The sequence below is a fragment of the Paractinoplanes aksuensis genome (genome assembly GCF_024137025.1).
Lineage (GTDB): Bacteria > Actinomycetota > Actinomycetes > Mycobacteriales > Micromonosporaceae > Actinoplanes > Actinoplanes aksuensis.
Map to the genome: position 1 here is coordinate 1 of NZ_JAMYJR010000026.1, position 55478 is coordinate 55478.

Consider the following 55478-nt stretch of genomic DNA (forward strand, 5'->3'; position numbering starts at 1 on the left):
GCTGTGACGAGCCCGCGCTGTGACGAGCCCGCGCTGTGACGAGCCCGCGCTGTGACGAGCCCGCGCTGTGACGAGCCCGCGCTGTGACGAGCCTAGTGGGTAGGCGTCGCGCAGCTGTTGGTCAGCGGACTTCGATCGGTGCTTCGATGCGGTGGGGGACCAGCGGGTCTCGGGGGTGCAGCCAGGAGACGTCGGGGGCGCCGTGCGGGTCGGGCGTCCACTTGCGACAGATTTTGTCGATGCCGATGGGGTGGATCGTCAGGGTGCCGTCGGCGGCGATGTGCATGCGGAGGAAGCTCTTGGCGTCCTCGATGCCCTGCCCGGCGTACAGCTCGTTGACGTTGACGTCGACAGTGGACGCGATCAGCAGGTAGAGCGCGGTCAGCTGGGTCGCCAAGAATCCGATGACCGGCCCGTACAGGACTGCGGCGACCACCAGCGGGCCGGGCCACGTCCAGTCGTGGAAGGGCAGTTGCAACCACAGCCAGGTGCCGCCCGCGGCCAGGCCGATGTGGGCGAACGCGTGCAGCAGACCGGCCACCCAGTGCCGGGCATGTTTGGGCCGGTCGGCCTTGGGCGGCTGGGCGAACGCCACCGACCCGGCCAGGATCAGCACCAGCATGACGGTCAAGGGGATGCTGAACAGCCGCTGCACGATGCCCGCATTGCCGGCCGCGGCGCCGGCCATCGCCAGCATGGTGAGCACGTGGATGATGCCGAGCATCGTGGCGAACCCGGGGTTGCGCTTCACCACCCGGCCGAACACACCCCAGGCCATCCGCTTCGAGCTCGCGGCATCCGGATAGGACGAGCGGAACGCGTACGGCTTGCTGGCGCTGCGGCTGCGGGTCAGCGTGTCGGGCTGGGGCACGACCAGCTCTTTCGGAAGCTGCTGGGTGCCGAGCAGGTAGGCGCCGCCGCCACCGCACGTGATCAGCTCACGTTCGGGGTCGCTGTAGCGGGCGTAGTGGTGCAGGTCGCCGGAGACGAGCACTCGCGTGGACGCCCCGGTCGGGTCGAGCGTCTTGCGGATGAAGTAGTCGATCGCGTCGTACTCTTCCGGCTTGTCGACCGACTTGACCCACTTCGGCGACGGCGTCATCAGGATCACGCGGTCGTCGTGGCCGACGTGCCGGGCCGCCTCTTCGAAATAGCCGAGCTGGGGATCGTCGATGTAGGCGCCGAACTGCTCGTCGATCGCGAACAGCCACCAGTTCGCCGGTAGCTTGACCGCGAAATAGGAGCGCCGCTGCTCGGTGCGCCACCCGCCGATGTGACCGTCGCGGCGGCGCGCGAAGAGCCGGATGAAGGCAGTGAGACCGTCGTACCAGTCGTGGTTGCCCGGCAGCGCGAACAGCGTCGGCTGGGGCGAATCGACCGGCGGCTCGGGCAGGGCAGCGCGGTAGGGCCCTTTCATGCGGCTCTCGTAGCCGTCGCCGCTGGCCAGCGGATAGACCTGGTCGCCACCCATGAGCAGCAGCCGCCCGCGGGGCAGTGAGGCGCCGTCGACCTCGATGCTCGGCTGGGCCATCAGGTAGGCCACCGAATACGTCGCGTCGAAGCCGTCGCCCAGGTCGGCCACGTAGTCGAGCCAGATCTCGCCGTCGGCGGTCTGCGAATGATCGAACCAGTCGCCGTCGAGCGCGTTCTGCAGCTCGCGCTTGTCGAGATAGGCCCCGAAGAGCACGGCCAGCAGCGTGCGCAGACCCGTGCTGAGCAGCAACAGCGGCGCGAGCCAGCCCACCGGCCGCTGCGGCGTGAAGCCCAGCTGCTGAGGATCCATGCTCGCGGGCCGCGGCGGCACGACCGGGCCCGAGGGGGGAGGTTGCGGGTGATCGACGGTCACGCCAGGCACACTAGACCCGCCCCCTGACAGAACCGTCGTCGATCCTTCGGCGCCTTTGGGGGTGGCCCCGCCGACCCGCCGGGCCGCATACCGTACACTTGTTTCTCGTTGCCGCCTTAGCTCAGTCGGCTAGAGCGACGCACTCGTAATGCGTAGGTCGACGGTTCGATTCCGTCAGGCGGCTCCACGCAGAAGCCCAGGTCATCGACCTGGGCTTCTGGCATTTCGGCGTACGGGTGGGGTCTTGACCAAGCCGTCAGTAGCCCCGGTTGCCCACGGCCGCACGGGCGAAGGCCGGGGTGCGGCCGTTGGCGAGTTCACCGCCGAACCAGGCGCCGAAGCCGGAGATGGCCAGCGCGATCAGTTCGAGCAGGAAGAGGCCGACGCCGGCCTCCCGGTTCGGGTCGCCGACCCGCACCATGACGATGACGGCGAAGAGGAACAGCACGCCCATGTTGAGCAGCATCCGCAGCACGCCGATGCGCTTGGCCTCCGGACGGCGGACGAAGGCTACGTCGATCGCGCCCGCGACGGCGGCGGCAATACCGCCGACCAGGCCGGCCACGATGTTCCAGTAGGCCAGCGATCCGACGATCGCCGGGGCCCCGGCCAGGTTGGCGAGGTCGAAGATGATGGCCATCGCGAACAGCCCCAGAGGGAACATCACCAGGATGGGTTGCACCGCCTGGCCCGCGATCTTCAATCGGCTCTCCATGCGGGTTATCGCCCTTCTACCTGCCCAATCACAGGTTCGACAGTGGCATCCGACGTCTGGCCTACCCGGTCGGTTCTTCTATGAAACGCCACAAGCTGGTCGAAGTGACGCGCCCCTCACCCGGTCAGTCGGCTTGCACGCAATCTGCAACATGGCAGATTGAATGGTAGCGGTCGGCCGTACGGCATGCTCTACTGATGACAGAGCAACAAGGGCGGAAGTTGAGGGGAGATTCGAACAACGGCACCCGGCGGCAACCGGGTGCCGTTCTGGCCTCTACGAACGCTCGCTGTTGACTTCTCAGTCAGGTATGACGCGCGAGGCTGGAAATGCATCTCTCCTGTGCCCATGGTGGCCCGGTCTTTCCTCCCTCGCAAGAAGCAGCGGGGAGGAGTGCGCCATGAGTAAACGTACCTACTACAACGGTCCGGACGCCGTGGTTACCGATCAACTCTTCATCTGGCACACCAATCCCCGGCGGAGCTACGCGGTTCGCGACCTCCACCACGTAGGCGTCACACGGGCCGCTTCGAGGCCCGCCTCCCCGATGACTGTTCTCATGGCTGCGGCCGGCACCGTGGCCGCTGTGAGCGCCGGCTGGACGCTGTTCGAGCCGCCGGCCGCGTACGCCGTGCTGCTACTTGCCGTGACGGTTCCCCTGGCATGCGTCCTGCCCGCGACGGTCCGGCGACCGCGCGGGTGGGAACTGCACGCCCTCTATCGCGGTTCTGACGTGGTGCTGTACGCGTGCTCCGAAGAACGTCAATTCAACCAGGTCAAGCGGGCCCTGCGGCGCTCCCTCGAGGCCGCCCGGCCACCCGAACGGGGGCTTGACCTCGCGGCGGCCTGAACCACGAGGCGGATGACCTCGTAGTTTGCCAAAACCCCACCCCTCCGCAATCGTTCTGATAGGACGGTACTAGAGTGCACCTCGCTGACCGCCAGATGGCTATCAGCGAGGTGGCAAGTTACGACGTGGTTACACCCGGACCTCTTCAACGGTGAAGGATCTATGGCCGACGGCGACTCGCCTACTATCGCGCGCCGGCGTGTTCGCATTGCGATACGCGAGGCTCGCGAGGCGATTCCGCTTACCCAGGCGCAGGTCGCCGAAGAGATGGAGTGGTCCCTCAGCAAGGTCATCCGCATCGAGAACGGTGACGTCTCCCTCTCGATCAACGACCTCCGCGGCCTGCTGAATCTGCTGGGCATTCGCGACAAGGCGACCGTCGACTCGTTGCTGGCCGATGCCCGCATCGCGCGGACCCGTAAGCGCCCGGCCTACGCGTGGTGGCAGGAGCCCCGCTTCCGGGAGAGCACGTCCGACGAGTTCCTCAAGTTCCTCGAGTACGAGGCGGAAGCGACGGAGCTGCGCTCGTTCAACGTCTACTACGTGCATGGCCCGCTGCAGACTCCGGAGTACGCGGCGGCGCTGACGGGAGCGTGGCAGAAGAACGACGGCTTCTCCGAGGCGAAGGTAAATGCTCTCGTCGAGATCAGGAGCAAGCGTCTCGAGGCCATGCTTCAGCGGAGCGACCCGCTCAAGTACTACTTTCTGGCCGATCAATCAGTGTTCATGCGCCCGATCGGCGGGGTCGACATCTTCATCCGGCAGCTGCAGGAACTTGTTGCGCTGGCCGACCGTGGACTGTTTGAAATGCGCATGCTGCCGTTCGATGTCCCGCAGACCATCGCGAACAACGGCAGCTTCGAATTGCTGACCGTCGACCCTCTGCACCCCGACCGCGAAGTCATGTATCGCGAGAACGGGATGGTCGACGACACAGTGGAAAACCGTGCCGAAACCGGAAGGCACCGAAAGCGTTTCGACCAACTTTGGCAAGCTGCAATCGACGAGAGCGACACGATCGCCTTCGTCAAGAAGCGCATAAAGGATCTTGGAGCGATCTCTCCGGGCCGTCGAAGTTGAATCAAACTTAATAGGTATTTATCACCTTAATTCGAGAGGCACGGTAGAGTCCAGATGCACGAGGTCGAATCGCCCCAGTGGCGCAAGAGCAGCCGCTGCGCGAGTGGAAACTGCGTCGAAGTGGCAATGGTCGACGGGCAGTACCTGATCAGGGACAGCAAAAACCCTGAGAACCCGGCCCATGCATTCACTGCAGCCGAGTGGTCCGCATTCGTCGCGGGAGTCAAGAACGACGAGTTCGTTTTCTGATCGGATTTTAACACTACCCGCCGCAGGCGGGGATTTTTTTGTGCAAAGGGCGGCATGCTGAATCGCATGTCGCCTTTTGTTCCGGGTCGACTTGTCGGTTTGAATCGGAAATATGCCCTCGGGCAGTGTACGGATCCCGACTCCAGCCTCGGTTGACGGTGTTCCGTAAAAGGCGCAATTTGCTTCAAAAAGGGCGCATCTGCCGGTGGATACCGGGCTTAAGCCGCATACCGTTCGATGTTCACGCCATTCATTCCTGCCGGATCGGGAAATGGTCCCTTAACGTGGACCTCGGGAACCGGCACGGAGGTGCGCAAATGATCAAGTTGACCGCAGAACTGGAATGGCGCAAGACCAAACGCTGCACGAGCGGCAACTGCGTCGAGGTGGCGCTGACCGGGAGTCATGTTCTGGTCCGCAACTCGACCAGCCCGGACGACGTCCTGTCCTTCACTGTTGAGGAATGGGAGGCGTTCGTCGGGGGTGTCAAGGAGGGGGAGTTCTCTTCCTGATGAGGGGAAGTCCGGGCGAAGCGCTGGTGGGTCGTCGGCCGGGGACGGCATACTGCGCTGGTGAGGGCTGACCCGCACGTTGCTCGCTTTGCCGTCCTGCGGGACGCGGCCGAGGCGCTGCTGGACGAGCTGGCGGAGCGATACATGGTCGACCGCCGGGAAAGCAAGGAGTCTCTCGGGGCGGCTGATGCATTGGTGCGGATGGAAAGACTCATGCCGCGTACGCCTGCGGCCGCACCACTGGCCATCGCGTTCACCGAGACGCCGGGCATTGCTCTGCGTCTCGGTCGATGGTGGGTCGAGACGCTGCCGGGGTGCGCGTGCGCCGTTTGCGATGAGGATCCGGCGCAGCTGGTCGAGCTGGTGCGCATCCAGGCCGCGGCCCTCGTCGAGGGTGGGCTGTGGGAGCGGGTGCGGCGTGGGGTCGGTGGCTCCTGGTACGAGAGCCGGCTCATCGGGGTCGGCATCAACGCTCGCCGGGAAGGACCGCTGACCAGGGAAGACTCCCGGGAGGCGCGACGCAGCGGGTTCGCCGCCGCGGTGCAGTGGGCGCCTTGGCCGTTACGCGCGATGCCCGACGATCCAGGCGCGGATCAGAGCCAGCCGATCTAGGCGCGGACCGGAGCCGGTCGATCTAGGCGGCCAGCCAGCCGATCTGAGCGCAGGTCAGGGCCAGCCGATCTGGGCGCAGGTCAGGGCCAGCCGATCTGGGCGCGGACCAGAGACTGCCGGATCAGGCGCGGAACAGGGTCAGCAGGGCTCGGATGCTCGGGCGTTCGATCACGTGGGCCATCGAGAGGTTGCCCTGGCAGAACGATTCGAAGGCGCGCCAGCCCAGCGGTGTGGCCATCGCCGTGTGGACGACCCGGGGGTAGCGGGAGAAGGCGTCCAGCATGCGCCGCCCGGCCGCCATCTCGGGCGCGAGTTCGGTGGTCACCTGACGTTCGTACTGGGAAAGATCTTGCCAGTGCCGGCCGGCCCACCCGCCGCTGCGCAGGGCGTAGCTGATGCCCTCGCGGGTCCACGGCTCGAGCAGGCCGGCGGCGTCGCCGACCACCGCGACCTGACCTCGCCGCAGCGGCGCGTCGGGGCGGCGACAGCGGGTCAGATGTCCGGAGTCGCGGATGACCGGGCGGTCGTTGAGGCCGAGGCGCTGCCGGAAGTCGGCCAGGTACTGCTTCGTCTCGGCGCCGTGGCCCTTGGCCATGATCACGCCGACGGTGAGCTCGTCCTCTTTCGGGAAGACCCAGCCGTACGAGCCGGGGAACGGGCCCCAGTCGAGCAGCACCCGGCCTCGCCACGTCGCGCGGTCGGCCTCGGTGGCGGCCAGTTCCACCTCGAGGCCCAGGTCTTGCTGCTCGAAGCCGACCCCGACGTACCGGGCCGTGATGCCGGCCGAGCCGTCGGCGCCGATGATCGTACGGGCGGAGATCTGCTCACCGTCGGTCAGCGTCACCACGCCCTGGTCGACGGCGCGCACCTGGGCGTTCTGCCGGACCACGGCACCGGCGGTGACGGCGGCCGAATACCAGGCGTGATCGAATTCGTCGCGCCGGACCAGGGTGAGGAACGGCGACGAGGCGGCGTGGCGGGTGAACTCGTTCCGGCCGTCGCGCGTGAAGGTCAACGCCGAGATCTTGTCCCGCGCGGGCACGTCGATGTGCTTCTCGGCGTACGCCAGGGAAGTTCCGATGAGACCGCCGCCGCACGTCTTGTAGCGGGGGTGCTCGGCCCGCTCCAGCACGATCGTGCGCGCGCCGGTGGCGGCTGCGGCCCGTGCTGCCGACAGACCAGACGGCCCGCCGCCGACAATTGCCACATCCCAAGCCGGCTCCGCGATCACGGGGCGGAAGTCTAATCACGCAACCTTATGTACGCTCGTACGCATGACCACGATGCGCGAGCGCATGCTCGCCGGTGAGCTCTACCGGGCCGACGATCCGGCCCTCTTCGACGACATGAACCGGGCCGCGGCGCTCTCCCATCGTCTCAACACGGCCGACCCCACCGACCATGCTCTGCGGCGCGAGCTGCTCACCGAGCTGCTCGGCCGCTTCGGTGAGGACAGCGAGATCCGGCCGCCGTTCCGGTGCGACTACGGCTACCAGACGTTCGTGGGCGCCCGCACCTTCGCCAATTTCGGTCTGATCAGCCTGGATGTGGCGACGGTCACGATCGGCGACGACGTGCAGATGGGGCCGAACGTGCAGTTGCTCACGGCCTGGCACCCGGTTGCGGCCGGGCCGCGGCGCGAGAAGTGGGAGGCCGCCTCGCCCATCGTCATCGGCGACAACGTGTGGCTCGGCGGCGGGGTTCTCGTACTGCCGGGGGTGACCATCGGTGACAACACTGTCGTCGGCGCCGGGGCGGTCGTGACCAAAGACCTGCCACCGAACGTGGTCGCTGTGGGCAATCCGGCCCGCGTGATCCGGGAGGTGGAGCCGTGACCGTCGTGCCCACCGCGCGCTCGCCCCGGCGCTACGACCCCGACCGCAAGAGCCGGATCGTCGACGCGGCCATCGAGGTGATCGCCGACCACGGTGTCGCCGGCACCACCAGCCGGCGCATCGCGGCCGCCGCCGACGTGCCGCTGGGCTCGATCACGTACCACTTCGACAACCTGGAGGACCTGCTCGAACAGGCCTTCCGGCGGCATGCCGAGCTGATGTCGCCGCGCTACGAGGCGCACTTCGAAGGGGTCACCGACCTGGCCGGCTTCGCCGACGCCGTCACCGACCTGATCAACGGGGACGCCGGCGGCGACCCGCGCGACTGGGCGGTGTCGTACGAGCTCTATCTGGCCGCCCTGCGCAACCCGACCCTCCGCAGTGTGACCGACGCCTGGATGCGCCGGTCACGGACGGTTCTGGAGCGCTTCATCGATCCGGTCACCGCCCGGGGGATCGACGCGGTCATCGAAGGCCTCGTCATGCACCTCATCCTGTCCACCGCCACGGACGACCGCGCGGAGACCCGGACGATCGTCGGCCGCTTCCTGGGAGTGCCGCAGTGACCACCGAAGTCGAAGCCACCCCGGAAGTACGGGCGGCGACCCGCGCGGTCTATGCCGCCTTCATCATGGCCGGGGTCGCGGCCGCCAGCTGGGCCTCCCGGATCCCGCAGGTGCGTGACGAGCTCGGTCTGACCCCGTCCGGCATCGGCCTGGTGCTGCTGGCGCTGGCCGCCGGTTCGATCATCTCGCTGCTGCTGGCGGGTCAGGTCGTGGCCCGGTTCGGTTCCAGCCGCACGGTCGCCGTGATGGGCGCGCTACTCGGTGTGGCCCTGATCGGGATCGCGATCGGTTACCAGTTCGGTGTGCTGCCAGTGGTCGTGGGCCTGTTCGCGTTCGGGTTCGCCAACGGCTCGTGGGACGTGGCCATGAACGTCCAGGGCGCGATCGTCGAACGGCGTCTGGGCAAGGCGATCATGCCGCGCTTCCACGCCGGCTTCAGCGTCGGCACGGTGGCGGGCGCCCTGGTCGGGGCGGGGGCGGTCGCGCTCGGCATCTCGGTCACGATCCACCTGGCCGTCACCGCGGTGCTGATCGCGGCCATCGTCATCGTCTCGGTGCGCGCCTTCGTGCCCGACGACGCCGGCCCGGTGCCGGCCGTGACCCCGTCCGACCCGACGATGGTCGGCTCGACCGCGCCGGTCACCAAGCGCAACGGGCTGCACGATGCCCTGGCTACGTGGCGTGAGCCGCGCACGATCATGGTCGGTGTGTTCGTGCTGGCGTTCGCGTTCACCGAGGGTGCCGGGATCGACTGGATCAGCGTCTCGATGATCGACAGCTACGGCACGTCGGCCGCTGTCGGCACGCTCGCCTTCGCGCTCTTCCTGGCCGCGATGACGGCCGGGCGGTGGTTCGGGCCGGCCCTGCTCGACCGGTACGGGCGGGTGGCGGTCGTGCGGGTGCTGGCGGCGGTCAGCCTGGCCGGGCTGGCGCTCTACATCCTGGGACCGTCGACGCCGCTGGCCTTCGTGGGCGCGCTGTTCTGGGGGCTGGGGGCGTCGCTCGGCTTCCCGGTCGGCATGAGCGCGGCCGCCGACGATCCGGCCCACGCGGCGTCCCGGGTGAGTGTGGTGGCCTCGATCGGCTACTGCGCCTTCCTGGGCGGGCCGCCGCTGATCGGCTTCCTCGGCGACCACATCATGGTCAAGAACGCTCTGGTCGCGGTGGCGGTACTGCTGATCATCTCGATCACGATCGCCGGCGCGGTGAAGCCGCTGCCCGAGCCCAAGGTTCCGTAGGCGTACTGTCTCGGCCCGTGGGCAGCAGCTATCAGACGGTTCTGGCCGTCGGTGAACTGGAAGACGTCCGAGCCGCGGTGGCGGGGTGCGGGCAGCGGGCCGTGATCATGCCGATGGGCGAGCGCCGCTGGGCGGTGGTCCCGGAGGGTGACGGGGTTTATGCCGAGACCGACGGACTGGCGACGCGCCTCAAGCTGGCCGCCACGTTCAGCCTGTTCGACTCCGACGTGCTGGTGGCCATGCTGTTCCGCGACGGCGCGGCCTACCACGAGTACCTGTCGGACCAGTCCCAGTTGATGGAGGCCTGGGACGATGACGACAACGAGATCTGGTTCGACATGCTCGGGCGCCCCTATCCGCCCGGCGCGACGCCGCCGTCCGGGGCCTACGGCGCCGACCCCGTGGCCTTCGTACCGCTGGGTCTGGGTCCGGTCGACGAGGCTGAGCTGGCCTCGGCGCTGGCCGGGCCGGAGCGTGACGCCGGCGAGCAGCACCACGCGATCGTGCACGCGCTCAACTTCGAGGACGCTCGCCCGCTGACCATGAAGTACGCCGACGCGGTGGCTTCCGGCCGGGGTGTCTGATTTCGCCGTACGGTGGGGTATGGCCAAGCCTCATCTCCGCCCACCCATGACCCCGGCTCAGAAGGCGACCCCCGACCCCACGCCCGACGCGCTGCCGGCCAGCGAGTTCGGCGTCGTGACGGCCGGCGGCCGGTGTCCCACCTGCGACAAGGTGGTGACCGACGTCAACGCCGAGCCGCTCGACTATCAGGAGCTCGAGGACGGCTCGCTGCTGGTCGAGTCGGTCGTGTTCGTCGTGCTGCCGTGCGGGCACGATTTCACGCGCGAGGTGCGGATACGCTGACCCGCCGTGGATGCTTACGGGGAACAGGTCCGGTTGCGGGCCATGGGTGTGGCCGACGCCGAGTCGTTGTGGCGCTGGAACCACGACGCCGAGGTCATGCGGTGGATGGACGAGGGCTACGCCGAGACCATCGGGCAGGTGGCCAAGTGGCTCGACGAGCGGGCCGGCAACGCGTACGGCGATGTGCTCTTCGGCATCGAGGAGCCGGGCGGCACGCTGATCGGGCTGGTGCGGCTGCACGGCGCCGAACCCGAGACCGGCGTGGCCGACCTGGACATCTACCTCGGTGAGAAGGACTTCTGGGGCAAGGGGTACGCCACCGACGCGATGCGGACGGCCTGCCGGTACGGGTTCGAGAAGATGCGCCTACGCAAGATCACCCTGACCGCGGTCGTCGAGAACGAGGCCGCCCTGCACATCTACCGCAAGGTCGGCTTCGTCGAGGAGGGCCGGCTGCGGCAGGTGTTCCGCCACGAGGGTCAGTGGATCGACAAGTTCACGATGGGGCTGCTGGCCGGCGAGCTGCGCTGACCGCTACTTCATCACCAGGCGGCCGGTGGCCTCGAACTGGGCCAGGTCGGCCAGGGTCTCGTCGAGGACGAACGACTTCGGGCCGGGGAGCGCGTCGAGCGGGAAGAAACCCGCGTCGACCGACTCCTCGGTCTGGCGCAGCAGTTCGCCCTCCCACGTGTGGATCCGGAACGACATGAGGATCTGCTGGTAGGTGTGCCCGTAGTCGTTCGTGTAGGTGTACGCGCTGTAGAACGCGAACGGCGTGAGCGAGGTCGCCCGCAGGCCCGTCTCTTCCCATACCTCGCGGATCGCGCAGTCTTCCATGCTCTCGCCGAGCTCCATCGCCCCGGCCGGAATGGCCCAGCGGTGGTTGTCGGACCGCTGGATCAGCAACAGCCGGTTCTGGTCGTCGAAGATCACGCCTCGCGCCCCGACGAACAGGATCGTGTCGGAATCCCCGACGCTCGCCCGCACCTTGCCCAGGTAAGACTCAGCCCACGTCAATGCCACGGGCCAACTTTAGTCACGCCGACTTCTTCACCGCTTTCTTGGCGGGTGTGGCCTTCTTCGCTGCCGCTTTCTTGGCCGGAGCCTTCTTGGCCGGCGTCTTCTTTTCCAAAGGCGCCGACTCGCCGCGCGCCGCCTTGGCCCGCTCGACCGAGGCCTTCAGGGCCGCCATCAGGTCGACCGCGGCCGCCGGGGCTTCCTCGGCCTCTTCCGGCTGCACGATCTCGCGCCCCTCGACCTTGGCGTCGATCACCTCTTGCAGGGCGGCCCGGTAGTTGTCGGTGAACTCCTCGGCCTTGAAGCTGCCGGCCATCGAGTCGATCAGCGAGCTGGCCATGGCCAGCTCGGCCGGGCGGGTCTCGATGTCCTCGTCGAGGAACCCGAAGTCGGGCGTACGCACCTCGTCCGGCCAGAGCATGGTGTTGAGCACGAGCACGCCCTCGTGCACCCGCAGCGTGGCCAGCTGTTCGCGCTGGCGGATCGCGATCTTGACGATGGCGACCCGGTCGGCGTCCTGCAGCGCGTCGCGCAGCAACACGTACGGCTTGGCCGCCTGGCCCTCGGGCTCGAGGTAGTACGACTTGGCGAACAGGATCGGGTCGATCTGCTCGGCCGGCACGAACTCGAGCACGTCGATCGCGCGCGATGTGGTCAGCGGCAGGTCGGCGAAGTCCTCGTCGGTGAGGATCACCATCTCGCCGCCGCCGATGTCGTAGCCCTTGGCGATGTCGTCGTAGCTGACCACCTCGCCGTCGACCGAGCACGTGCGCTGATACTTGATCCGGCCGCCGTCGGTGCGGTGCACCTGATGGAACCGGATGTCTTTTTCCTCGGTCGCCGAGTACAGCTTGACGGCGATGGACACCAGGCCGAAGGAGACCGCGCCCTTCCAGATCGCTCGCATGACAACTCCTGTACCCGCCGGTGAGACGACCTGATCAGGATGGCATCACTGAGACCCCTGCGTAAGGTGTTCGATCCTGCCTATGGTGATCGGGTGCCTGGTGCGCCGTTGTCTCCGATGCTCGCGACCGCCGGTGCGCTGCCGGTCGGGCCGGGCTGGAGCTACGAGTTCAAGTGGGACGGGGTACGCGTTCTCGCGCTCTTCACCGAGGGGCCACCCGACCTGTTCGCGCGCTCCGGGGCGGTCGTGACGGCGGCGTACCCCGAGATCGCCGACCTCCGGCTGCCCGCGGGCACCCTGGTCGACGGCGAGATGGTCGTGCTCGACGCGGGCGGCCGGCCGTCGTTCACCGCGCTGGCCGAGCGCATGCACGTGCGCGAACGGCTGCGGGCGGCCCGGCTGGCGGTGACCCTGCCGGTCACGTACATGATATTCGACCTGCTCTTTCTCGACGGCCACGACTGCACCGGCCTGCCCTATCGAGCCCGCCGCGAGAAGCTGGTCGAGCTCGGGCTGGCCGGGCCGAACTGGATGGTGCCGCCCTCGTTCGGCGACGGGCCGGCCACCGCGGACGCGGCCCGCGAGAACAACCTCGAGGGCGTGGTGGCCAAGCGGGACGACTCGGGCTACCTGCCGGGCAGCCGCTCGCCGGACTGGGTCAAGGTCAAGTTCGACCGGACCGGGGACTACGTGATCGGTGGTTGGCGGTCCGGCGTACGCAAGCTCGGGGGTCTGCTCGTCGGTGTGCCCACCCCGGACGGGCTGGCGTTCCGGGGCCGGGTCGGCGGGGGCATCGGCGCCGTGGCCGAGAAAGAGCTGCTGGCCGCGCTCGAGCCGCTGGCTCGGAAGGACTCGCCGTTCGCGGCGGGCGCGGTGCCCCGCGAGGATTCCCGGGGAGCCCATTGGGTACGACCGGAGCTGGTGGTCGAGGTCCGCTACGGCAACCGGACGCCGGACGGGCGGTTGCGGTTCCCCCGCTACCTGCGCTTGCGCGACGACAAGTCGGCCGAGGAGTGTGCGGAGGAGGACGACGATGCCCGCTGACCGGTTCCCCGTCTCGATCGACGGCCGGGATCTCGAGCTCTCGAACCTCGACAAGCTGATGTACCCGGCCGCCGGCTTCACCAAGGGCGAGGTCATCGACTACTACACGCGCATCGCCCCGGTCATGCTCCCGCACCTGGCCGGCCGCGCGGTGACCCGTATCCGCTATCCGAACGGCGTCGATGGGGTGCACTTCTTCGAGAAGAACAAGCCCGGGGGTACGCCGGACTGGGTGCGCCTCGAGACGCTGCCGGTGCCCGGATCGACCAGGAGCCGCGAGACCATCGACTTCGTCGTCGTCGACGAGCTGCCTACGCTGGTCTGGCTGGCCAATCTGGCCGCGCTCGAGCTGCACACCCCGCAGTGGCGGATCGGGGCCGACCCCGACCTGCTCGTCGTCGACCTGGATCCGGGGGCGCCGGCCGGGCTCAAGGAGTGCAGCGCGGTGGCCGTGCTGATGCGCGACCGGCTCGAGGCGGACGGGGTCGCGGCCTACCCGAAGACGTCGGGCAAGAAGGGGATGCAGCTGTGCTGCCCGATCTCCGGCACGCAGGACGCCGAGCTCGTGGCGGCGTACGCCAAAAAGGTCGCGGAAGAGTTGGCGGCGATGGTCCCCGGCTCGATCACGGCCAAGATGGCCAAGGCCGTGCGGCCGGGCAAGGTCTTCATCGACTGGAGTCAGAACAGCGCGGCCAAGACCACGGTGACGCCCTATTCGCTGCGGGCCCAGGCCGAGCCGACCGCCTCGACCCCGCTGACCTGGGACGAGGTCGAGGCGGTGGCGACCGGGGCGCAGGAGCCTCGGCACTACCTCGCGACCGAGGTGTTGAAGCGGGTCGAGAAGCACGGTGACCTGATGGAAGACCTGCTCGAACCCGGCCCGGAGCTGCCGGTCTAGACCTACCTTGCGGCGCAAGGTACTGTGTCGCGCATGGCAGAAGCTTCGCAATTGGCGACGAGTCTGCGCCGCGGCACTCTCGAGTTCTGCGTCCTGGCCATGGTCGAGACCGAGGACAGGTACGGCAACGAGCTCGTGCGACGACTGGGCGAGGAGCCCGGTGTGGCCGTCGGCGAGGGCACGATCTATCCGCTGCTCTCCCGGTTGCGCCGGTCGGGTTGGCTGGAGAGCAAATGGGTCGAGTCGCCCAGCGGGCCCCCGCGGCGCTACTACGGCCTGACCCCGGGCGGGCGCTCCGCGCTCGACCACTTCCGCACCGAATGGGTGCAGTTCCGACAGACCGTCGACCGACTTGTGGGCACAGGTGAGGCCGCATGAAGACCCGAGAGAACGACGTCGTCGCCGAATACCTGCGCGAGGTTGATCAGCGCCTGGCCGGCCTCCCCGTCCTGCAGCGCCGCGAGTTGCTCAACGACCTGGCCGCGCACATCGCGGCCGAGCAGGCCGAGCGCAACCTGGCCAGCGAGGGCGAGATCATCGAGGTGCTCGAACGCCTGGGCAGCCCCGAGGTGGTGGCCGCGGCCGCCCACGAAGAGAACGGCACCCGCTTCACGCCGCCCCCGCCAGCCGCCAACCGGAACAAGCTGTGGCTGATCGTGGGGATCGTCGCGGCCGTCGTGCTCGTGCTGGTCACGTGCGGCTTCCTGGCCTTCGCCGGCGCCGACAGCAGCATCGAGGGCCCGGCCCAGCCGGCGGTGACAGCGCCCGAGACGCTGTCACCGTCCTAGCGGGTCGTCAGTCGATCTGGGGCAGGGCTGGGCCGAGGATGTCGTCGGCGTCGACGATCGTGTAGGCGTAGCCCTGCTCGGCCAGGAAGCGCTGACGGTGGGCGGCGTACTCGGTGTCGATCGTGTCCCGCGAGACGACCGTGTAGAAGTGGGCCTGCCGCCCGTCGCCCTTGGGCCGCAGCACCCGGCCCAGCCGCTGCGCCTCCTCTTGCCGCGAGCCGAACGTGCCCGACACCTGGATGGCCACCGCCGCCTCGGGCAGGTCGATCGAGAAGTTGCCGACCTTCGACAGCACCAGCGTCTTCAGCTCGCCCGAGCGGAACGCGTCGAACAGGCGCTCGCGCTCTTTGTTGGTGGTCGAGCCCTGGATGATCGGGGCGTCGAGGTACTCGCCCAGCTGGTGCAGCTGGTCGATGTAGGCCCCGATGACCAGCACCTGCTCATCCGGGTGCTGCTCGACCAGGGCGCGCACGACCGGCAGCTTGGTGCGCGCGGTGGCGGCCACCCGGTAGCGCTCCTCGGCCTCGGTCACCGCGTACGCCATCCGCTCGGCGTCGGTGAGCGTGACCCGCACCTCGACACACTCGGCGGGGGCGATCCAGCCCTGCGACTCGATGTCTTTCCACGGCGCGTCGTAGCGCTTCGGGCCGATCAGCGAGAACACGTCGCCCTCGCGGCCGTCCTCGCGGACCAGGGTCGCGGTCAGGCCGAGCCGGCGACGGGCCTGCAGGTCGGCCGTGAACCGGAAGATCGGCGCCGGCAGCAGGTGGACCTCGTCATAGATGACCAGGCCCCAGTCGCGCGCGCCGAACACGTCGAGGTGGGGATAGGTGCCGCCGCGGCGGGACGTGAGCACCTGGTAGGTGGCGATGGTGACCGCGCGGATCTCTTTGCGCTCGCCGCTGTACTCGCCGATCTCGTCCTCGGTGAGCGACGTACGGGCGATCAGCTCGCGCTTCCACTGCCGCCCGGCCACCGTGTTGGTGACCAGGATCAGCGTCGTCGCCTTGGCCGTGGCCATCGCGGCCGCGCCGACCAGCGTCTTTCCGGCGCCGCAGGGCAGCACCACGACCCCGGAACCACCGGCCCAGAAGCCGTCGACCGCCTCTTGCTGGTACGACCGCAGGGTCCAGCCGTCCTCGGCCAGATTGATCTCGTGGGCCTCGCCGTCGACGTAACCGGCCAGGTCCTCGGCCGGCCAGCCCAGCTTGAGCAGCGCCTGCTTGAGCCGCCCGCGCTCGGACGGGTGGACCGCGATGGTCTCGTCGTCGATCTTGGCGCCGAGCATGCCGGCCAGCTTCTTCGACTTGGCCACCTCGATCAGCACGATCTTGTCGAGGCCGCGCAGCACCAGGCCGTGCCCGGGGTCGTTGACCAGCTGGAGCCGCCCGTAGCGGTCCATCGTCTCGGCCACGTCGACCAGCAGCGCGTGCGGCACCGGGTAGCGCGAGTACTTGATCAGGGAGTCGACCACACTCTCGGCGTCATGCCCGGCGGCGCGCGCGTTCCACAGGCCGAGCGGGGTCAACCGGTACGTGTGCACGTGTTCCGGCGACCGTTCGAGCTCGGCGAACGGGGCTATGGCCATCCGGCACGCCTTCGCGTCCGGGTGGTCGACTTCCAGCAGGAGGGTCTTGTCGGACTGGACGATAAGTGGTCCGCCGCTCACCAGTAACACCCTTCGAAGAGCTCACACCGACCCTCCAGTCTGACACGAAGTCGGTGCAACCTTTCGGCCCGCGACCGCGTTGACAGAGAAGCGCGGGGGAGGCGGGTCGCACCCGACGGGGGTGTGCGACCCGCGCGCGTCAGTTCTCTTCGTCCGGCACCGCGGCCGTGATGCGGTGCAACGCGAAGGTGTGCAGGGTTTCCGTACGCTCGTCCTCGGCCCGCAGATAGCCCGCGCTCAGCGACACCGGCCGCACCAGGCGCGACAACGTGGCGCCGTGCGAGTCAACATAACCCACCCAGACCCGAACCTTTTCCCGTACGGCTTGTTGCAGCACCGCCATGGCTTGGCCGTGTTGCTGCACCGAGGTCAGCCCGGGAACGCCCTGCCCGTTGGCCGCGCGCACGCTCACCGGGGCCCGGCGGGCCGCGCGCGTGGCGATGTCCCCGCGCCGGATCTGCTCGACCACCCCGGCCAGCCGCGGCCCTGACAGCAGCGGCGGGCCGGCCTGGTCGGCCAGGCGGGAGGCCACCGACGTACGGGTCGGCGCGCGGCGCACCTTGGGCCGGCTCAGCACGGCGGCGCCCCCGGCGTCCTCGGCGACCGGCGCGAAACCGGCCTCCCGCAGGCCGCCCAGCAGCCGCACCACCTGCAGCGGGCTGACCAGCACGGTCGGCGCGATCTGACGCAGGCCCAGCGAGCCGAGCCGCTTGTCGGCCATCACCTCGGCCAGCAGCGCCTCGTCGTCGCTGCGCAGATACGAGCCGGCCGAACCGGCGCGCAGGCCACCGTGCTTGCGGGCGGCGTCGTCGATCATGTAGCTCAGCGTCTGCGGCACCGGGGTGCGTGACCGGCGGCGGAACAGCGAGTGCAGGTCGGCCGCCGTGTACCCGACGTCAAGGGCCCGCCGCACACTGGCCGCGGTGACCCGGAACACGCTCGCCCCGCCGGCCGACTCGGGCTCGGCGACCACGTCGAGCTCGGCCGCCAGCTCGGGCTCGGGCGGGCCGGGCACCACCACGGACAGGTCGGCCTGCACCAGCACATGGTCGACCGGAGCCGGGAGCAGGGCATCGAGTGTGCGTACGACATCACCCGGCGGCTCGGTCGCCCCCGGGCGGACGCCGAGCGGATCACCATCGGCGTCGTCGACATCTTCGAAGAGCAGGCGGCCGTACGAGGTGATGGCTCCGAGCGCGGTCACGCCGAGCGCGGCCGCGCTGGTCAGAGCGTCGCGGTGGGCCGCCTCACGACCGCGCGAGCGCCGGGGGGTCTGCCACGCGAGCAGGCCCAGCACCTCGTCGACCTGCGGCGCGGTGCCCGGCTTGAGGTCGGCCAGCACCAGCAGGCCCTCGCGCCGGGCCTGCGGGGCGCCGGCCCGCTCGGCGTCGGGGGCGAGCGCGTTGATCGGGCGGTCGCGGTCGTCGCGCTGCCCGATCAGGCCGGGCTGCCGGGTCATGGCCAGCCAGGCCCGGGCCAGTGAGACCCAGCGCTGGGCGAGGCTGAGCGCCCGCCACAGGTCGTAGGCGCCGGTGGGCAGGAAGATCTCGTCGACCGCGCCCGAGGCCCGGCTCACGGTCACCGAACGGGCGGTGCCGGCCGCATCGGCCTCGCCGAGCAGGCCCGAGGCGTGGGCCACCTCGAGCAGCAGGGCCGCCCCGGGCTCGTCGAGGCCGGCCGTCTTGGCCAGGCGCTTCAGGTCGCGAACGCCCAGACCGCCGGCCCGCAGCACCGGGGCTGGCTCGGCGGCCAGCGCCTCGAGCAGCGCCTCGGTGCTGCGGACGGCCTCCATCACCTGGCCCGCACCGGCCGAGTCGACGGACTTGGGGTCGCGGGCGCTGCCCTCGGGGATCGGCGGGAACGGCCGCAGCGGGCCCAGGGGACCGGTGTCGCGGCGCAGCAGCAGGCCCACCTCGCGGGGCAGTTCGACCAGCTCACCGTCGGCCCGCGGGGCCCGGCCGGCCTCGCTGATCGGCACCAGCACGTGGTTGTCGACCAGCCAGCGCACCGGCTCGCCGGCTGTGCCTTTAGTCCGTTTTTGGGTTGGGTGGGAGTCGCGGCCTAGCGCACCGATCGGCGGACCGGCGGCGAGCCGGTCGAGCACGGCCCGGGCGCCGGGCGGGGCGGCCAGGACCGTACGCCGCAATTTGGCTTTGTCGGCGCAGAGCGCCGCGGCCTGTGGGTCGAGGAAGTCGGCCGGACGCCCCAGACCGGCCGGATAGGGCGAGGTGACCTCGTCGATCGCGGCCACGAGGTGCAGGGAGTCGTCGCCGCCGAACATCAGGAACCGGACCCGCAGGCGGTCGACGGCGACGCGGACATCGGCCGGCTCGACGTCGCAGGCGAGCTCGAGGATCGCGTCGACCGAGGTCAGTGCCGTCTCGGCCGAGCGGCTGAGCCGGGCCGCGTCGAGGACGGCGAGAGTGAACTCGTCGAGGCCGTCCAGACAGCGGGCGACCGAGCCGCGGGACTGGGCCCGGACGGCGAGAGCGGAGATGTCGGCGGGTACGGGGACGACGAGATCCGGGCGCAGCTGAACGAGCGCGCTCAGCGCTTCGTCAGTGAGCGACCGCAGGTGATCGGCGAATGTGGTGGCCATCGTGTTCAACGCTAGCGACCGTGGGACGATATTGGCGTGCCCGGCTCGTCCGGGACTTCGTTGGGATACTGAAGGGGACATCCGTGGCCGCGAAGAACACTCTGCCGGGAACCGACGTCAAGGGCGGCGCCGCCGAGCGTCAGACCCAGCCCCGCGGGCCCGAGGACCACTTCGACGTGTCCGAGATCCTCTCCGACCGGGCCGCCGCGCCGTCGCCGTTCGGTGACGATCAGACCTTCCCGCTGCCGGTCGAGCAACTGCACTACATCCCGTCGACCCCCGCGTGAGCTGCTGTTCATGACCTCGGCGGTCGGGTTCGACCTGGACATGACCCTGATCGACTCCCGGCCGGGCATCCGGGCCGCCTACCAGGCCCTGACCGCCGAGACCGGCGTCCTCGTGGACGCCGACCTCGCGGTCAGCCGGCTGGGCCCGCCGCTGCGGACCGAACTCGGGCACTGGTTCCCGCCCGAGCAGATCGAACAGACGGTGGTCACCTACCGGGCCCTCTACACCCGGTACGCGATCACGCCGACCGTGCCGATGCCGGGCGCTGTCGAGGCCCTGGCCGCCGTGCGTGAGATGGGTCTCCGTGTCGTGGTGGTCACCTCGAAGCTGGGCCGGCTCGCGCACATGCACCTCGATCACCTGGGCATCGTCGTCGACGAAGTGGCCGGGGACCTGTTCGCCGAGGGCAAGGCGGCGGCGATCACCGAGCACGGCGCGAACTGGTATGTCGGGGATCACATCGCCGACATGGTGGCCGCGCGCACGGCCGGGGTGCCGGGCATCGGCGTCGCCACCGGGCCCTGCTCGCCGGACGATCTTGGGAACGCCGGGGCCGCGTACGTGTTGAAGGATCTCACCGGGCTGCCGGCGCTGCTGCGCGAGATTGCAGTTGGGTCCGAGCCCGCCGCTTAAGTAGCCTTTGCGGTGAGCGGTTGTTTCCATTGAGTGAAGTTGAGGTCAGCGGTGCCCACGGGTCGAGTGAAGTGGTACGACGCGGCGAAGGGATTCGGGTTCGTCACCAGCGATGAGGGCGGCGACGTGTTCCTGCCCAAGGGCGCGCTGCCGGCCGGGGTGGCCGAGTTGAAGACAGGCCAGCGCATCGAGTTCGGCGTGGTCGACAGCCGCAAGGGCGCCCAGGCGATGGGCGTCAAGCTGATCGACGCGCCGCCGTCGCTGTCCGAGCTGCGACGCCGGCCCGCCGAAGAGTTGCACAGCATGGTCGAAGACATGATCAAGGTGCTCGAGTCGCAGGTGCAGCCCGGCCTGAGCCGCGGCCGCTACCCCGACAAGCGCGTCGCCCAGAAGATCGCGCAGGTGATCCACGCGGTCGCCAAAGAGTTCGAGATCTAGATAAAAGGCTTCACCGACGGCGTCAAACCCGCCGCCGCCGCACGCTGCAACAGGGCGTCGGCGGCGGCGAATCCGTCTCGGCCCAGCTCGAGCGTGAACTCGTTGACGTAGAGGTCGATGTGCTGCTGCACGACCTCGGGCTCCATCTCTTGCGCGTTGGCCAGCACGAACTCGCGGCTCGCGTCGGGGTTGGCCCAGGCCATGCTGACCGAGTTGCGGATCCACTCGGTGGCCTGCGCCGGGTCGACCGAACCGCGCTTGGCCAGGATCGCGCCCAGCGGGATGGGCAGCCCCGTGTCGGACTCCCACCACTCGCCCAGATCGGCCAGCGCGGTGAGGCCATAGCGCTGATAGGTGAAGCGGGCCTCGTGGATGACCAGGCCGGCGTCGAACTTGCCCTCGGCCACGCCCGGCATGATCTGGTGGAACGGGACGACCTCGATGCGCCCCGGCGCACGGTCGGCCGCCCACAGGCGGAACAGCAGATAGGCCGTGGTGCGGTCGCCCGGGACGGCCACCGTCTTGCCGGCCAGGTCGAGACCGGGCTCACGGGCCAGCACCAGCGGGCCGCAGCCGCGACCGAGGGCGCCCCCGGTGGGCAGCAGTTCGTAGTCGTCGAGCAGCCAGGGCAGCGCCGCGTAACTGACCTTGACCAGGTCGAACTCGCCCCGCTCGGCCGCCGTGTTCGTCACGTCGACGTCGGCGAAGGTCAGATTGACCTCGGGCGTGCCCGGGATGAGCCCGTGCACGAGAGCGTGGAAGACGAACGTGTCATTGGGACACGGGGAGACCGCGAGTGAGAGCGCCACGAGGTCCACGCTAGAGGGTGTTCCGGGTGGACCGGCGTCACGACAGGTGTCTCTCATCCCACACGGTGAAGTTATCCACAGGCTGTCCACAACCGGGCGGAAGCTGTGGATAACGCGGCGAAGGCCTCCTTGAGCCGCCAGGCGGCGCGGTCTCGCGGGCCGACCGGGTTGGAGATGGTGCGCAGCTCGGCGAAGGGGAGACCGGCGGCGGCGACGGCCACGCCGTACCCCTCCATGGCCTCGGCCACAGCCTGTGGATAACTCTTCGCCAGGCGGTCGGCGGTCGTCTGCGTGCCGGTGACGGTGCTGAGGGTCACGACGTCGCCGACGATCGCCCCGGGGATCTCGGTGGTCAGGGCCTGGAGGAGGGTGGGGTCGGCATTGACGACGCTCTCGCCGAAGCCGAGCTCGTCGACGGTGAGGAAGCCGTCGGGGGTCTCGGCGCCCAGATCGCCGGCGATGCTGCGGGTGGCGAGCACGGTGGCGCCCACGGGGGCGCGGCCGGGGAAGCCGCCGGCGATCCCGGCCGAGATGACGGCGCGGTAGCGGCCGGTGGCCAGCAGCCGGGCGGTGCCGGCGGCGGCTGCGGCGGGGCCGACACCCACCGGGGCGACGACGACGTGGTCGGGGTCGGCGCCCGCGCGTACGGCGTCGGCCTCGGCCGGTACGGCCGTGACCACCAGCAGGGGGAGGTGCATCAGGTCGGGTCCTCGCTAATCGGCAGGTTGATCATTCGAGCTCGCCACGGAGCCGGCCCACCACAGAGCCGACCCACCACGGCGCCGACCCACCACGGCGCCGGCCCACCACAGAGCCCGCCCTCCCTTGGGGGGACCCCCACCTCGGCGATTGTGGCGGAAGTTGTGGATCTTTGCCGTAGGTGGAGCCGCATGCTGTGGACAGACCGGGATTGTGGATAACTCTGCAGGGTCGGCCGGCTCACCGGTCCGGATCGTCGCCGGGCGTTCGGCCGTTCGTCGGGTGGTCGACCGAAGAGGGCCGGTAGACGTGGAAGCCGGGCGGTGCCGGAGCGGCGTCAGGCTTTGGCTGAGCGGCCGATTTCGGGGTCGGCTGTTCGGAAGGCGCGGGCGCCCGCTGCGGCGGTGGCGGCTCGCTCGCGGCTCGCTTGTCTTTGCGGCGGCCGAACCAGCCCTTCTTGGGCTCGCCGGAGTCGACACGGGTGGCTGGGCCGTCGCTCGCTGGGCGGCCCTGGCCGCTGGGGGTGCGGTCGCGGCTGCCGGGTGGGGTGTTGTTGCGGCCGGGTGGAGTGTTGTTGGGGCGGGTGTGGGTGGGGACGGTCGGGGCGTCGGGCCACGGGTCACTCGGGTCGTCGGATCCGGAGGTCCAGCCGTCGGCGGGGCGGCGGGTTTCGGCGGTCCGGCTGTCGGCGGGGCGGTGGTGGTCGGGTGAGCCCGGGGGTGCCCAGCCCGGCGCCGGCTCGTCGGTCGAGGTCGAGGCTGTGGCGTGGGCGGGTTCGCGGGCCGTGTCGGGGGTCGGCTCGTCGGCGCGGCCGCTCAGGCGTTCGTTGTGCAGGCGGGCCGCGATGTAGCCGGCCCGCACGGCTGCCGCCACGGCCAGCAGGGTGGCCAGGGCCACGCCCAGGCGGCCCGAGAGCGGGATGATGCCGATGCCGCCGCCCACGACCCAGGCGATCATCAGGACTGTTTCGGAGTGGGCGAAGGCGCTGGCCCGCAGGCGTTCGGGCACCCTTTCCTGGATGCTGGCGTCGACGGCCAGTTTGGCGATACCGCTGAAGACGGCCACCACCAGCGCGAACAGGGTGACCGTGGTCAGGCTGTAGAAGAGCGTGGCCAGCACGCCCACGGCGGCCACGGCGGCCAGGCCGGCGGATTGCAGGGCCAGCGGGCGGCGGATGCGCAGTCTCGTGCCCACGGCGGTGGACAGGAACGTGCCCACGGCCAGGGCCCCGCCGACCACGCCGACCGCGCCCTGGCGGCCGATGTCGTTGCCCAGGATCGTCGTGTCGAGCTGATCGGCCATGATGACGAAGGCCAGGAAGAGCAGCGTGAACCCGTACAGCAGGCGCAGGCTGGCGCTACCGATCAGCGTCGAGATCACCAGCTGGCCGGCCAGCGGGCGGTCCTCGCCGCGGGGCAGGCGCAGCATCGTGCGCCAGGGGCGGGGCACGGCCTCGGGCGGGTCGGAGTCGGCCCGTGGGGGCAGGCGCAGCGACACGACCATGCCGACGATAAAGATGATCATTGCCACGCGCAGGGGCCACTGCGGGCCGAACTTGAAGGCGAGCAGGCCCACGGGGGCGACCACCGCGCCCGCGAACGTGCCGTAGACGCTGGCCCGGGCGCCGACCTGGGACAGGCCTATCCCCTCGGGCAGGAGCCTCGGCACGGCGGCCGATCTGGCCACCCCGTACGCCCGGGAGAGCGCCAGCACCCCGAAAGCCGCCGGATAGAGACCCCAGCCGAAGAGGTGATCGGAGATCACGTAGGCCAGGAACGCCCGGCCCAGCATCGTCACCGCGAGGGCGTAGCGCCGGCCGTGCCGGAAATGGTCGAGGAGCGGGCCCACCACGGGCGCCAGCAGCGCGAACGGCACCATCGTGATCAGCAGGTAGAGCGCGACCTTGCTGCGCGCCTCGCCCAGCGGCACGTTGAAGAAGATGGTGCCGGCCAGGCCGATCGCGATCAGCGTGTCGCCCGCGCACGAGAGCGCGTGCAGGTCGAACAGCCGGATCATGCCTTGTTCGTTGGCGGCGCCCCTGGCCCGCGCGGTGCCGACGCGGCGGGTCGCCCACGCTCCACCGCGCACGGATCCCCGCACCAGCAGGCGGGCCGCCTTGACACTGGTGCCGACAGTGCGTCCGAGAGAGGGAAGCAGCGGCATGGCTCCCATCCTGACTGATGCGGGCGAGCGCTGTCCCGTTCCGTGACCGGCAGAATCCGGGGGAGTCGGTGCGGAACATCAGTCACGGTGGGGGACAATGAATATGTGACGACTCGGACCTCCACGCGCGCCGCCCGTCTCGACCAGGTTTGTGCCGATGCGGTCGGGGTCGCACGCGGCGCGATCACCGATGTGGACCCGGCCGACATCGGCGAGCATCTCGAGGCCATCGCCGAGGGCGACCGCCTTGTGACCCACCTCTTCGAGAGCCACCTGGCCGGCTATCGCGGCTGGCGCTGGGCGGTCACGGTCACCCGCATCCCGCGCAGCCGGCACGTCACCGTGTGCGAAACGGTGCTGCTGCCCGGGCCCGACGCGCTGCTCGCCCCGGGCTGGGTGCCCTGGAACGAGCGGCTGCAGCCGGGCGACCTCGGCGTGGGCGACCTGATGCCGACCGCGCCCGACGACGAGCGGCTGGCCCAGGGCTACGTGCTCAGCGACGACCCCGCGGTGGAAGAGGTCAGCTGGGAGCTCGGTCTCGGCCGGTCCCGGGTCATGTCCCGCGAGGGCCGGCTCGACGCCGCCCAGCGGTGGTACGACGGCGAGGCCGGCCCCGAGGCGCCGATCTCCGTGGCTGCCCCGCGCAACGCCCGCTGCGGCACCTGCGGCTTCTACCTGCCGCTGGCCGGTTCGATGCGCGCGATGTTCGGCGTCTGTGGCAACCTCTACGCGCCCGACGACGGCCGCGCGGTCAGCTCCGACCACGGCTGCGGCGCGCACTCCGAGGCGCTGCAGGGCACGGCCGAGCAGCCGGTCGAAGAGTTGCCGACGGTGTTCGACGACAGCGAGGTCGAGTCGGTGGCGGTCAGCCGCGGTCACGGCTCGGTCGAAGAGAGCGAACCGGCCGAGGACTACGGCCACAGCTGAGGCTTCAGGATGTGACCCTGAACTCGGGGTGAGTCAGCGCACGCCGGCGCCGGCGGTGCCGGTCGTGCACGATCATCGTGATCAGGCCGGGGATGCCCGCCAGGAACCCGGCGATGCTCACCTGCAGCCAGCGATCCGGGCCGTCGGCGAGCCAGATGATCAGGGCGGCGACGGCGAATGCGGCCAGCCCGCCGACGGCGAACGGGACCATCGGCGGGTCCAGCGGCTCGACCCGGGGCTTCACTTCACTCACACGGACAGGATAGGTCCGCGGCGATCACGGGACGGTCCCTGTGACGGGGCCGACACGTCTTGGCTTTGCGCAGGTCATCGAGGGCTGAGAACATGCCCGCGACGCCCACTCATGATGCCGGAGAGGCCCGCATGTCCACCGCAGCCGATACACGTACGTCGAAGAATGGTTTTGACCGGTTCTTTGAGATCTCGGCGCGGGGGTCGACCCTCAGCCGAGAGGTCCGCGGTGGCCTGGCCACCTTCTTCACGATGGCCTACATCGTGGTGCTCAACCCGCTGATCATCGGCAACGGGATCGACGCCGACGGCGCCCAGCTGCCGATCGCCGCCTTGGCCGCGGGCACCGCGCTGGTGGCGGGCGTGATGACGATCCTGATGGGTGTCGTGGCCCGGTTCCCGCTGGCGCTCGCGGCCGGCCTCGGGGTCAACGCCCTGGTCGCGTACGAAATCGCGCCCGAAATGACCTGGGCCGACGCCATGGGTCTGGTCGTCATCGAGGGTGTGCTGATCGCCATCCTGGTGCTCACCGGCCTGCGGGAGCTGGTCTTCCGCGCCGTGCCGACCCAGCTCAAGACGGCGATCGGGGTGGGCATCGGCCTTTTCCTCATGATCATCGGTCTGGTCGACGCCGGTTTCGTCAACCGGGTGCCGGACGCGGCCAACACCACCGTGCCGGTCGAGCTCGGCCTCGGCGGCAAGCTGTCCACCTGGCCGGCCGCGGTGTTCGTGATCGGCCTGCTCTTCACGCTGGTGCTGTTCGTCCGCAAGGTGCGCGGCGCGATCCTGATCGGCATCCTCGGCACCACCGTGCTGGCGATCATCGTCGAGGCCATCGCGCACCCCAAGGGCTGGTCGCTGAACGTGCCCAAGTTGCCCGAGAAGATCGTGAGCACGCCCGACCTCTCGCTGATCGGGCACTTCAACGTGCTCGACTCGTGGTCGCGGGCGGGCTGGCTGGTCGTGCTCATGTTCATCTTCAGCCTGCTGATCACCGACTTCTTCGACACGATGGGCACGATGGTCGCGGTCGGGCAAGAGGGTGGACTGCTCGACGAGAAGGGCATGCCGCCGCGTACGCGGGAAATTCTGCTCGTCGACTCGGTGGCCGCTGCCGCCGGTGGCGCCGCGAGCGTCTCGAGCAACACGGCCTACATCGAGAGCGCGGCCGGGGTCGGTGAGGGGGCCCGCACGGGTGTCGCGAACCTGGTCACCGGTGGTCTGTTCCTGCTCGCGATGTTCCTGACGCCGCTGGTCTCGGTGGTGCCGTTCGAGGCGGCGTCGACCGCGCTGGTGGTGGTCGGCTTCCTGATGCTGACCGCGATCCGGCAGATCGACTGGACCGACTACACGATCGCGGTGCCGGCCTTCCTGACCGTCACGCTCATGCCGTTCACCTACTCGATCTCGAACGGCATCGGGGCCGGCGTCATTTCGTACGTCTTGTTGAAGGTCGCCACCGGCCGGGCTCGCGAGATTCACCCCATTCTGTACGGCGTGGCGGTGCTCTTCGTCCTGTACTTCCTGCGTGGTCCCCTGGAGACCTGGATCCTGTGACCGCTCTCATGAGCTGTCCCAATGTCGTTAGCCATGCTCATTAGCTAAGCTAAGAATCGTGATGGAGTGGCCCGTGATGGTGGATCGAGGCACAGCCGACGAGCTGGCCAAGGCCCTGCGCGAGTCGATAATGCGGCTGAACCGGCGGATCCGTCAGGCCCGTCCGGTCGGTGATCTCACCTTCAGCCAGCTCAGCGCGCTGACCAGCCTCCAGTTGGCCGGCGCGCTGACCCCTCGGGAACTCGCCGACGTCGAACGTGTCCAGCCCCCGACGATGACCAAGATCGTCGGGAAGCTGGAGGAACGGGGACTGGTCAAGCGGACCCCGCACCCGACCGACGGCCGGCAGGTCATCCTGTCGGCCACCGAACGGGGGCAGGCCGTCCACGCCGAGTTCGAGAAGGCGCGCAACGAGTGGCTGGCCACCCAGCTGGCCGCTCTGGCGCCCGAGGAACGCCAGACGCTCGCTCAGGCGTCGGAGATCCTGCAGAAGATCTCCCGCGCCTGAGAGTTCGGCTACGCGGCGCTTCGTCACGTGACGATGACGCGTACTACCGAACAGGAGGCACAGCCGCGTGCGGTCAGTGCTGGGCACCACCTTCCGCTCCCTGCAAATTCGCAACTACCGGCTCTTCGCCACCGGTCAGCTGGTGAAGCTCGTCGGCGTGTGGATGATGTTCACCGCGCAGGACTGGCTGGTGCTCGACCTGTCCGGCAACTCGCCGGGCGCGCTCGGGGCGGTGACATCGCTCCAGTTCCTGCCGGTGCTGCTGCTCACCCTGTATGCGGGCAAGCTCGCCGACCGTTTCGACAAGCGCCGCCTGCTGGTGATCGCCAACGCCGCCTTCGCGATCACCGCGATTGCCTTCGCGGTGCTGGTCGCCTCGGGTCACGTCCAGCTCTGGCACGTCTTCCTGTTCGCCGGCCTGCTCGGCATCGCCAACGCCGTCGAGACGCCGGTGCGGCAGGCCTTCGTCTCCGAACTCGTCGAACTTCCGCTGCTGCCCAACGCGCTCGCGCTCTCGGCGGCCACCTTCAACACGGCCCGGATCGGCGGCCCGGCCCTGGCCGGCGTGGCGCTCGCGCTGTTCGACACCGGACCGGTCTTCCTGATCGCCACCGTCCTGGCCGTGGCGCCGATCTTCAGCTACGCCCGGATGAGCGCGGCCGACCTGCGTCCCGCCGACCGGCAGGCCAAGGCCGACGCCCGCATCTCGGACGGCCTTCGGTACGTCGGCCGGCGCGCTGACCTGCTGCTGCCGATCGGCCTGATGTTCGTGGTCGGCATGATCGGCTTCAACTTCCCGGTCACCCTGGCCGCACTGGCGAAGATCGACTTCAACGCTGGCCCGTCCACGTTCGGCCTGCTCACCACGGCCCTGGCGGTCGGTGCGCTCGGTGGGGCGCTGGCCGGCAGCGGGCGGCGGGCCCGGCCCAGCGCGTACGTGGTGATCGGCGCGGCGCTGGCCTTCAGCGTGCTCGAATTCGTGGTCGGGTTCGCGCCCAGCTTCGTGGTGGCCATGCTGCTGCTGGTGCCGACCGGGTTCTTCTCGATCTACCTGGCCCAGGCGGCCAACCACCGCGTGCAGATGGGCGTCGACCCGGAGTTCCGCGGTCGCGTGATGGCCCTGTACGTGCTGGTCTTCCTGGGTACGACGCCGATCGGGGCGTCGCTCGCGGGCTGGTGGGGCGAGCGGTTCGGGGTGGCGTCGAGCATCACCGGCGCGGGCGCGATCTGTTTCGTGGCGTCGCTGGTCGCGTTGGTGTGGCAACTGCGCAAAAGTGGCGAGCGCCTCGCGGTGACCCTGCGCCCACGGCCCCGCCTGCGCCTGGTGCCGCCGCTCGAGACCCCGGCCGACGAGGTCAAGATCGATAAACTTCCTTCGGCCGCCTGACGGGTATTTGGCAGAAAAGAGTATTCCGGTACAGGCCTGTTTCGAATTAGCTTCAGTGCGTGGCCCTCGCGCACATGGTTGTGCTCACGGCGGCGCTCGTGCTCCCTCTGACCGTGCCCTATGCGGTGGCGGTCGCCCTGAGGCGTGACGAGTTCCGCCGCAGACGCGCCTGCGTCGACGGCCCGGCCCAGGTGGGCGCGCTGATCCGCCTCGACGAGACGATCCGCGACACCGACCCGACGCTTGCGCTGGCCCACCTCGGCCCACCCCCGATCGAGTGGCTGGCCCGCGACCTGCGCCGACTCGACCGCCAACGCCGGGGTGGCGTGACGCTCGAGTCGGTCCGCTGGAAGGCCGCCGTGATGCGCGCCTACGACGAACGCCTCTGCCTGGCTTGCCAGTGCCTGGGCGTCAGCGAAAATTTGCGTCCGCTCGACGGCCTCGACCGCGAGATCGAACGCGTACGGGTTGAGGGCGCCCTCGAAGAGGCCGGCCTCCAGCTCCGCTGAGCGACTGCCGACTGTGCTGGCCTTCAGCTGCGCTGAGCGACTGCCGACTGTGCTGGCCTTCAGCTGCGCTGAGTGACGGCGGGCTCGGCTCGGCTGAGTTCAGGGCGTGGATGCTGGGCCGTCATCAGGGTGGCCAAGGCTGGAGCGAGCACGGCGCCGAGTGCGCTGGGCAGGCCGAACTCGCCCTCGATGGCGTAGGACGACACCGAGGTGGCGAAGACGCCGGCCGCGTAGGCGAAACCGACTGGCAGGGCTACGCGGGCGAAGTGATCAGGGACGACCGAGGCGATGGCCAACGCGACGATCAAGGTCAGGTCGGGGACCAGGAACAGGTTGTCGGAGCGCCAGGAATCGTGGACGAAGAGGAAAACGAGCGTGGTCACGCTCAGGATGGCCGCCGTTAGCCGGCCCCACATCAGACGTCGCATGTCTACACCGCAGACAAGGTCGGAGCGGGTGTCTACGGCGTAGACTTCCCGGTCGTGCCCTTGACGCCTGCTTCAATCACCCAGGCCACACTCGCGCTCGGCGACCGGGAGGGCGAGAAGGCGATGTCCATGCGCCGGATCGCCACCGAGCTCGGCTGCGATCCGATGGCCATTTATCGGCACTTTCCCAACCGGGAGGCTCTGCTCGATGCCGTCGCCGACTCAGTGGTCGATGAGGTGCCGGCGCCCGAGGGGAGTGCGCCCTGGGATGAGCGCATCAAGGTCGTTCTGAGCGGCATGCGAAAGGTGGCGCTGCGGCATCCCGGCATCGCGAGTCATGTCGCGTCCCGGCCGCCGCTCGGGCCGCACGGCCGCCGGGTGGCCGGGTTGCTGTTCGGGGCGTTGGCCGAGGCCGGATTGCCGCCGGCCGATGTCGTGCGGGCCTTTCAGGCTCTGATCGCCTACACGGCGGCTGCCCTGCGAATGGCGGTCGACGCGGGCGAGCGGGATGCCCGCTGGCAGCAGGTGAGCGACGCGATGGACGGCTCGCCCGGCGGCGACCTGCCGGTCGTAGGTTCAGCCGAACAGTTCGACTACGGCCTGCGACTGCTGCTGAACGGCATCCGCCTCGAGGGCGAACGCACCACCACCTGACCGCCCCACCCCGACGCAGGCTCACGCCGGGCGAGCGGAGAACCTCTTCTGCCGTCTGCCGTCTGCCGTCTGCCATCTGCCGTCAGCCGTCTGCCGTCTGCCGTCTGCCGTCTGCCGTCAGCCGTCAGCCGTCAGCCGTCAGCCGGCGGGCGGCGGGCTCATGCCGGGCAAGCCGAGCGCCTGTCTCGCAGCGCGTGGGGTTGCGGGGGTTCGTGCCGGGCATGTGGGCTCTCGCCTCGTCTCGTGCAGGGTTGCGAGGGCCCGCGCCGGGCATGTGGGCCCTCGCCTGCCTCACGCAGGGTTGCGAGGGCCCGCGCCGGGCAAGTGGGCTCTCGCCTCGTCTCGTGCAGGGTTGCGGGGGCTCATGCCGGGCAAGCGGAATGACTGATTCGCCGCGCGCCGACCGCGGGCTCATGCCGGGTCGGCGGTCGGGTAGTGCGACCGCCCGCCGGGCCGCGCCGAGCAGCAGCGCCCCGAAGAGAGCACCGGCCAGTTCGGCGTCCACTGCTTCGCAGTCGGCTGCTGGCTGACAGCCAGTCGGGCGCTGGCTCCGCCGTGCCGGCCGTAGGCCGACTGGCGATGTTGAAGGGTGAGCCGGTGTTCGGAGCGCGGTGATCCCGACCAGTCGGCCGGTCGCCTCTTTCGCCGCGACGCTTAGGCCAGGGCTGTGGTGAGCAGGGCGAAGGCGGCGATGATGATGGCGACGCGGATGTAGTGGAGGCGGTCCCAGCGGTTGGCTTGTTCCTTCCAGTCGGCGGGGCGGTTTTCGGGGGTCCAGGTCTTGTTGCGGTTGTTGATCGGGACCAGGAGCAGCACCGACATGATCACGCTGACCAGGAGCAGGGCGCCCGCGGTGAGGACGAGGCCGGTGCCTTCGTCGCCCCATCCGGTGATGGCCCAGGCCGTGACCAGGGCCAGTGAGCTGATGTACCAGACGGGCATGACGGCGCCGAGCATGCGGCCGCCGTGGGCCCGGCCGAGTTGGCCGCTGTCGCCGGGGAGAGCGTCGAGGATCGGATTGATGACGAAGGAGACCGAGAACTCCACCCCGACCATCAGGCCGACGATCACTGTGGTGACAACTGCGAGCGCAGTGAGCATGACTACCCCTCAGGAAATCTAGCGTTGATAGATGATGTGGCAACGCTAGTACTTGTACCGCTCGATTGTCTAGCGGTGCTAGGGTTGCTGTCATGTCGGTACAGGAACGCAAGGTGCGGGAACGGGCGGATCGCGAGCGCCTCATCCTGGTGACGGCCCGCGAGCTGGCCGAGCAGCAGGGATGGGACGCGGTCACCACCCGTCAGCTCGCCGAGCGCATCGAATACAGCCAGCCTGTCCTCTACAGCCACTTCCGGGGTAAGCGCGAAATCATCGGGGCCATCGCCCTCGAAGGCGCGGCCGAGCTGGCGGCAGCGGTGCGAGCCGCGGTCGGCGCCGCGAAGGGCCCCCGCGCCCGGGTCACCGCGCTTGCTTACGCCTACCTCGACTTCGCCGCGCAGAATCCGGCTGTCTACGACGCGATGTTCCAGCTCGACGGTGGCCTGGCGTTCGCTCAGGACGAGACTCCCGAACCGCTCAAGGACGGCTTCGCGGCGCTGCTCGAGACCCTCGGCGAGGTCGCCGGCGACGACGTCGACCCGGGACTGTTCACCGAACTGTTCTGGGCCGCCCTGCACGGACTAGCGACCCTGACCCGGTCCGGCCGACTACTTCCGCAGGACACCGAGCGCCGAACGCAGCTGTTGGTGGACCGGCTAGTCGGCCGTGACGGCTTGGGAAGCCGAGGGCCGAGGCGGTCCTGAGTATGCCGAGCGGCGGACGCGACTGTTGGTGGACTGGCTTGTCGGCTTGGGGAGCCAGGGCCCAGGTGGTCCTGAGTATGCCGAGCGGCGGGCGCGGCTGTTGGTGGACCGGCTTGTCGGCCGCGCAGGCGTGAGGAGCGGGGGCCGTGGCGGTCCTGGGCAAAAGCCTGTTTTGTCCTGACAGCACGTGCGGCGCCGCCAGCAACCGCGCCATGGTCAGCGAGGGCACCAGAATGCCGGCGATCTGGTTGAGCAGCAGCGCATCATGCCGAGCGCCGGACGTGGGTGTCAATGGACCGGCTTGTCGGCCGTGCCGGCTTGGGGAGCCGGAGGCCAGGCGGTTCTGAGCATGCCGAGTGGCGGACGTGGGTGTTGGTGGATCGGCTTGTCGGCCGTGCCGGCTTGGGGAGCCGGAGGCCAGGTGGTTCTGAGCATGCCGAGTGGCGGACGTGGGTGTTGGTGGATCGGCTTGTCGGCCGTGCCGGCTCGGGGAGCCGGAGGCCAGGCGGTTCTGAGCATGCCGAGCCGTGGACGTGGGTGTTGGTGGCCCGGGTCGGCCGTGCCGCCCTGGGGAGCCGGGACCAGGTGGTCCTGAGCACGCTGAGCGCCGGACGTAGCTGTTGGTGAACGGCTCATCGGCGGGAGAGCCAGAAGGCCAAACGCTCGCGCAGATGTTTTTAGTGCGCAGGATCAGAGGGGGCAGGGGCCAGGTGCTCGTGAGGGTGTTGAGCGGGCAGGCCGGGGGTCGGGGGCTCGTGTGTGGGTGTTGAGCGGGCGGTCAGAGGGGCCAGGAGGCCAGGCGCTCGTAGTGGCCCTCGATGCTGCTCACCAGCTCGAACGATGTGACCGGCCAGGGGTCGCCCTCGTGGTCGGCCAGGGCTCGGCGTAGGGCGCCGTCCGCGTGGTACGAGACGGTCAGGTGGGGGCGGAACGGGCGGTCGTCGGTGGGGAAGCCGCCCAGGGTCAGGGCGTCTCGTACGTCTTCGCGCAGTTCGGTCAGCTGGGCCAGGTCGCCCACTACGCCGGCCCAGGCAGCCGAGCCGAATTGGCCGCCGCCGCTGAACCGCAGCTCGAAGGGGCCCGGCGACGGCACGTCGGCCAGCAGTGACGCCACCGTCGAGGGTGGTGCGTCGGCCACGAAGACCAGCGTGAGGTGCCACTTCTCGGTGGGGGTCAGGCGCGATGCCGGCGGCAGCACGGTGTGCAGGGCGTCGAGCGGTGGCGCCGGCGGGAAGACGCCGACGAACAGACGGGTCAGGACGACTCGCGGGCCGCGGGACCGCCGCCGAACAGCACGTCGTCCCAGCTCGGGAGCCGCTTGCGGGGCTTCGCCTCGTCGGTCTCGGCCGGCTGCTGACCGCCCTGGCCGACCGTGCGCCGGGGGCGCAGAACAGCCAGCGACGGGACGGCCGGCACCTCTTTGGGGAGGTCGGAGTCTTCGTCGAAGGCCGAGCCGGAACCGCCGCCGAGCAGGGCCGCGGCGCCACCGGCGACCGGGCGGCGCGGGGTCTCGGAGGGGCCGGCGTCGAGGCTGCGGCCGCCGGACGGGCTGAGTGGACGGTCGAGTGAGGCGAGCAGCGCGTCGCGCCCGGCCCGGATCGGGTCGCGGGTGGGGCGGGGCGCCGACTCGGCCGCGGGTAGGCCGTGGCCGCCGCGGGTGGGCTCGGCCGACCGGGACGGGCCGGGCAGGCCGTGACCGCCGCGCTCGGTGAAGGCGCGCTCGGGGGCGGGCTCTTGCCCCAGGATCTGGGTCGGCCGCTCGGCGCACAGGTATTGGGCCATGTCGTCGTGCGGGGAGACGACCTGGCGTCCCTTGTCGAGATCCCAGATCGCGGTGGCCGTCGCCTTGCCGGAGGGCCAGGTGGCGACGATGCGCCACGTGCCGTCCTCGCGGCGGAACGCGTCCCACGAGATCTTTTCGGTGTCGATGCCGTGCTGGGCCAGACGGCTGTCGACCACCTCGGCCAGCGGGGCGCCCGAGTCGGAGGTCTTGAGCCGGGTGCGGCGCGCGTGCTGGGCCAGCATGGCCCGCTCTTGCAGCACCGGGCCGGCGTAGCGCAGGACGCGGTCGACGGGCACGCCGGCGATGCGGGCGACCTCTTCGGCCGAGTCACCGGAGCGGATGCGGGACTGGATGTCGCGTGGGGACAAAGAGGGCTGGGCGTCGGGCGACATCACGGCGACCGCGGAACCGGGCGAGACCGGCTGGCCGTCGTGGCTGATCGCGCCGGAGACCCGATCGTCGATGGGGAGCGCCAGGAGCCGGCCGACCTCGTCGGCGAGCACCATGGCCTGACCGTCCTCGGAGAGGGCGACGAAGCGTACCGGCCGCATGCGTTGCCTCCGTCCCGTCGCGTTGGCCTCAGCTCCCGAGAGTCAGCCACCCGGGCGCGTTTCGGAACACGGTACGCGTCTTGGTCACCTAATGGTGGTAAGCCACGCCGTCAAGTTGGCTGAGCTGCGATGATCTTGAAAATTCAGGGACTTCAACAGCACATGTACGCCGCCCGGGGTGACCAACAGCACTCCGGAGCCGGTCAGAGACGCTCGGCCAGGTAGTCGATGCAGGCGGTCAGCGCGGCCACGTCGGACGGCTCGACCGTGGGGTAGAGGGCGACCCGCAACTGGTTGCGACCGAGCTTGCGGTAGGGCTCGGTGTCGACGATGCCGTTGGCCCGCAGCGCCCGGGCGATCGCAGCCGCGTCGACGCCCTCGAAGTCGATCGTCGCCACCGCGGCCGAGCGCAGCTGCGGGTCGGTCACGAACGGGGTGGCGTACGAGGACTTCTCGGCCCAGCCGTAGATGACGGCGGCGCTCTCGGCGCTGCGCTTGACCGCCCAGGCCAGGCCGCCCTGCGCGTTCATCCAGTCGAGTTGCTCGGCCGCCAGGAACACCGTGGACAGGGCGGGGGTGTTGTACGTCTGCTCCAGCCGCGACTGCTCGATCGCGGTGACCAGGTCGAGGAACTGCGGAATGTAGCGGCCGCTCGCCTTGATCTCGAACGCCCGCTCGATCGCGGCCGGCGACATCAGGGCCAGCCAGAGGCCGCCGTCGGAGCCGAGCGCCTTCTGCGGGGCCAGGTAGTAGACGTCGGTCTCGCGCAGGTCGACGTCGAGGCTGCCGCCGCCGGACGTGGCGTCGGTGAGCAGCAGCGCGCCCTGGTCGGCGCCGGCCACGCGGCGGACCGGGACGGCGACACCGGTCGACGTCTCGTTCTGGACCGAGGCGTACGTGTCGACGCCGGCCTCGGCCGCGAGGAACGCCGCCTGCCCGCCCGGGGCCTGGTGCACTGTGGGCTCGGCCAGGAACGGCGCGTCCTTCACGGCCTTGACGAACTTGGCCCCGAACTCGCCGAACTCGGCGAACTGGGCCCGCTCGCGGACCAGGCCGAACGTCGCGACCTCCCAGAACGCGCTGGTGCCGCCGTTGGCCAGCACCACCTCGTAGCCGTCGGGCATCGCGAAGAACTCGGCCAGCCCGCGCCGGAGCCGGGCGACCTGGTCCTTCACCGTCTTCTGGCGGTGCGAGGTGCCGAGGAACGTGCGGGACACCGCGGCCAGCGACTCGACGCCCTCGGGGCGCACCTTGCTCGGGCCGGAGCCGAAGCGTCCGTCAACGGGCTTGATCGAGTCAGGGATCCGCAAGTCAGTCACGAGGGAATGTTATGCGAAAGGGCCTCCCAGCCCTCGATCTGCTCGGGCTTGCGGGGAGATGCTCCCACGTAGCGGACACGGGGGTAGACGTTGCGGCCCAGGCGCTTCTGTTCGAGCACATGGGCGCTCCAGCCGGCCACCCGCGCACACGTGAACATCGAGCTGAACATGTGGCCCGGCACTTCGGCGAAGTCGAGCACGACGGCCGACCAGAACTCGACGTTGGTCGGCAGCGGACGGTCGGGCTTGCGTTCCCGCAGCTCGGCGATCGCGGCCTGTTCGAGCGCCACGGCCACGTCGTACCGGGGGGCGCCGAGCTCGCGGGCCGTGCGCTTGAGCACCCGGGCCCGGGGATCTTCGGCGCGGTAGAGGCGGTGCCCGAAGCCCATCAGGCGTTCGCCGCGGTCGAGAACCTCGCGCACGTACGCCCGGGCGTCGCCACTGCGCTCGACGTCCTCGAGCATCGTGAGCACCCGGGCGGGGGCACCGCCGTCGAGCGGGCCGGACAGGGCGCCGATGCCGGACGAGATGCACGCGGCCACGTCGGCGCCGGTCGAGGCGACCACGCGGGTCGTCAGCGTGGAGGCGCTCATGCCGTGCTCGGCGGCCGAGATGAAGTAGGCGTCGACCGCCTTGACGTGCCGCGGGTCGGGTTCGCCGCGCCAGCGCCGCATGAATCGCTCGACGATCGTGCCGGCCTTGTCGATGTCTTTCTGCGGCACGGCCGGCAGGCCCAGCCCGCGGGCGGCCTGGGCCACGAAGGAGAGCGCGGTGACCGAGACCCGGGCCAGGTCGCGCCGGGCCTGCTCGTCGGAGATGTCGAGAAGCTGGGCCAGGCCCCAGTACGGCGCGAGCATGGCCACCGCCGACTGCACGTCGACCCGGATGTCGCCCGAGTGCACCGGCACCGGGAACGGCTCGGCCGGCGGCAGACCGGGCCCGAAGCGCCCGTCGACGAGCAGCCCCCAGACGTCGCCGAAGGAGACCTGACCGATCAGGTCCTCGATGTCGACGCCGCGGTATCGCAGCGCGCCACCGGCCTCGTCGGGCTCGGCGATCTCGGTCTCGAAGGCGATCACGTCCTCGAGTCCGGGCTTGAAGTCGGTCACGACCCTCCCTGGGACAGAATGCTGTAGGTGTTTCATCTTGCTCGCCGGGTAACGGCGGGTCGACCCACCGGGATGTGCTCTCCGCGACACCCATCCTCACCGACCTGACGTACGGGGCGTAGCGACTTAGGGTCGTTTGCAGTGCTAACGATCGGCCGGACACGTGAAGCCGGACACCTGACGCAGGAGCTCTTGTGACCCTCGAACCACCCTCGCCCGCGACCATGCGGCGCGACTACACCGAACGCGGGGCGCTCCTCGAGACGGATCTGGCGGCCGACTGGCGTACTCAGTTCGAGGCCTGGTTCACCGACGCCGCCGGGTTCGGGCTGGCGGAGCCGAACGCGATGATCGTTTCGACCGCGACCCCGGAGGGGCGGCCGTCGGCGCGCACGGTGCTGCTCAAGGAGTACGACGAGCGTGGGTTCGTGTTCTTCACCAACTACCACTCGCGCAAGGGCGGCGAGCTGGCCGCCAACCCGTACGCGAGCCTGGTCTTCCCGTGGTTCCCGATGCAGCGCCAGGTGCTGGTGACCGGGGCCGTCGAGCGGGTGAGCCGGGCCGAGACCGAGGCCTACTTCCCGTTGCGGCCACGCGGCTCACAGCTGGGCGCGTGGGCCAGCCCGCAGTCGTCGGTGGTGCCCGACCGGGCGGCGGTGGACGACGCTTATGCCGCCGCCGAGCAGAGGTTCGCGGGCGAACCCGTGCCCCCGCCCGAGCACTGGGGTGGGTTCCGGGTCGTGCCCGAGACGGTCGAGTTCTGGCAGGGCCGGAGCAGCCGCCTGCACGATCGACTGCGCTTCCGCCGTACGGAAAAGGAACTTTGGGTTGTGGAAAGGCTCGCACCTTGAGTCAGGACGCTGTCGAAGAGGGCGAGAAGATCGCCGAGCTGAAAGAGCGCAAATCCTGGGTGATCGACATCCGGCCGCTCAAGGTCATCGCCTACCGCCGGATGTGGGTCGGCAACGGGCTGTCGTTCTTCGGGTTCCAGTTCACCGCCGTGGCCGTGCCGGTCGAGATGTACGCGATCACGAACTCCTCGGCCTGGGTCGGCCTGCTCGGCATCGCCGGCCTGGTCCCGCTGCTGATCTTCGGACTGTGGGGCGGCGCCGCGGCCGACGTGGTCGACCGGCGCAAGTTGCTGCTGGCCAGCTCGCTCCTGGCCTGGCTGGCCACCGCCGGCCTGCTCGTCCAGGCCCTGTTCACCGTGAACAGCGCCTGGCTGCTGCTCGCGCTCACGGCCGTGCAGTCGGCCGGCTTCGCGATCAGCTCGCCCACCCGCCAGGCGATCATCCCGCGCATCGTGCCGGCCGGACTGGTGCCCGCGGCCAACACGTTGGCCTACACGACCACCACGGCCGGCGGGGTGCTCGGACCGCTGGCGGCCGGCCTGATCTTCGCGGTCTCGGGCACGGGCCACGGGGTGACGGTCGCCTACGCCGTCGACGCGCTGCTCTTCACCATCTCGTTCTGGGCCACCTGGAAGCTGCCGCCGATCCCGCCGGTCGAGCACGAGCCGGGCGAACAACGGCCCACCGCCGGTCTGCGCGGCATCCTGGTCGGCCTGCGGTTCCTGGTGACCCAGCCGGTGTTGCTGCTGTCGTTCGCGGTCGACATCGTGGCCATGGTCTTCGCCATGCCGCGGGCGCTGTTCCCCGAGGTGGCGGCCGACCGGTTCGGCGGTGACGCGGCGGTCGGCTGGCTGTTCGCGGCCATCGCCATCGGCTCGGTCGTCGGCGGGCTGACCTCGGGCTGGATCGGCCGGGTGAAACGGCAGGGCGTGGCCCTGGTGGTCGCCGTGGTGGCCTGGGGCGTGGCCATCGGGCTGTCCGGGCTGGCCCACAGCCTGTGGCTGATGGTGCTGCTGCTGGCCGTGGGCGGGGCGGCCGACCTGGTCAGCGCGGTCTACCGGCAGTCGATCCTGCAGGTCTACGCGCCCGACCGGCTCCGGGGCCGGCTGCAGGGCGTTTTCACCGTCGTGGTGGCCGGTGGCCCGCGCCTGGGCGACCTGCGGGCCGGGGCCACAGCCGACCTCACCTCGACCACGGCGTCGTGGGCCGGGGGCGGCTTCGCGGCGGCCGGTCTGGCCGTCATCCTGGCCGTCGCCTTCCCGGCCCTGGTGAGGTATCGGCCACCCGAGGCCCCGGCAGCCGACACCGGCGACGAGGCGAACCGATAATGTCCAAGCCATGACGAGTGTCGTTGCCGCGAAGTCCGGCACCCAGTGGTCCATCGAGGCGGACGGGCAGAGCGCCGTCGTCGTGGAGGTCGGCGGCACGCTCCGCGGCTACTCCGTCGGCGACGTCCAGGTGCTCGACGGCTTCGAGGCGGACGAGCTGTCCCCGGCCTCGGCCGGTCAGATCCTGGCCCCGTGGCCCAACCGCATCCGCGACGGGCAGTACACGTTCGAGGAGCAGAAGTACCAGCTCTCGCTGACCGAGCCGGCCCGCAACAACGCCATCCACGGCCTGGTCAACTGGAGCCGCTGGACGCTGGTCGAGCAGAACGCGTCGGCGCTGACCCTCGAGTACGAGCTGCCGGCCCAGATCGGTTACCCGTGGTGGCTGACCCTGCGGACGACCTGGTCGATCTCGGCCGCCGGTCTGCGCTGCGACCAGTCGGTCGTCAACAACTCGGCGGCCAACGCGCCCTGGGGCTACTCGGTGCACCCCTATGTGCAGCTGCCCGGCGTCAGCGTCGACGACACGCTGCTGCACGTGCCGGGGAGCAAGCGAATCGTGGCCGACGCCCGCCTGCTGCCGATCGGGGCCGGCTCGGTGGCCGGCACCGAGTTCGACTTCACCGAGCCCCGCAAGATCGGTGACCTGGTGCTCGACAGCACCTTCGGCGACATCGCCCACGACGCCGACGGCATCACCGAGGTGACCATCGCCGACCCGTCCTCCGACCGCAAGGTCGTGGTCTGGGCCGACGACAAGTTCAAGTACTGGCAGGTGTTCACGGGCGACACGCTGCACGGCGAGCGGTTCCGCCGCTCGGTGGCGATCGAGCCGATGACCTGCCCGCCCGACTCCTTCCGCACCGGCCGCGACCTGATCGTGCTGGCGCCGGGCGAGCGCTGGACGGCGTCGTGGGGGATCAAGGGCTGATGGAGTTCGACGAGGTGGTCCGCCGGCGGCGGATGATTCGCAGCTACGACCCCGACCGCCCGGTCCCGGCCGAGATCCTCGACAAGGTCGTGCAGCACGGTCTGCGCGCGCCGAGCGCCGGGTTCTCGCAGGGCTGGGGCTTCCTGGTGCTCACCGCCCAGAAGGACCGCGACCTCTACTGGGAGTCGACGACCGAGGGCGACCTGGGCGACGCCAAGACGGACGAGGCGTGGAAGGGCGACTGGCTGACCCGCATGCGGACCGCCCCGGCGATCATCGTCTGCCTGTCCAACAAGTCGGCCTACCTCGAGCGGTACGCCCAGCCCGACAAGGGGTGGACCGACCGCAGCGAATCGCACTGGCCGGTGCCGTACTGGGACATCGACACCGGCTTCGCCGCGCTGCTCATGCACCTGAGCGCGGTCAACGAAGAGCTGGCGTCGTGCTTCTTCGGCATCCCGGTGCCGACCGTCCAGACCTTCAAGGACGCGTTCGGGGTCCCGGCCGAGTACACGCCGATCGGCACCCTGACCGTCGGCTATCGGGCACCGGACAAGAGGTCTCCGTCACTCAAGCGCGGGCACCGGCCGGTGGACGATGTGGTGCATCATGGCCGATGGGCCGCGGGCTAGGCTGGGCAGACATTCGACGCTTCGGAGAGGGGGATCGGCCATGATCTTCAAGGCGGTCCGGGACGGTGCTCCCTATCCCGACCATCACACGACCCTCAAGGCGTGGGCCGAGATCCCGCCGCGGCCGATCCGGCTGGCCGACCTGATCACGACCAAACGCGAGCTCGCCCTCGACAAGCTGCTGGCCGAGGATTCGACGTTCTACGGCGACCTCTTCCCGCACGTCGTCGAATACCAGGGGCACCTCTACCTGGAAGACGGCTTGCACCGCGCGTTGCGGGCGGCGCTGCAACAGCGCAACCAGATCCACGCGCGGGTCCTGGTCGTCGACTGATGGTCGCGCCGCTGGATCTCCTCGACCTCGACACGCTGCTCAACGACGAGGAAAGGGACATCCGCGCCGTCGTGCGCCGGGTGGCCGACGACAAGGTCCGGCCGCACGTCGCCGGCTGGTACGAGAACGGCCAGGTTCCCGTACGCGAGCTGGCCCGCGAATTCGGCAAGCTCGGTCTGCTCGGCATGCACCTCACCGGGTACGGCTGCGCCGGCGCCTCCGCGGTCGCCTACGGCGTGGCCTGCATGGAGCTCGAGGCGGCCGACTCCGGCGTCCGTTCGCTGGTCAGCGTGCAGGGCTCGCTGGCCATGTACGCGATCTGGAAGTACGGGTCGGAGGAGCAGAAGCAGCGCTGGCTGCCCGGCATGGCGGCCGGCGAGCTGATCGGCTGCTTCGGCCTGACCGAGCCCGATCACGGCTCCGACCCGGCCAACATGTCGACCCGGGCCCGGCGCGACGGCGCCGACTGGGTGCTCGACGGCGGCAAGATGTGGATCACCAACGCGCCGCTGGCCGACGTCGCGGTGATCTGGGCCCGGGGCGAGGAGGGCGTGTTCGGCTTCGCCGTGCCCACCGACACCCCCGGCTTCACGGCCCGCGAGATCAAGAACAAGATGTCGCTGCGGGCGTCCAGCACGGGTGAGATCACCCTCGACGGCGTGCGCCTGCCCGAGAGCGCGCGGCTGCCCGAGGCGCGCGGCCTCAAGGCGCCGCTGTCGTGCCTGACCGAGGCTCGCTTCGGCATCATCTGGGGCTCGATGGGGGCGGCGCGCGACTGCCTGCGGGTGGCGATCGACTACGCGACCACGCGTGAACAGTTCGGCCGGCCGATCGGCGGCTTCCAGCTGACCCAGGCCAAGCTGGCCGACATGTCGCTCGAGCTGCAGAAGGGCTTTCTGCTCGCGCTGCACCTGGGGCGGCTGCGCGACTCGGCCGGCGCGTTGCGGCCCGAGCAGGTCAGCGTGGGCAAGCTCAACAACGTGCGCGAGGCGATCGCGATCGCCCGCACCTGCCGGACGATTCTCGGCGGGAACGGGATCAGTGGGGAATATCCCGTTATGCGCCATGCGAACAATCTCGAGAGCGTCCTCACCTACGAGGGAACTTCCGAGATCCATCAGCTGATCATCGGCCAGAAATTGACCGGATTGAACGCTTTCGCCTGAGGTTCGATCGGTCCGCGGGGCCCGGCCCTAGCGAGCCGGTCGACCTGCGAATGTCGCACCCCCCTCGTACCGTGATGTCATGGCCAAGTCACCGGAAGATGTCTCCACCGATGTCTCCGCGCGCGATGGCGTCGGCGAGCCGACGCGTGAATATCCGGCTCTGCCGCCGACGGCCGAGCCGCCTTCCGCCGGGCCGCCAGCGGCCGGCCCCGGGCAGCCGCCGTCCCGGATCAGCGGCTTCGCCCGCCTGCTGATCTTCACGTTCTTCGTCTTCGCGCTCATGGTCGCGACCTGTCTCGGCCTGCGCGCGGTCAACGTCCTGCCGGGGTTCGACAACCCGTTCAGCGACAAGACCACCGACCGCAGCCAGCCCGTGCTGCTGCAGTCGATGCGCGACCTCAGCCGCTACGTCGCGGCCGACGGCACCTTCCAGGTCATCGTCGACCTGCAGGAAAACAAGGAGAACATCCCCGACTTCCTGGTCAACCGCCGCACGCTGTTCGTCGGCTCGGGCACCGTCGAGGAGTACGTCGAGTTCGGCTCGCTCTCCGACAAGGCGCTGGTCGTCGATGAAGAGAAGAACACGGTGACGATCACGCTGCCGCCGCCGCAGCAGGGCACGGCCAACCTCGACATGCAGAAGAGCTACGTCGTGGCCGAGGAGCGGGGTCTGCTCAACCGCTTCGGTGACGCCTTCAAGAGCGACCCCGGCAAGCAGCAGCAGGTGTACGCCCTGGCCCAGCAGCGCATCACCGAGGCCGCCCGGGCCAGCGGGCTCGACGAGCGGGCCAAGCAGAACACCGAGAACATGCTCGAGAGCCTGTTCACGCGGCTCGGCTACGCGACGGTGACGGTGACTTTCAGCAGTCCGTGAGTCAGCGCAGACAGAGCCGCCCGGCGCCGGAGAAGGCGCCGGGCGGCTCTGTGCGAAAGGGGTGGACCGGGCGCCGCCGTTCCGGGGGCGGGGGCAACGGCGCCCGGTGGATCAAGGGCCGTAGCCGGTCACTCGTTGGGCAGCAGGGCCCACAGGATGAGGTAGATCAGGAACTGCGGCCCGGGCAGCAGGATCGAGACCACGAAGATCAGCCGCATGACGCCGGACGACACGCCGAAGCGGCGGGCCAGACCGGAGCAGACACCGGCGACCCAGCGGTCGTCCCGGGGGCGAGCGAGACGGCGAGTCACAGTCACTTCACTCCTTCTCCTACGAGTTCCGGCTTGCTTGCCGGTTCTACTTCGACGGTAGGTGCGCGGTGACCGTCCGCCCTCGGTCCCCAGGTGGAGACGGGCGTCCCGGCTCCCGTAAGGGTGACCCGTACCCCCGTACCCTGCGCTGTTAACCTGGGTGCCGATTTCCGGCTTCTCGGGCGTTCCCCGCAGGCCGCCGGTCTTTCCTCGATGTGCAGGCCGCAGCCCGTCTCTTCGATGCCACCCTTGGAGGCGCACGGTGACTTCCCGGTGACGCTGGCCGTTCTGACCGGCGCCGGCCACACTCTCGACCCCGCGGAGTCGGCCCGGCTCGCCGAGGAGCTCACCGGCGCCCTGCGCGCGGCCGGCGCCAGCGCGGTCGAGACCGGTCCGGCCGCTCTGACCAGGGTCGTCGAACGGGCCCGGCAGTCGCACGAGGGCGTGCTGATCAGCGCCGGCAACCTGGTCGCGCACCCCGCTCTGCTGTGGATGCTGGCCACCGAGCCGGCCGGTCGCACCACCGTCCTGGTCGTCCCCGACCCCGACGGCGACCTGCGTGACGACCGCGGCAAGGTGCTGTCCGCGACCGACGGCCCGGGCACCGTGCGCTACGGCGGCGCGATGTGGGTCGCCCCGGCCGACCTGCCGCTGCTGGCCACGGTGGCCGACCGCCCCGACCTGCTGCCGGCGCTGCTCGAGGCCGGTCTGGTGCCCGTGGCCACGCCGCTGCGGCTGCTGCGAGCCGAACTCGTGCACGACACCGCGGAGCTGACCCGGGCCCGGGCCGAGGTGGCCGCGGTCGACGAGGACAAGGCCCGCCTGCGGATGGCCGTGAAGGAGAAGGACGACTTCTTCACCACGTACGCCGTGAGCACCTGGTCGCCGTTGGTCACCAAACTCTCGGCCCGGCTGCGGCTGACCCCGAGCGGTGTCACGGCGATCTCGGTGCTGTTCGCGGTGGCCGCCGCGCTCGCCTTCTGGCAGGCCTCCCGGCCCGCCCTGATCGCCGGTGGCATCCTGCTCTACCTGGGCTTCGTGCTCGACTGCGTGGATGGTCAGCTGGCCCGCTACACGCGGCGGTTCGGCGCCTTCGGCGGCTGGCTCGACACGATGGCCGACCGGGCCAAGGAGTACGCGGCCTACGCCGGGCTCGCGGCCGGGGCCGAGCGCGTCGGTCTGCCGTACGCGTGGCCGCTCGCCATCACCGCGATCGTGCTGCAGACCGTGCGGCACATGACCGACGCCTGGTACGGCGCGCTGCACGACGAGGCCGCGGCCCACCCGCGCCCGCAGGCCGCCGGCGGGGTCGGGGCCCGGCTCAGCGCGGCGTCGACCCGGGTGCAGGGGGACACCGGCTCGGTCGCGTACTGGTTGAAGCGGATCGTCGTCTTCCCGATCGGCGAGCGCTGGGCTCTGCTGTCGGTGCTGGCGATCTTCACCGACGGGCGCGTCGCCCTGGCCGCCACTGTCGCCTGCGGGCTCGTCGCGTTCGCGTACACCCTGGGTCTGCGGTCGCTGCGGGCGCTGAGCATGCGGGTCGGCGTGCTTGACAAATTGGACACGGCCCGCTTCCGGGACGACGGCTTCCTGGTGCGCCGAGTGCTGGGCCGGGCCGGGTTGCCGGCGCCGCTGGCCCTCGCCGCCCTCGCCGCGGTGGCCGCGTTCGCCCTGGTGGCGACTCTGCTGGCGGGCTGGCTGGAACCGCCGGCCAAGATCGCCGTCGTCGTGCTGATCGTTGTCGTGCTGGGCGCCGGTCTGCCGGCCCGGGCCCGGCACGGCGGCCCGCTCGACTGGTTGATCCCGGCCGCGCTGCGGGCCGCTGAATTCCTCACCGTCGTCGCCGTCGGCATCGCCGGATCGGTGCCGACGCCGGTGACGTTCCTGCTGATCTTCGTGCTGACGCTCCACCACTACGACCTCGTGGCCCGGATGGAGAAGGGCGCACCGACCGGGCGGGCCACGGGGGACCTGCTCGGCTGGGACGGCCGGATCGTGCTGCTCGCCGTGGCCACGCTGGGCGGCTTCCCGGCCGACGGCATGGTGGTGGTGGCCGTGGTGGTCGGTGCGACGTTCCTGTTCAACACGATCGCCGACTGGCGGACAGGTGGCCCCCGCCCGTGACCTTCCTCAGCATCGTCCTGCCGGTCTACAAGGTGCAGGGTTACCTGCGGCAGTGCCTCGACTCGCTGCTCAGTCAGTCGTTCACTGACTTCGAGATCGTGGCCGTCGACGACCGCTCACCCGACTACAGCGGCGAGATCCTGGCCGAGTACGCCGCCCGCGACCCCCGCGTCCGCGTGGTGACCGCGCCCGAGAACCTCGGCCTGGGCCGCGCCCGCAACCTGGGCCTGGAGCACGCCACCGGCGAGTACGTCTGGTTCGTCGACTCCGACGACTGGCTCACCGAGGGCACGCTCAACGCGGTGGCCGAACGCCTGCGCGAGACCGACGCCGACCTGCTGATCGTCGGCTGGGACCGGGTCCACTGGGACGGCCGGGTGCAGGCCGGCACGGCTCGCAAGTCGCTGGCCGCGGCGCCCGGCGTCTTCTCGGCCGAGCAGTGGCCCCAGGTGCTCAACATCCTGCACGTGGCCTGGAACAAGGTCGTTCGGCGCGAGTTCCTGCTGCGCCTCGGCTTCGTCTTCGAGGCCGGCTGGTACGAGGACGTCTCGTTCTCGTTCCCGGTGATGCTGGCCGCGCCCCGGATCAGCACCCTGCCCCGCACCTGCGTGCACTACCGGCAGCGGCGGACCGGCGCGATCACCCGTACGAAGGGGGACCGGCACTTCGAGGTCTTCGACCACTGGGAGCACGCGCAGGCCCTGGCCACGAAGTACGCGTCGCCCACGGACGAGGTGCGGGGGCTGCTCTTCCGGCGGATGATCTGGCACTTCCTGCGGGTGCTGCGGCACGACGAGCGGGTGCCCCGGGAGTCGCAGGCCCGGTTCTTCGGGCGGATGTCCGAGATGTACAAGACGTACCTGCCGCCCAGCGGCTATCCGGTGCCGGCGCGGGCCGAGGGTCTGCGCTACCGCATGGTGGCCAACAACTCCTACCGGACACTGCGCCTGTTCGACTTCGCGATCGGCCGGGCCCGCCGGAGCAAGCGGCTGCTGCGCCGCGCGGCCGGCTGGGTCAAGCGGCGGACCCGGCAGGCCGCCGGGCAGGTCTATTACCGGGTGCAGCTGCGGCTGCCGGTCGACCAGTCGCTCGCGCTCTACGGGGCGTACTGGTTCCGCGGGGTCAGCTGCAACCCGGCGGCGATCGCGGCCAAGGCGGCCGAGCTCGCGCCCCACCTGCGGCCGGTCTGGGTGGTGGCCGAGCCGTACGCGAAGGCGATGCCGGCCGGCGTCGACCACGTGGTGGCGGGCACGCTGCCTTACTACCGCGCGATCGCCCGGGCCCGCTACCTGGTCAACAACGTGAACTGGCCGAACCGGCTGGTCAAGCGGCGGGGCACCACCCACGTCATGACCCACCACGGCACCCCGCTGAAGAAGATGGGCGCCGACCAGGCCGATCATCCGGCCGGGGTGAAGGACGCCGACTTCCGGGCCCAGATGGTCCGGGCCGACCGCTGGGACTTCAGCGTCACGTCCAACCCGTTCACCACGATCGCCTGGGAGTCGGCCTATCCCTGCGCGCACGAGACGCTCGAGGTGGGCTACCCGCGCAACGACCGGCTGGCCACCGCCACCGCGGCCGACAGCGCCGCCGCCCGGGAGCGGCTCGGCATCCCGGCCGACCGGCGGGTGGTGCTTTACATGCCGACCCACCGCGAGTGGCTGCCGGCCGGGCGGCGCGTGCTCGACACCGAACGGTTCGCCGAGGAGCTCGGGCCGGACTGGACGTTGCTGGTGCGTGAGCACTACTTCACGAGCCCGGCCGAGCCCGCCTCGGGGGCGGCGGTCGACGTCTCGGACCACCCGGTGGTCGAGGATCTCTACCTCGCGGCGGACGTGCTGCTCACCGACTACTCGTCGGCGATGTTCGACTTCGCCGTGCTCGACCGGCCGGTCGTGGTCTTCGCGCCGGACTGGCCGGTCTACCGCGACGTCCGCGGCGTCTACTTCGATCTGCTGACCGAGCCGCCGGGCGCGGTCAGCACCGACTACGCGGCGCTGGTCGGGCTCTTCCGGAGCGGGGCGTACGGGGACGACCGGGCCGCGGCGACTCGGGCCGATTTCCGTGCCCGTTTCTGCTCACTCGACGACGGCCACGCGGCGGAACGCGTAGTTCGCCGGGTTTTCCTCGACAAAAAGCAGTAATCACGCCGTTACCCTGCGCAAATGGCCTGTTCACCCGATGGTGTGACATCGATACTCCTCGTCAAATTAGGCCGATCGCCGGCCGTCGTGGGACCGGGATCACATTGATGTTGCCCGGCAGGGGAGGTAGGCGGTGTCGACCGTCTCGCTCAAGGACGTCACGAAGGTGTGGCCCGACGGCACCATGGCCGTCAACCACGTCAGCCTGGACGTCGACGACGGTGAGTTCTTGGTTCTCCTCGGGCCGTCGGGCTGCGGAAAATCCACGATCCTCCGGATGATCGCCGGTCTGGAGGACCCGACCGAGGGCGACATCCTGCTCAACGGGGACCCGGTGCTCGAGCTGGCGCCGCGCGACCGCAGCATCGCCATGGTCTTCCAGGACTTCGCGCTCTACCCGCACATGACGGTGGGCGACAACATCGGCTTCCCGCTGAAGCTGTCGGGCATCGAGCCCAGCCCGCGCGGCGAGCGGGTCGGCGACGTGGCATCCGCGCTGGGCATCGGGGACGTGCTGCGGCGCAAGCCGAGCCAGCTCTCCGGCGGCCAGCGGCAGCGGGTGGCGATGGGCCGGGCCATCGTGCGCCGCCCCGGCCTCTTCCTGATGGACGAGCCGCTCTCCAACCTCGACAGCGGCCTGCGGGCCGAACTGCGGGCCGAGATCACCAGCCTGACCCGCGAGCTCGGCGTCACCACCATGTACGTCACCCACGACCAGGCCGAGGCGCTGACCATGGCCGACCGGGTGGCGATCATGCGCAAGGGCGTCCTGCAGGACATCGGTACGCCGACCGAGGTGTACGGGCGGCCGGCCACCCTCTATGTGGCCGCCTTCCTGGGTGCCCCGCGGATGAACCTGCTCGAGGCGTCGGTCTATGTGCACCTCGAGCGCTACATCGAGCTCAACTTCGGCGAGCAGGCCCTCTACCTGCCCTGGAACGACATCCGGGCCCGGGCCGTGGCGCACTACCACGGCGAGCGGATCGTGGTCGGCATGCGGGCCGAGGCGCTCACCCCGGTCGCCCCCGACGTGCCGGGCGACGTGCTGCGCGGCCGCATCCGCTACCTGGAGCACCACGGGCACGAGTCGCTGGCCTACCTCGACATCGGCGCGACCGCGATCCACCTCGACGACCCGGGCACGCGGGCCCGCGACGACGAGGAGCCGGCCGGGGGGCCGCTCAAGCGGATCGGCGGGGCCCTGCAGCGGCTGGCCGGTCGCTCGAACGGGTCGTCCGGAAACGCCGCCGCCCGCGAGACCGGCCCGGAGAGTGTGCTCAACGACCCGGGGCGGCATCACCGGCGCCCGGCCGAGCTGGGCGTGCGCCTGGCGCCCTATCCGCCGGTCACGGCCGGACATCCGCTCTCGGTCGCCGTACGCATGGACGCTCTGCACTTCTTCGACGAGCGGGGCGACCGCATCGACGTCGGCTGGCGCTGAAAACCTCGCTCTTCCCCTGTGTTGCACCCATGGCGTACCGTTCCGCCCACACGTCGGTGCGATGGCGTATCGACGATACGGACCCGACCTTGGGGGTAGGCACGTGGCGAACGCGTCCGGACTCTTGGTTATCGAGCGCATCCTGCGCGACAAACAGGGCATCTGGCAGCAGATCGTGGAGGACCGCGAGCTGCCGCGGCTGACCGTTCAGATGCTGATCAGCTCGGTGGCGGCCCTCGCCGTCTACGGGGCGGTGCTCGGCTCGTTCCACAGCGTGCTGATGGCGCTGACCTCGGCGGTGAAGCTGCCGCTGCTGTTCATGGTCACGCTGGCCATCTGCCTGCCCACCCTGTACCTGTTCAACCTGGTGTTCGGGGCCCGGCTGTCGATCCGGCAGTCGCTCTCGCTGGTGATGGTGGCGCTGACGGTGACCGCCATGCTGGCGCTGGCGTTCGCCCCGATCAGCCTGTTCTTCCTGATCACGGCGCCCGACTACGCGTTCTTCAAGCTGCTCAACGTGGCCATCCTGGCGCTGTCGGCGCTGGTCGGCCTGCGGTTCCTGACCGGCGGCATGAAGGTGCTGAACGAGCACGGGCTGCTGGCCCCGGCTGTCGCCGCACCGGCCGTTCCCGCAGCCGCGCCCGCTGCCGTTCCGGCGGCTGAGCCGGCCAAGGAACTGGTGCCGGCCAACGGCGCTGCCCCGGCCGCCGCCGCGGGCCCGGCCCCGATCCTCATGCCGGTGCAGCCGCCGGTCGTGCAGATCCCGCCCGGTTTCCCGCAGCACCCGCGTCCGCGACCGCCGCAGCCGGCCGCGCCGCCGAGCATGACCCTGATGTACATCTGGATCTTGCTCTTCGGCTTCGTCGGCACCCAGCTGGCGTGGACGCTCCGGCCGTTCTTCGGCAGCCCCGACAAGGACTTCAGCCTGTACCGGGACATCGACGGCAACTTCTATGCGGAGATTTTCCGGACGATCGCCGACCTGTTCTGATTCTCATCCGTGGCTGATCATGGACGCGTGGTGCCACCACGGTGGCACACCGCGTAGGCTGCACTGCGGTGGAGGACACAGTGAAGCAGGGTGTGCGGCCGGCTCCGGTGACGGAGGCGGTCCTTGCCGAGCCGTCATCCCGCGGCACCGGCCGGTTGGCCGACCGCCGTTTCGGCCGCGACGACATCGCCCTGGTCCGCCACGAGGTCTCGGCCCGCCTGCGTGAGGCCGGGCTCGGCGGTGACCGTCTGCACGGCTTCATCCTGGCCGTCAACGAGGTCGTCACCAACGTCGTGCTGCACGCCGGGGGCGCCGGTCGGCTGCTGCTCTGGGTCTCCGGCGGCTCGGCCTGGTGCTCGGTCACCGATTCGGGCCCCGGCATCCCCGCGCGCTTCCTGGCCGCACCCGACGTGCCCGAGGCGTTCGAGGTCGGCGGCCGGGGCATCTGGCTCGCCTACCAACTGTGCGACGAGGTCACGGTCGCGACCGGCCCGATCGGTACCACGGTCGGGTTGCGGATCTTGCTCGCCACGCCGGTTGACACAAGCTCGCAATAGCACTTTGAACTGGGCGTAAACGCGCCCTCAAAACGTGAAGCTGCCCTTCCGGACTCATGGGTGCGCAGGTGCGACTACATTGGGCCCGTGCTCGGACTACCTACTCACGTGACTGCATGCCTTTTCGATCTTGACGGCGTGCTCACCCAGACCGCCCTTGTGCACAATGCTGCCTGGAAGCTGACCTTCGACGAGTTCCTCGAGAAGTGGTCGGCGCAGCATGGGCAGGAGTTCGTGCCCTTCGACTCCGGCGCCGACTACCACCAGTACGTCGACGGCCGGCAGCGCGCCGACGGTGTTCGCACCTTCCTGGCCTCTCGTGGCATCACCCTTCCCGAGGGCACCCCGGACGACGGTCCCGACCTGCAGACCGTGAACGGCGTCGGCAACCGCAAGAACCTGCTCGTCCTGCAGAAGATCAAGGAGGGCGCCGTCCAGGTCTACGACGGATCGGTGACCTACCTGAAGGCCGCGCGCGACGCCGGCCTGCGCCGGGCCGTCGTGTCCGCGAGCGCCAACTGCAAGGACGTGCTGGAGGCAGCCGGTATCGCGGACCTCATAGAGGTGCGCGTGGACGGCATCACCGCCCGTGAGCAAAACTTGCCTGGCAAGCCCGCACCCGACACCTTCCTCCTCGCCGCCCAGCAGCTCGGCGTCCCGCCCGAGAACTGCGCGGTCTACGAGGACGCTCTGGCCGGGGTCGCGGCGGGTCACGCGGGCAAGTTCGGGATCACGATCGGGGTTGACCGCGTGGGTCAGACTCAGGCCCTTCTGGACAACGGTGCCGACATTGTTGTCACCGACCTGTCCGAACTCCTGACGCGCTGAACGCGTATCAGCGTTTATATCGAAAGACTTTCTCCTTTCTGATTTGCGAGAGGCACCACCGTGATCCGTGAACGGGCTTATCCCGTCGACCCTTGGCACATCCGGGAGACGCGACTCGACCTGGACCTGCTGGCCCAGTCCGAGTCGGTGTTCGCGCTGGCCAACGGGCATATCGGGATACGCGGAAACCTGGACGAGGGCGAGCCCCACGGCCTGCCGGGCACCTACCTGAACTCGTTCTACGAACTCCGCCCGCTGCCGTACGCGGAGGCCGGCTACGGCTTCCCCGAGTCCGGCCAGACGATGGTCAACGTGACCAACGCCAAGCTCATGCGGCTGCTGGTCGACGACGAGCCGTTCGACGTGCGCTACGGCGAGCTGCGGTCGCACGAGCGCGTGCTCGACCTGCGGGCCGGGACGCTCGAGCGCACCGTCGAATGGGTGTCACCTTCCGGACAGGCGATCCGGGTCCGCAGCGTGCGGATGGTCTCGTTCACCCAGCGGTCCGTCGTGGCCTTCCTGTACGAGGTCGAGCCGCTCGACGGCCCGTCCCGTCTCATCCTGCAGTCCGAGCTGGTCGCCAACGAGCAGCTCCCGCCGATGAGCAAGGACCCCCGGGTCGCCGCCGTGCTCGACCACCCGCTGCAGGCCGAGGAGATGCTCGAGCAGCGCACCGGCGGTCTGCTCGTGCACCGCACCAAGGCCAGCGACCTGCGCATGGCGGCCGCCATGGAGCACCTGGTCGAGACGCCGGGCAAGCACGCGGTCACCACCGAGGGCCACCCGGACTGGCTGCGCACCACCGTGGCCTGCAAGCTCGAGCCGGGCCAGAAGCTGCGCGTGGTCAAGCTGGCCGCGTACGGCTGGTCCAGCCACCGCTCGCTGCCCGCCGTGCGCGACCAGGTCGGCGCGGCCCTGGCCAGCGCCCGCCTGGACGGCTGGGAGGGCCTGGTCGAGGCCCAGCGCGAATACCTCGACGCCTTCTGGGACCACTCCGACGTCAAGGTCGAGGGCGACCCCGAGGTACAGCAGGCGGTCCGCTTCGGGCTGTTCCACACGCTGCAGGCGGGCGCCCGGGCCGAGCAGCGGCCGATCGGCTCCAAGGGCCTGTCCGGCCCCGGCTACGACGGCCACACGTTCTGGGACGCCGAGACGTTCGTGCTGCCCGCTCTGACGTACACCCAGCCCTCCGCGGCGGCCGACGTGCTGCGCTGGCGGCACTCGACGCTGGATCTGGCCCGGGAGCGGGCCCAGACGCTCGGCCTGCAGGGCGCGGCCTTCCCGTGGCGCACGATCCGCGGGCAGGAGTGCTCGGCCTACTGGCCGGCCGGCACGGCGGGCTTCCACATCGGGGCCGACATCGCCGATGCCGTCCGCCGTTACGTGCAGGCCACCGGCGACTACGACTTCGAGCGCGAGATCGGGCTCGAACTGCTGGTCGAGACCGCGCGGCTGTGGCGCTCGCTGGGCCACCACGACCGGCACGGCCGCTTCCACATCGACGGGGTCACCGGTCCCGACGAGTACACGGCCGTGGTCGACGACAACATCTACACCAACCTGCTGGCCCAGCAGAACATGCTGACCGCGGCCGACGCGGCCAAGCGGCACCCCGACCTCGCCCGCAAACTGGGCGTGGACGAGGAGGAGACGGCGAGCTGGCGCGACGCGGCGGCCTCGGTGCACATCCCGTTCGACAAAGAGCTGGGCGTGCACCAGCAGTCCGAGGGCTTCACCCGGCTGCAGGAGTGGGACTTCGAGAACACCCCGCCCGAGGCGTACCCCCTGCTGCTCAACTACCCGTACTTCGACCTGTACCGCAAGCAGGTGGTCAAGCAGGCCGACCTGGTCATGGCGATGTACATCCGCGGTGACGCGTTCACGCCGGAGGAGAAGGCGCGCAACTTCGCCTACTACGACGCGCGTACGGTCCGGGACTCGTCGCTGTCGGCCTGCGTCCAGGCGGTGATGGCGGCCGAGGTCGGCCACCTCGAGCTGGCCCACGACTATCTGGGCGAGGCCGCCCTGATGGACCTGCACGACCTGCACCAGAACTCGCGGGACGGCCTGCACATCGCGTCGCTGGCCGGCACGTGGATCTCGCTGGTGGCCGGTCTGGGCGGTATGCGCGACTTCAACGGTCAGCTGTCGTTCGCGCCGCGCCTGCCCAGCCGGATCAACAACCTGGAGTTCTCGCTGCTCTGGCGGGGGCTGCGGCTGCGGGTGAACGTGACCGCCGAGGACGTGACGTACTCGCTGCGCAACGGCGGCGGCTCGGCCCGCCTGGTGCTGCAGCACCACGGCAAGGACGTCGAGGTAACCCAGGTCAAGCCGGTGACCGTGCCGATCCCGCCGGCGCACCCGGTCGGCCCCGCGCCGACCCAGCCCGCGGGGCGCGCTCCGGTGCGGCGGATGACCTCGTAGGAAGTGCAGCAAAAGGGCCCCGGAGAAATCCGGGGCCCTTTTTACGCGTACTGGAAATTAAAGCATCGAGACGTGCACGTGGTCGGTGTGCGCGCTCGGCCCGTGATAAGCGCTCCAGCCCCGGGTCGGGAACCAGATCTGCTTGTACCAGATGACGTAATAGATGCCGAGGCGGTCGGCATTACGTACGAGGAAAGCCATCAGGTTGTTGCCGTAGGTCTTCATGTCGGCGTTGTGCGCGACCGCGAAGCCCCGGTCTTGCAACGACCAGTCGCAGGCCCGGCCCTTCGGATGCTCGAACGGACCGCCGTCACGGTGGCAGCCGACGAACCGGTCGAAGCCGGCCTTCTGCGTTTCCTTCAGCATGTGCAGCGTGCGTGAGGTGATGCAGCCGCCGGTCGTGGGGTCGTCGACGTTGCACGGCAGGCTCGGGAAGCCGCCGCTCGAGTCGCGCGGCGCGGGCGCGGCGATCGGCGACTTGGCCAGCACGACGCCCTGGGTCAGGCTCTGCCCGCCGACCAGCGCGAGCGCCTTTTCCGCGGCCTCTTTCTGCTTGCGCATCACCACGAAGTTGGTCTGCTGCTTCTTGACCTCGGCGTCGAGCGCGGCCTTCTTCGAGTTGACCTCGTCGATCGCCTTGTTCAGCTCGGCCAGCTTGCGGTCCTGAATGGTGTTGATCTCTTCGAGCGAGACCGCCTTCTGCAGGAAGTCGCTCGAGCCCTGGCTGCCCAGCAGGAAGCCGGCCGCGCCGAGGTGGCCCGTGCGGTACTGCTGCGCCGCGATCGCGTTGACCTCGGGCAACAGGGCGAGGCGACGGCCCTGGGCGACCTTGATGTCGGCCGCCAGCCGCTTCTGCGCAGTGGTCGACTTGGCCACCGCTGCCTTGGCCGCGACGAATTTGCGGTTGGAGGACTCGATGACGTCGTCCAGCGTCGCGTTCTTGGCGACGGAGCCGCCGGCCTCGTCCGGGGTGGCAGAGGTGCCGCCATTGGGCTCGGCGCTCGCCGGGGAGGCGGGCGCGGCCAGGAAAGAGAGGGCCACGATCGGCGCCAGGGCAAGCATCAGCCACCGGCGGGGTCGTACGGTCAATGCAGTTCCTTCCGGTAAACCGCCGACCGGGTTAGCTGACGGGTTCGGGACGGAAGCGATCCCTACCGCTGACGCGGATGCACCCCACTGACCTGGTTCCCCGGCTCGCCTCGCGGCGATTGGGCGGTGGCCTGCCGGCACCTCGGGGGCGGCGCCTCTTCGGCAGAACCGGAGGCCACTTTACCCGAGAGTTCGCTTCGCTTCAGCGTCGCGGAATGGCTATTTCGTAGTCGTCCCAACACATTCCGTGATTGCCGTGACTGCTAGTCAAAGGCCAATCGCAGTGCGTGCGATAACTGTCGATCGTTCGATGAGTTGGGTATGGTCGGTGGCGGTCTC

The 55478-nt window shown here is 69.9% G+C and carries 58 protein-coding genes, 1 tRNA gene and 1 riboswitch; of the genes, 40 read left to right on the forward strand and 19 right to left on the reverse strand.

Features of this window, described 5'->3' with window-relative positions:
* Positions 1-121 precede the first annotated feature (121 nt).
* On the reverse strand, positions 122-1783 hold the full coding sequence (locus M1L60_RS22450; protein ID WP_253239695.1) for a metallophosphoesterase: 1662 nt from the start codon (positions 1781-1783) through the stop codon (positions 122-124).
* Positions 1784-1956: 173 nt separating this feature from the next.
* Here M1L60_RS22450 and M1L60_RS22455 point away from each other — a divergent pair.
* Positions 1957-2033: transfer RNA gene (locus M1L60_RS22455), tRNA-Thr, on the forward strand.
* A gap of 69 nt (positions 2034-2102) precedes the next feature.
* Here M1L60_RS22455 and M1L60_RS22460 read toward each other — a convergent pair.
* The gene (locus M1L60_RS22460) at positions 2103-2561 is read right to left on the reverse strand and encodes a DUF2231 domain-containing protein (protein ID WP_253239441.1); all 459 of its coding nucleotides are present in this window, start codon (positions 2559-2561) and stop codon (positions 2103-2105) included.
* A gap of 400 nt (positions 2562-2961) precedes the next feature.
* Between M1L60_RS22460 and M1L60_RS22465 the strand changes: the two genes are divergently transcribed.
* The 5 genes from M1L60_RS22465 (at position 2962) to M1L60_RS22485 (ending at position 5864) form a co-directional block, all read left to right on the forward strand.
* Positions 2962-3411 (forward strand): DUF6232 family protein, encoded by a 450-nt coding sequence (locus tag M1L60_RS22465; RefSeq protein ID WP_253239442.1) that lies wholly within the window; start codon positions 2962-2964, stop codon positions 3409-3411.
* A gap of 162 nt (positions 3412-3573) precedes the next feature.
* Positions 3574-4491, forward strand: a complete 918-nt coding sequence (locus M1L60_RS22470) for a helix-turn-helix domain-containing protein (RefSeq protein WP_253239443.1) — start codon at positions 3574-3576, stop codon at positions 4489-4491.
* A gap of 54 nt (positions 4492-4545) precedes the next feature.
* Positions 4546-4740, forward strand: a complete 195-nt coding sequence (locus tag M1L60_RS22475; protein WP_253239444.1) for a DUF397 domain-containing protein — start codon at positions 4546-4548, stop codon at positions 4738-4740.
* Positions 4741-5057: 317 nt separating this feature from the next.
* Positions 5058-5252, forward strand: coding sequence for a DUF397 domain-containing protein (locus M1L60_RS22480; RefSeq protein ID WP_253239445.1), 195 nt, complete (start codon positions 5058-5060; stop codon positions 5250-5252).
* A gap of 60 nt (positions 5253-5312) precedes the next feature.
* Entirely contained in the window at positions 5313-5864 is a 552-nt protein-coding gene (locus tag M1L60_RS22485) for a DUF6226 family protein (protein WP_253239446.1), read from the forward strand.
* Between the two features lie 121 nt (positions 5865-5985).
* On the opposite strand, the gene M1L60_RS22490 is transcribed toward M1L60_RS22485, so the two are convergent.
* Positions 5986-7095 carry a geranylgeranyl reductase family protein gene (locus M1L60_RS22490; RefSeq protein WP_253239447.1) on the reverse strand — a complete coding sequence of 370 codons (1110 nt, stop codon included), beginning with the start codon at positions 7093-7095 and terminating at the stop codon, positions 5986-5988.
* A gap of 43 nt (positions 7096-7138) precedes the next feature.
* On the opposite strand from M1L60_RS22490, the gene M1L60_RS22495 reads away from it, so the two are divergent.
* Genes M1L60_RS22495 through M1L60_RS22520 form a run of 6 tightly spaced genes read left to right on the forward strand, consistent with a single transcriptional unit; the run spans position 7139 to position 10901 of the window.
* Positions 7139-7699, forward strand: a complete 561-nt coding sequence (locus tag M1L60_RS22495; RefSeq protein ID WP_253239448.1) for a sugar O-acetyltransferase — start codon at positions 7139-7141, stop codon at positions 7697-7699.
* On the forward strand, positions 7696-8265 hold the full coding sequence (locus M1L60_RS47925; protein WP_253239449.1) for a TetR/AcrR family transcriptional regulator: 570 nt from the start codon (positions 7696-7698) through the stop codon (positions 8263-8265). The genes M1L60_RS22495 and M1L60_RS47925 overlap by 4 nt, the downstream gene beginning before the upstream one ends.
* On the forward strand, positions 8262-9503 hold the full coding sequence (locus M1L60_RS22505) for an MFS transporter (protein WP_253239450.1): 1242 nt from the start codon (positions 8262-8264) through the stop codon (positions 9501-9503). The genes M1L60_RS47925 and M1L60_RS22505 overlap by 4 nt, the downstream gene beginning before the upstream one ends.
* A gap of 17 nt (positions 9504-9520) precedes the next feature.
* Positions 9521-10087 (forward strand): hypothetical protein, encoded by a 567-nt coding sequence (locus tag M1L60_RS22510; RefSeq protein ID WP_253239451.1) that lies wholly within the window; start codon positions 9521-9523, stop codon positions 10085-10087.
* Between the two features lie 19 nt (positions 10088-10106).
* A complete protein-coding gene (locus tag M1L60_RS22515) occupies positions 10107-10370 on the forward strand; it encodes a hypothetical protein (RefSeq protein ID WP_253239452.1) in 264 nt (87 codons plus the stop codon).
* A gap of 6 nt (positions 10371-10376) precedes the next feature.
* Positions 10377-10901 carry a GNAT family N-acetyltransferase gene (locus M1L60_RS22520; protein ID WP_253239453.1) on the forward strand — a complete coding sequence of 175 codons (525 nt, stop codon included), beginning with the start codon at positions 10377-10379 and terminating at the stop codon, positions 10899-10901.
* 3 nt (positions 10902-10904) lie between these two features.
* Here M1L60_RS22520 and M1L60_RS22525 read toward each other — a convergent pair whose 3' ends face one another.
* Together M1L60_RS22525 and ku are read right to left on the reverse strand one after the other, a co-directional pair.
* The gene (locus tag M1L60_RS22525) at positions 10905-11393 is read right to left on the reverse strand and encodes an NUDIX domain-containing protein (protein WP_251799261.1); all 489 of its coding nucleotides are present in this window, start codon (positions 11391-11393) and stop codon (positions 10905-10907) included.
* A 13-nt stretch (positions 11394-11406) separates the two neighbouring features.
* The gene (ku, locus tag M1L60_RS22530; protein WP_253239454.1) at positions 11407-12294 is read right to left on the reverse strand and encodes a non-homologous end joining protein Ku; all 888 of its coding nucleotides are present in this window, start codon (positions 12292-12294) and stop codon (positions 11407-11409) included.
* A gap of 93 nt (positions 12295-12387) precedes the next feature.
* On the opposite strand from ku, the gene ligD (M1L60_RS22535) reads away from it, so the two are divergent.
* From ligD (M1L60_RS22535) to M1L60_RS22550, 4 genes are read left to right on the forward strand one after another with little or no spacing between them, the layout of a single operon-like run.
* On the forward strand, positions 12388-13338 hold the full coding sequence (ligD, locus tag M1L60_RS22535; protein ID WP_253239455.1) for a non-homologous end-joining DNA ligase: 951 nt from the start codon (positions 12388-12390) through the stop codon (positions 13336-13338).
* Positions 13328-14236 carry a non-homologous end-joining DNA ligase gene (ligD, locus tag M1L60_RS22540; protein ID WP_253239456.1) on the forward strand — a complete coding sequence of 303 codons (909 nt, stop codon included), beginning with the start codon at positions 13328-13330 and terminating at the stop codon, positions 14234-14236. The genes ligD (M1L60_RS22535) and ligD (M1L60_RS22540) overlap by 11 nt, the downstream gene beginning before the upstream one ends.
* Positions 14237-14269: 33 nt before the next feature.
* On the forward strand, positions 14270-14614 hold the full coding sequence (locus M1L60_RS22545; protein ID WP_253239457.1) for a PadR family transcriptional regulator: 345 nt from the start codon (positions 14270-14272) through the stop codon (positions 14612-14614).
* Positions 14611-15024, forward strand: a complete 414-nt coding sequence (locus tag M1L60_RS22550) for an HAAS signaling domain-containing protein (protein ID WP_253239458.1) — start codon at positions 14611-14613, stop codon at positions 15022-15024. Before M1L60_RS22545 ends, M1L60_RS22550 begins: the two co-directional genes overlap by 4 nt.
* 7 nt (positions 15025-15031) lie before the next feature.
* Here M1L60_RS22550 and M1L60_RS22555 read toward each other — a convergent pair whose 3' ends face one another.
* Both M1L60_RS22555 and M1L60_RS22560 read right to left on the reverse strand, forming a co-directional pair.
* Positions 15032-16693, reverse strand: a complete 1662-nt coding sequence (locus tag M1L60_RS22555) for a DNA repair helicase XPB (RefSeq protein ID WP_253239459.1) — start codon at positions 16691-16693, stop codon at positions 15032-15034.
* A 139-nt stretch (positions 16694-16832) separates the two neighbouring features.
* Positions 16833-19292, reverse strand: a complete 2460-nt coding sequence (locus tag M1L60_RS22560) for a helicase-associated domain-containing protein (RefSeq protein ID WP_253239460.1) — start codon at positions 19290-19292, stop codon at positions 16833-16835.
* Positions 19293-19375: 83 nt separating this feature from the next.
* Here M1L60_RS22560 and M1L60_RS22565 point away from each other — a divergent pair, with 83 nt between their 5' ends.
* From M1L60_RS22565 to M1L60_RS22575, 3 genes are read left to right on the forward strand one after another with little or no spacing between them, the layout of a single operon-like run.
* Entirely contained in the window at positions 19376-19579 is a 204-nt protein-coding gene (locus tag M1L60_RS22565) for a hypothetical protein (protein WP_253239461.1), read from the forward strand.
* A gap of 10 nt (positions 19580-19589) precedes the next feature.
* Positions 19590-20213, forward strand: a complete 624-nt coding sequence (locus M1L60_RS22570; protein WP_253239462.1) for an HAD family hydrolase — start codon at positions 19590-19592, stop codon at positions 20211-20213.
* A gap of 51 nt (positions 20214-20264) precedes the next feature.
* Positions 20265-20651: a cold-shock protein gene (locus M1L60_RS22575; RefSeq protein ID WP_253239463.1), complete on the forward strand. Its 387-nt coding sequence runs from the start codon at positions 20265-20267 to the stop codon at positions 20649-20651.
* Here the strand turns inward: M1L60_RS22575 and M1L60_RS22580 are convergent.
* From M1L60_RS22580 to M1L60_RS22590, 3 genes are all read right to left on the reverse strand, one after another.
* A complete protein-coding gene (locus tag M1L60_RS22580) occupies positions 20648-21460 on the reverse strand; it encodes a 1,4-dihydroxy-6-naphtoate synthase (RefSeq protein ID WP_253239464.1) in 813 nt (270 codons plus the stop codon). The two genes, M1L60_RS22575 and M1L60_RS22580, sit on opposite strands and share 4 nt — an antisense overlap.
* 71 nt (positions 21461-21531) lie before the next feature.
* Complete coding sequence (locus M1L60_RS22585) at positions 21532-22158, reverse strand: futalosine hydrolase (protein WP_253239465.1); 627 nt, start codon at positions 22156-22158, stop codon at positions 21532-21534.
* A 241-nt stretch (positions 22159-22399) separates the two neighbouring features.
* A complete protein-coding gene (locus M1L60_RS22590) occupies positions 22400-24322 on the reverse strand; it encodes an MFS transporter (protein WP_308208523.1) in 1923 nt (640 codons plus the stop codon).
* A gap of 87 nt (positions 24323-24409) precedes the next feature.
* On the opposite strand from M1L60_RS22590, the gene M1L60_RS22595 reads away from it, so the two are divergent.
* The gene (locus tag M1L60_RS22595; RefSeq protein ID WP_438862144.1) at positions 24410-25249 is read left to right on the forward strand and encodes a DUF3027 domain-containing protein; all 840 of its coding nucleotides are present in this window, start codon (positions 24410-24412) and stop codon (positions 25247-25249) included.
* 4 nt (positions 25250-25253) lie between these two features.
* Here M1L60_RS22595 and M1L60_RS22600 read toward each other — a convergent pair whose 3' ends face one another.
* Positions 25254-25460, reverse strand: coding sequence for a DUF2530 domain-containing protein (locus M1L60_RS22600; protein WP_253239696.1), 207 nt, complete (start codon positions 25458-25460; stop codon positions 25254-25256).
* Positions 25461-25633: 173 nt separating this feature from the next.
* Here M1L60_RS22600 and M1L60_RS22605 point away from each other — a divergent pair, with 173 nt between their 5' ends.
* From M1L60_RS22605 to M1L60_RS22620, 4 genes are all read left to right on the forward strand, one after another.
* Positions 25634-27058 carry an NCS2 family permease gene (locus M1L60_RS22605; protein WP_253239467.1) on the forward strand — a complete coding sequence of 475 codons (1425 nt, stop codon included), beginning with the start codon at positions 25634-25636 and terminating at the stop codon, positions 27056-27058.
* A 76-nt stretch (positions 27059-27134) separates the two neighbouring features.
* Complete coding sequence (locus tag M1L60_RS22610) at positions 27135-27566, forward strand: MarR family winged helix-turn-helix transcriptional regulator (RefSeq protein ID WP_253239697.1); 432 nt, start codon at positions 27135-27137, stop codon at positions 27564-27566.
* A 67-nt stretch (positions 27567-27633) separates the two neighbouring features.
* The gene (locus M1L60_RS22615) at positions 27634-28953 is read left to right on the forward strand and encodes an MFS transporter (protein WP_253239468.1); all 1320 of its coding nucleotides are present in this window, start codon (positions 27634-27636) and stop codon (positions 28951-28953) included.
* A gap of 59 nt (positions 28954-29012) precedes the next feature.
* Positions 29013-29462: a hypothetical protein gene (locus M1L60_RS22620; protein ID WP_253239469.1), complete on the forward strand. Its 450-nt coding sequence runs from the start codon at positions 29013-29015 to the stop codon at positions 29460-29462.
* Positions 29463-29521: 59 nt separating this feature from the next.
* On the opposite strand, the gene M1L60_RS22625 is transcribed toward M1L60_RS22620, so the two are convergent.
* Complete coding sequence (locus tag M1L60_RS22625; protein ID WP_253239470.1) at positions 29522-29890, reverse strand: hypothetical protein; 369 nt, start codon at positions 29888-29890, stop codon at positions 29522-29524.
* A gap of 60 nt (positions 29891-29950) precedes the next feature.
* On the opposite strand from M1L60_RS22625, the gene M1L60_RS22630 reads away from it, so the two are divergent.
* The gene (locus M1L60_RS22630) at positions 29951-30544 is read left to right on the forward strand and encodes a TetR/AcrR family transcriptional regulator (RefSeq protein WP_253239471.1); all 594 of its coding nucleotides are present in this window, start codon (positions 29951-29953) and stop codon (positions 30542-30544) included.
* 654 nt (positions 30545-31198) lie between these two features.
* Here M1L60_RS22630 and M1L60_RS22635 read toward each other — a convergent pair.
* Positions 31199-31645 carry an anthrone oxygenase family protein gene (locus tag M1L60_RS22635; RefSeq protein ID WP_253239472.1) on the reverse strand — a complete coding sequence of 149 codons (447 nt, stop codon included), beginning with the start codon at positions 31643-31645 and terminating at the stop codon, positions 31199-31201.
* A 92-nt stretch (positions 31646-31737) separates the two neighbouring features.
* On the opposite strand from M1L60_RS22635, the gene M1L60_RS22640 reads away from it, so the two are divergent.
* Positions 31738-32349 carry a TetR/AcrR family transcriptional regulator gene (locus M1L60_RS22640; RefSeq protein ID WP_253239473.1) on the forward strand — a complete coding sequence of 204 codons (612 nt, stop codon included), beginning with the start codon at positions 31738-31740 and terminating at the stop codon, positions 32347-32349.
* Between the two features lie 778 nt (positions 32350-33127).
* Here M1L60_RS22640 and thpR read toward each other — a convergent pair.
* From thpR to M1L60_RS22660, 4 genes are all read right to left on the reverse strand, one after another.
* On the reverse strand, positions 33128-33655 hold the full coding sequence (gene thpR / locus M1L60_RS22645; RefSeq protein WP_308208533.1) for an RNA 2',3'-cyclic phosphodiesterase: 528 nt from the start codon (positions 33653-33655) through the stop codon (positions 33128-33130).
* Complete coding sequence (gene sepH / locus M1L60_RS22650) at positions 33604-34683, reverse strand: septation protein SepH (protein ID WP_253239475.1); 1080 nt, start codon at positions 34681-34683, stop codon at positions 33604-33606. Before sepH ends, thpR begins: the two co-directional genes overlap by 52 nt.
* Before the next feature lie 203 nt (positions 34684-34886).
* Positions 34887-36002: a phosphoserine transaminase gene (serC, locus tag M1L60_RS22655; protein WP_253239476.1), complete on the reverse strand. Its 1116-nt coding sequence runs from the start codon at positions 36000-36002 to the stop codon at positions 34887-34889.
* A complete protein-coding gene (locus M1L60_RS22660) occupies positions 35999-37111 on the reverse strand; it encodes a citrate synthase 2 (RefSeq protein WP_253239477.1) in 1113 nt (370 codons plus the stop codon). Before M1L60_RS22660 ends, serC begins: the two co-directional genes overlap by 4 nt.
* A gap of 224 nt (positions 37112-37335) precedes the next feature.
* On the opposite strand from M1L60_RS22660, the gene pdxH reads away from it, so the two are divergent.
* The 7 genes from pdxH (at position 37336) to M1L60_RS22695 (ending at position 43227) form a co-directional block, all read left to right on the forward strand.
* Positions 37336-37962 (forward strand): pyridoxamine 5'-phosphate oxidase, encoded by a 627-nt coding sequence (gene pdxH, locus M1L60_RS22665; RefSeq protein WP_253239698.1) that lies wholly within the window; start codon positions 37336-37338, stop codon positions 37960-37962.
* A complete protein-coding gene (locus M1L60_RS22670) occupies positions 37959-39290 on the forward strand; it encodes an MFS transporter (RefSeq protein ID WP_253239478.1) in 1332 nt (443 codons plus the stop codon). The genes pdxH and M1L60_RS22670 overlap by 4 nt, the downstream gene beginning before the upstream one ends.
* 10 nt (positions 39291-39300) lie before the next feature.
* A complete protein-coding gene (locus tag M1L60_RS22675; RefSeq protein ID WP_253239479.1) occupies positions 39301-40221 on the forward strand; it encodes an aldose 1-epimerase family protein in 921 nt (306 codons plus the stop codon).
* On the forward strand, positions 40221-40853 hold the full coding sequence (locus tag M1L60_RS22680) for a nitroreductase family protein (RefSeq protein WP_253239480.1): 633 nt from the start codon (positions 40221-40223) through the stop codon (positions 40851-40853). The genes M1L60_RS22675 and M1L60_RS22680 overlap by 1 nt, the downstream gene beginning before the upstream one ends.
* A 40-nt stretch (positions 40854-40893) precedes the next feature.
* On the forward strand, positions 40894-41187 hold the full coding sequence (locus M1L60_RS22685) for a type II toxin-antitoxin system VapB family antitoxin (RefSeq protein ID WP_202993985.1): 294 nt from the start codon (positions 40894-40896) through the stop codon (positions 41185-41187).
* Entirely contained in the window at positions 41187-42353 is a 1167-nt protein-coding gene (locus M1L60_RS22690; protein ID WP_253239481.1) for an acyl-CoA dehydrogenase family protein, read from the forward strand. Before M1L60_RS22685 ends, M1L60_RS22690 begins: the two co-directional genes overlap by 1 nt.
* Positions 42354-42432: 79 nt before the next feature.
* Positions 42433-43227: a DUF4230 domain-containing protein gene (locus M1L60_RS22695; RefSeq protein ID WP_253239482.1), complete on the forward strand. Its 795-nt coding sequence runs from the start codon at positions 42433-42435 to the stop codon at positions 43225-43227.
* 128 nt (positions 43228-43355) lie between these two features.
* Here the strand turns inward: M1L60_RS22695 and M1L60_RS22700 are convergent, their stop codons facing one another.
* Complete coding sequence (locus M1L60_RS22700; RefSeq protein WP_253239483.1) at positions 43356-43544, reverse strand: PspC domain-containing protein; 189 nt, start codon at positions 43542-43544, stop codon at positions 43356-43358.
* Positions 43545-43778: 234 nt separating this feature from the next.
* Here M1L60_RS22700 and M1L60_RS22705 point away from each other — a divergent pair, with 234 nt between their 5' ends.
* The 7 genes from M1L60_RS22705 to M1L60_RS22735 all read left to right on the forward strand — a co-directional run bounded on the left by M1L60_RS22705 (position 43779) and on the right by M1L60_RS22735 (position 54050).
* The gene (locus tag M1L60_RS22705; protein ID WP_253239484.1) at positions 43779-45662 is read left to right on the forward strand and encodes a DUF5941 domain-containing protein; all 1884 of its coding nucleotides are present in this window, start codon (positions 43779-43781) and stop codon (positions 45660-45662) included.
* Entirely contained in the window at positions 45659-47809 is a 2151-nt protein-coding gene (locus M1L60_RS22710; RefSeq protein WP_253239485.1) for a bifunctional glycosyltransferase/CDP-glycerol:glycerophosphate glycerophosphotransferase, read from the forward strand. Before M1L60_RS22705 ends, M1L60_RS22710 begins: the two co-directional genes overlap by 4 nt.
* Before the next feature lie 133 nt (positions 47810-47942).
* Positions 47943-49250, forward strand: coding sequence for an ABC transporter ATP-binding protein (locus M1L60_RS22715; RefSeq protein ID WP_253239486.1), 1308 nt, complete (start codon positions 47943-47945; stop codon positions 49248-49250).
* A 103-nt stretch (positions 49251-49353) separates the two neighbouring features.
* Positions 49354-50241, forward strand: a complete 888-nt coding sequence (locus M1L60_RS22720; RefSeq protein WP_253239487.1) for a hypothetical protein — start codon at positions 49354-49356, stop codon at positions 50239-50241.
* A 68-nt stretch (positions 50242-50309) separates the two neighbouring features.
* Complete coding sequence (locus M1L60_RS22725) at positions 50310-50798, forward strand: ATP-binding protein (RefSeq protein WP_253239488.1); 489 nt, start codon at positions 50310-50312, stop codon at positions 50796-50798.
* A gap of 87 nt (positions 50799-50885) precedes the next feature.
* Complete coding sequence (locus M1L60_RS22730; protein ID WP_253239489.1) at positions 50886-51626, forward strand: beta-phosphoglucomutase family hydrolase; 741 nt, start codon at positions 50886-50888, stop codon at positions 51624-51626.
* 60 nt (positions 51627-51686) lie between these two features.
* The gene (locus M1L60_RS22735) at positions 51687-54050 is read left to right on the forward strand and encodes a glycoside hydrolase family 65 protein (RefSeq protein WP_253239490.1); all 2364 of its coding nucleotides are present in this window, start codon (positions 51687-51689) and stop codon (positions 54048-54050) included.
* Positions 54051-54107: 57 nt separating this feature from the next.
* Here M1L60_RS22735 and M1L60_RS22740 read toward each other — a convergent pair whose 3' ends face one another.
* Positions 54108-55139, reverse strand: coding sequence for a coiled-coil domain-containing protein (locus M1L60_RS22740; RefSeq protein WP_253239491.1), 1032 nt, complete (start codon positions 55137-55139; stop codon positions 54108-54110).
* 3 nt (positions 55140-55142) lie between these two features.
* A riboswitch (cyclic di-AMP (ydaO/yuaA leader) is annotated at positions 55143-55275 on the reverse strand.
* Positions 55276-55478 lie beyond the last annotated feature (203 nt).

Bases quoted from the DNA above. Each gene is read 5' to 3' on its own strand.
- M1L60_RS22450 (WP_253239695.1), bottom strand. From the start codon at position 1,783: ATGGATCCTCAGCAGCTGGGCTTCACGCCGCAGCGGCCGGTGGGCTGG.
- M1L60_RS22460 (WP_253239441.1), bottom strand. From the start codon at position 2,561: ATGGAGAGCCGATTGAAGATCGCGGGCCAGGCGGTGCAACCCATCCTG.
- M1L60_RS22465 (WP_253239442.1), top strand. From the start codon at position 2,962: ATGAGTAAACGTACCTACTACAACGGTCCGGACGCCGTGGTTACCGAT.
- M1L60_RS22470 (WP_253239443.1), top strand. From the start codon at position 3,574: ATGGCCGACGGCGACTCGCCTACTATCGCGCGCCGGCGTGTTCGCATT.
- M1L60_RS22475 (WP_253239444.1), top strand. From the start codon at position 4,546: ATGCACGAGGTCGAATCGCCCCAGTGGCGCAAGAGCAGCCGCTGCGCG.
- M1L60_RS22480 (WP_253239445.1), top strand. From the start codon at position 5,058: ATGATCAAGTTGACCGCAGAACTGGAATGGCGCAAGACCAAACGCTGC.
- M1L60_RS22495 (WP_253239448.1), top strand. From the start codon at position 7,139: ATGACCACGATGCGCGAGCGCATGCTCGCCGGTGAGCTCTACCGGGCC.
- M1L60_RS22515 (WP_253239452.1), top strand. From the start codon at position 10,107: ATGGCCAAGCCTCATCTCCGCCCACCCATGACCCCGGCTCAGAAGGCG.
- ku (WP_253239454.1), bottom strand. From the start codon at position 12,294: ATGCGAGCGATCTGGAAGGGCGCGGTCTCCTTCGGCCTGGTGTCCATC.
- ligD (WP_253239456.1), top strand. From the start codon at position 13,328: ATGCCCGCTGACCGGTTCCCCGTCTCGATCGACGGCCGGGATCTCGAG.
- M1L60_RS22545 (WP_253239457.1), top strand. From the start codon at position 14,270: ATGGCAGAAGCTTCGCAATTGGCGACGAGTCTGCGCCGCGGCACTCTC.
- M1L60_RS22550 (WP_253239458.1), top strand. From the start codon at position 14,611: ATGAAGACCCGAGAGAACGACGTCGTCGCCGAATACCTGCGCGAGGTT.
- M1L60_RS22560 (WP_253239460.1), bottom strand. From the start codon at position 19,292: ATGGCCACCACATTCGCCGATCACCTGCGGTCGCTCACTGACGAAGCG.
- M1L60_RS22570 (WP_253239462.1), top strand. From the start codon at position 19,590: ATGACCTCGGCGGTCGGGTTCGACCTGGACATGACCCTGATCGACTCC.
- M1L60_RS22585 (WP_253239465.1), bottom strand. From the start codon at position 22,158: ATGCACCTCCCCCTGCTGGTGGTCACGGCCGTACCGGCCGAGGCCGAC.
- M1L60_RS22590 (WP_308208523.1), bottom strand. From the start codon at position 24,322: ATGCCGCTGCTTCCCTCTCTCGGACGCACTGTCGGCACCAGTGTCAAG.
- M1L60_RS22600 (WP_253239696.1), bottom strand. From the start codon at position 25,460: ATGGTCCCGTTCGCCGTCGGCGGGCTGGCCGCATTCGCCGTCGCCGCC.
- M1L60_RS22605 (WP_253239467.1), top strand. From the start codon at position 25,634: ATGTCCACCGCAGCCGATACACGTACGTCGAAGAATGGTTTTGACCGG.
- M1L60_RS22610 (WP_253239697.1), top strand. From the start codon at position 27,135: ATGGTGGATCGAGGCACAGCCGACGAGCTGGCCAAGGCCCTGCGCGAG.
- M1L60_RS22625 (WP_253239470.1), bottom strand. From the start codon at position 29,890: ATGCGACGTCTGATGTGGGGCCGGCTAACGGCGGCCATCCTGAGCGTG.
- M1L60_RS22635 (WP_253239472.1), bottom strand. From the start codon at position 31,645: ATGCTCACTGCGCTCGCAGTTGTCACCACAGTGATCGTCGGCCTGATG.
- M1L60_RS22640 (WP_253239473.1), top strand. From the start codon at position 31,738: ATGTCGGTACAGGAACGCAAGGTGCGGGAACGGGCGGATCGCGAGCGC.
- sepH (WP_253239475.1), bottom strand. From the start codon at position 34,683: ATGCGGCCGGTACGCTTCGTCGCCCTCTCCGAGGACGGTCAGGCCATG.
- pdxH (WP_253239698.1), top strand. From the start codon at position 37,336: ATGCGGCGCGACTACACCGAACGCGGGGCGCTCCTCGAGACGGATCTG.
- M1L60_RS22675 (WP_253239479.1), top strand. From the start codon at position 39,301: ATGACGAGTGTCGTTGCCGCGAAGTCCGGCACCCAGTGGTCCATCGAG.
- M1L60_RS22680 (WP_253239480.1), top strand. From the start codon at position 40,221: ATGGAGTTCGACGAGGTGGTCCGCCGGCGGCGGATGATTCGCAGCTAC.
- M1L60_RS22685 (WP_202993985.1), top strand. From the start codon at position 40,894: ATGATCTTCAAGGCGGTCCGGGACGGTGCTCCCTATCCCGACCATCAC.
- M1L60_RS22690 (WP_253239481.1), top strand. From the start codon at position 41,187: ATGGTCGCGCCGCTGGATCTCCTCGACCTCGACACGCTGCTCAACGAC.
- M1L60_RS22695 (WP_253239482.1), top strand. From the start codon at position 42,433: ATGGCCAAGTCACCGGAAGATGTCTCCACCGATGTCTCCGCGCGCGAT.
- M1L60_RS22705 (WP_253239484.1), top strand. From the start codon at position 43,779: ATGCCACCCTTGGAGGCGCACGGTGACTTCCCGGTGACGCTGGCCGTT.